The following is a 57671-nucleotide window of genomic DNA, read 5'->3' as shown; positions in this document are numbered from 1 at the left end:
GCGGCATGGATTACGCCACGCTCCTGCCCGAATACGAGCGGGAATACGGCGCGCGGCCGGGGCTCATGATGCGCGCGTACGCCGCCCATGCCGATCGCGCGCTGGTGGGTACCATGCCCGGCATGGTACCGCTCGTCGCGGAGCTCAGGGCACGCGGCATGCACACGTGGATGCTGACCAATTGGGGCAGGGACACGTGGCCCGCGGTCCGGAGCCGGTTCCCCGGGCTGCTCGGCATGATGGACGGCACGGTGGTATCCGGACTGGAGCCCGGTGGCATCGCAAAGCCGGATCGCGCCTTCTTCGATCTGGCGGTGGAACGGTTCGGCGCGGACCGCGAACGCACGCTGTTCGTGGACGACTCGCCGTTCAACGTGGCGGGAGCCCGGGACGCGGGGCTGCGGGCCGTTCGGTTCGAGTCCGCCCGCAGAACGCGCGAGCTGCTTGGGCTCTGACGCCAGCCCCATGATTTCATGAGCCGGACGCTTTCCGTCCCCGAGCCGGACATCGCTTGCCGGCCAAGCCACACCTGCCTACGATGTCGATTCGTCCACCGTTGTCCATATGGCGGACGTTTTTCATTCACATAGCAATCATGGGGCCGTCCGAAGGGGACGGTCCGCCGCAACGCATAACTGAGTGCCCGCGGCTTCACGAACATCAGGGTGGTGGAGGGTTATTATGGGCGCGTTCTCCTTGACGGCCAACAACAACATCGGTTCCCGGGCGGTATGGACGTCCGTCCCGCTGGGACAGCTGGAATTCCCGCAGGTCCCCGAACCGTACGACGGCGAGTTCGACGACGACTTCTGGCCCAGCCGGCACGAGGAATACAACCGGCTCGAATGGGAAGCCATGGATTGGCGGGCCGTCCGGGAGCAACTGACCAAGACGGCGCAGCGGCTGGAAAACCGCCCCGAGTCCAGCCCCGAACTGGAACTCGACGCGCCGTCGCTGCGCGAACGCACCTTCCTGGAAATGTGGTTCGGCTATGGCGACCCCAGCGTGGAGGCACAGGCGCAGGGAGACGGCCGCTATCTGGTCGGCTACGGGCAGCATCGTATCTGCGCCTATGCCGACTACCCCATGAACGAACGCGACCGCGATCTGATGCACGTCCCGGCCAGCGGCTTCATGCCCGCCGGTCCGCTGCCGGCCGCCACCTGCATTCCCGTGCTGGCCCACTGACCCGAAATCGGACACGCTGCCCCGCCGACGGTTCCGCACGGACGCATATACCATATTGTCCGCATGGGTTCCGCCGGTCATACGTTCCGGGGGAACGGAACATACGGGACGCAGGACAGGACGGGACAATCAGTTATGAAGGCGAACAGGGCATATGCGCGCGCGGTGATCACCGCCAAGGGCGAACGCATGCTGCAGGACGGGCACAGCTGGGTGTACGAGGGCGAGATCCGGCGGTTTGATCTGCCGGACGGCCGCTCGTGGAACAACAACGGCTCACTGAAGCCGGGCGCTTGGGGCGACGGGGAGTCCGACGCCAGCACGGGCGAAGCCGCGGCGTCGGCGCAGCCCGACGAAGGCGCGAGCGACGGCAACGGCACCGCCACCGAGCGTGCCGGTCGCGCCGACCACGCCGGCCGCGCGCGCAACGCCCGCACCGACCGACCGCGCGACTTCCGCGAACGCCGCCGGCGCAAGGAGCTGCTCAATGCGCCCGCCAGCGAGGAGGACATCATCCCGCTCGACGCGCTGCCGGACGGGTCGATCGTGGACGTGGTCAGCATGAAGGGCTCGTACGTGGGCACCGGCCTGCTCTCGCGCCACAGCCGCATCCGCGTGCGTCTGGTCACGCGCAATGCCAACGACGACTTCGGCCCCGCATTCTGGCGCCGCAAGGCACAGTGGGCATGGGACTACCGCAAGATCGTGATGGGTGCGGACGCAACCGCGTGCCGCGTGATCTTCGCCGAGGCGGACGAATTCCCGGGTCTCGTGGTGGACCGGTTCAACGACGTGCTCGTCACGCAGACACTGTCCGCCGGCATGGAACGGCTCAAGCCGGTCGTGTTCCCCGCACTGCTCGACGTGTTCGCGGGCGACGGCGTGACCATCCGCGGCATCTACGAGCGCAACGACGTGTCCACGCGCGCGTTGGAGGGGCTTGAGCAGACCACCGGCTGGTGGCAGCCCGACGGCGCGAACGGCACGGGCAGCATGGACGGCATGAACGGCACGGGAAGTGCGGCCGACCCCGGCCCGACCGTCACCGACATCACGGAGAACGGCGTACGGTACCACGTCGACTTCGCCAACGGGCAGAAGACCGGATTCTTCCTCGACCAGAAGTACAACCGTCTGGCCGTGGCGCGAATCGCCAAGGGCCATCGCGTGCTCGACTGCTGCACGCATACGGGATCGTTCGCGCTCAATGCGGCCCGGGCCGGCGCCGAGTTCGTGCGAGCTGTGGACGTCTCCGAGACGGCCATCGACATGGCGCGAGAGAACGCACGGCTCAACGGTCCAGACGTGGCCGAACGCATGGATTTCACGGTGGCCAACATCTTCGATCTGCTTCCCGAGCTGGAGCGCACCCGCAATCCCGAGCGCTTCGACTTCATCATCCTCGACCCGCCCGCGTTCACCAAGAGTCGCAGGACCGTCGGCTCGGCGGAACGCGGCTACCGGGAGATCAACTACCGGGCCATGCGCATCCTGCCGCGCGGAGGTTACCTCGCCACCTGCTCATGCTCGCACTTCATGGACCACGACCGGTTCAAGGCCATGCTGTTCGAGGCCGCGCAGGACGCGGGCGTGCGTCTGCGGCAGATCGAGGAACGCCAGCAGGCGCCGGATCACCCGATCGTCTGGGGCATTCCGGAAACCGATTACCTCAAGTGCCTGCTTTTCCAGGTGGTGTGAGCGTTCAGACGGTGTGATCGTTCAGGTGGCGTAGCGAGAGACCGTATCCGCAGCCACTCCGCGATACCCGGGCGATACCGGGCGGTACCGGGCGATACCGGTCAAACGGCATGCGCAACCCGCATGCCGGCAGGCAACGGGCCAGGCCGCCGTCGTGCGGTCAGCGCGGTACCAGATCGCGCCGGGCGAAGGCCATGTACGTTACCGCGAAACCAACCGCCACGACGGCAGCGGCCAGCACGGCGAACGAGACCGGCACCGTTCCGGCCGTCACCTCGTCCGGGGTGGCGTACCGGAACGGGCACAGCACGCGGGCGACGACCGCAACGCCATGGTCGGAGAACATGTCGTACGCCACACCCGCGCCGTACGCCACGACCACCGAGGCGTTGCCGACGGCCGCGCCGCGCTCGGGCAGCCGGCACACCGCGGCCGCACATGCGCCGATCGCGCCGAACACCAGCATCAGGGCCATCAGCCACACGCCGAACCGCCAGACCACCGCGGCGGCCGAACCGTCGTCGATCCCGGGCACGCGGCCATCGCCCAGCAACCCTAGGCACAGCAGCGAGGACACCACGTTGACCGCCACGAACGCCACGGCACAGACCAGCGCCGCCACGAGCTTCGCGGTCAGGATCCGCGTGCGCGTCACGGGCCGCACGAACAGGAACTCGTAGGTGCCGTCCGTCATCTCGCGCAGCACCGCATTGCGCGCCAACGCCACCGCATACACGGCCGCCATGATGCCCGCATAGAATTCGAGCACCGCGTAGTAGCCGGCGAACGTGGACATGTCCAGTCCGGAAATGCCCATGACGGCGAGCGCCACCTTCGGAAAGACGTCGGTCAGGCGGCGCACGGCCTCGGCATCCCCCGCCGCGATGCCCTCGAACTTCATCATGCCGGCCACGTTGAACAGGGCGATCACCACGCTCCACACGGCGAACACCTTGGCGTTGGCCTTCAGTTCGCGCACGATCATGGCGGTCATCACACGAGCGCTCATCGCAACCCCCTCACGTCGCCACGCGCATACGCCACGGTCCCGGCCGCAAGGCACGTCACGGCGACCGCGGCCGCGAGCGCCAGATAGCCGGGTTCGAACCGGCCGTGGTCCAGCGCCTCGGACACGTTGAACCACGTGAACGGCGAGACGATGCGGTACTTGTCCTCGCCGGTCATTTCCGGCAGGGACACAAGCATGAATCCGAGCACGCCGAACGCGGTGGCGATGCCGGACACACTGCGGATCCGGCGCAGCAGCACGGCCGTGAGCGCGCCGAACAGCAGGAACAGCACGCCGACGCCCGCCAGCGCGGACGCGGCGAGCAGCAGGCGACCCAGCGGAATGGCCGTTGCGGTGGGGTCGTCCCGGAACCGAGCGTACAGCAGCCCTACCGTGCCCAGAAACAGCAGGGAGGATGCGGCCACCAGCGTCAGACCCGCCGCAAGCTTGGCCGCATACAGCCTCAGGCGCGGCACGGGCATGGCGAACAGGAAGTCGACCGCGCCCGCGCGCTTCTCCCTCCCGAAGATCGCCAGCCCCCACGCGCAGCACATGATCGCCACGATCAGCGCGAAGTACAGGAAACTGAACCGGTAGAACCCGCCGAAGGAGAAGATGCCCGCGTTCACGCCGAACAGCGCGGCGAACTGCGGGGGAAAGCCGGCGATCATGCGTTCCACGTCGGCCGCGGAATCGCGGTAGATCGGGTATGCGCCGGCGAGAAACAGCACGGCGACGCCGATCAGCGTGGCCGTGCCGATCAGGAAGCTGCGCAGCTGGGACTTGAGCTCGAAGAAGTACACGTTCATCGAGTCGACTCCCCCGCGTCCGATTCCCCCTGCGGCCGGTAGTAGTGCATGAACACTTCCTCCAGCGACGGTTCGGAGATCTCCACGTCCCTCAGATCCAGTCCGGCGAGCGCGGCAATGAGCGCGTTACAGTCGCCCTCGTACAGGAAGGTCACGGCGTCGTCCATGTTCAGCGACCGCACGCCCGGCATGGCCTCGAGCGTGCGACGGGCGGATTCCGCGGCCGTGCCCGCGCCCGCAGCGCCCGCCTTTGCATCCGGCTCGGCATGCGCAAGGCCCAGCGTCACGCGCTTGACCGCGGAACGGCGCATTTCCGCCACGCTGCGCACGGCGATCAGGCGCCCCTCGCGAATGATCGCCACCCGCTCGCAGATGCGCTGCACCTCCGAGAGAATGTGCGAGGAGAACAGCACCGTGGCCCCGCGCCGGTTCTCCTCGCGGATGAGGTCGAAGAACGTGCGCTGGGCCAGCGGGTCGAGTCCGCTGGTCGGCTCGTCGAGGATGACGAGTCGCGGCGAATGCATGAGCCCCTGCACGATGCCGACCTTCTTGCGGTTGCCGAGCGACATGTCCTCGATCTTCTTGTCCAGATCAAGGTCGAGCCGGTCCGCGAGCTCGTTCATGCGCGCCGAGCAGTCCGTGCGGTAGAAACTCGCCGCGTAGGCAAGCAGGTCGCGGGCGCGCATGCCATCGTAGTAGAACACCTCGCTGGGCAGATAGCCCACCTGCTCCAGGATGCGCGTGCGGTCCCGCTCGCAGTCGAGCCCGAAGATGGAGGCCTCGCCGCTCGTCTTGCGCACGAGCCCCAGCAGCGTGCGGATGGTAGTGGACTTGCCCGCGCCGTTCGGTCCGATGAACCCGAAGATCTCCCCCTGCCGCACGTTGAGGTTCACATCCTCGATGCCCCTCGCTTTGCCGTAGCGCTTGGTCAGGTGCCTCGTGGCAATCGCGGAGACCGCGCCCGGCGATCCGGTGCCTGTCTCCTCCCCTGACATTCCAGCCGTTGCGGTGCCATTCATGCCGACCATGCAGTCCCCTTCTCGCATTATGACTCTGCCCCCATGGTAGGTTCCGCACGTCCGCCTGTCACGCCGCCCTTACGGTTTTCAAACGCGATGCCCGAACGTCTCCCGTACGGCCGGCCATACCATCCCCATATTTTCGATTCGTGTGGTGGTTTCCACCGGGCAGACCGAGTACACCGCCCGCCATTCCGGCATCATTCCGGCAGCGTTACCCGCGGCAGCACGGAAAACCACCACACGAATCAAAAATACCCGCCGACGCAACCCCAAACGACCTCCGGAAGGGCCCCTTCGACCGCCCGAACCACGCCACAGGGGCCACGTAGTTTCACATTTCCGAATTGTGCGGTCGATTTTCCCCGTTGCCTCGGGTAACGCCCTTGGAACAACGCCAGAATGACGGGCGGTCTACCTGGCCTGTCCGGTGGAACTGACCGCACAACTCGGAAAATGAAACCGCCCCGGCCGCATACTTCGCCGCCCAACCAGCAATCCCGCATTGCTGCACATAAAAATACGTAGTTTCATGCCGGTGTCCATGCCCACACTCTCGTTCGCGTCCATATTCGCGCCCACATCCATGCCCGCGCTCTCAGCCGCATTCCCGTCCGAACCGCACCCGCGCATTCACCCGACGATAGCCGTCCCGGAGCAACCCGGCGAAACCCAACGGGGCATCCGGGCCGCGAAACGCCCACGCACACCGACAGAGCCGGTCCCGCAAACCTGGATATGCCAGGATTCCTTTCCCGTTCACGCACCGCAACCGCAAGGCGGAAAAGAACGCGGCAAGCCCGCGCATTCACCCGTCACCCGTCCCGCCACGCCGAGTGTCATGCCCCGCCACCCACCCGCCATGCCGAGCATCACGTCATGCCAAGTGCCCCGCCACGCCGAGCATCTCGCGACACGCCGCGGTTGTCATTCTCCATCCCGGCGTTATTATCTAAATGTCGAAACACTTAAACATTTACTCATATAAACAGTCGAGGCGGCGAAACGACCGACGCCCGCAACGACTCGAAAACGGCAGCCGCACAGCCATAGGCACCGAGCAGCCAAAAGCCAAAGGAAAGGAACACCCATGCCCACCACCGGAAACACCCTGAAGGTCGCCGCACCGATGGTGCTGCCCTGCGGCGCGACGGTGAAGAACCGCTTCTACAAGTCGGCCATGAACGAAGCCCTCGCCGGCCGCGACTGCGCCCCCACCGAAGCGCACGTGCGTCTCTACCGCGCATGGGCGGACGGCGGGGCCGGCGTGCTGGTCACCGGCAACGTGATGGTCGATCGCACGCAGCTCGGAGAACCGGGCAACGTAGCCGTGGAGGACGAACGCGACCTCAACATGCTGCGCCGCTGGGCCAAGGCCGGAACGCGAAACGGCACCCAGTGCTGGATGCAGATCAACCATCCCGGCCGCCAGTCGCCGGTCACCATCAATCCGCATCCCTATGCGCCCAGCGCCGGCCGTCTGGACGGCGAATACGGGCGGTTCTTCGGCGAGGCGCGCGAGCTGACCGCGGACCAGATCCACGGCATCGTCCGTCGCTTCGCCGAAACGGCTCGCATCGCACGGAAGGCCGGATTCACCGGCGTGGAGATCCACGCAGCCCACGGCTACCTCATCAACCAGTTCCTCTCCCCGGCAGACAACCGCCGCACCGACGAATACGGAGGCAGCCTCGAAAACCGCGCGCGCTTCCTGTTCGAGGTGGTCGACGCGGTGCGGCAGGCGGTCGGACCGCGGTTCCCCGTAGCGGTGAAGATCAACTCCAGCGACGTGCCCATCGCGGTGAAGGTCAACGCATCGGACGGCGTTCCCGGCGGGTTCGACGAAGAGGAGTCCATCTGGGTGATCAAGCGCCTGGCCGAGATGGGCGTAGACCTGATCGACGTGTCCGGCGGCACCCTGGAGAAGCCGGTGATTCAGACCACCACCGGCGCCCGGGAGGACGAGGCGCGCGGCGTGTACTTCACGCAATTCGCCAAGCGGCTCAAGGGCATGGTCTCCACGCCGATCGTCCTGACCGGCGGATTCCGCGGCACCGCGGACATGGAGGCCGCACTGGAAAGCGGGATCACCCAGATGATCGGTATCGCCCGCCCGCTGGCGCTGATGCCCAACCTGCCGAATCTCATCATGTTCGACGGATGGCAGGGCCCGATGCATCTGCCGTGGGTGAGCACCGGCTTCAAGGCGCTCGACAGGGCATTCGGCGGCATGCTCGTCATCAGCTGGTTCGAGGTGCAGATGGACCGCATCGGGCATGGCAAGGAGCCGAATCCCCGCATCGGCGGCATGCATGCGCTGGCGTTCACCTTGCGGCAGCACGGGCTCAAGGCCCTCGCACCGCGCCGTCGCAAGGGGCATCAGTGACGGGAGGGAACGTGAGGGAGCGAATCGTCGCCGGGCATGGCGATACTGTAGGAATCGCGTCGGATACGAGCAGCTGGATGCGAACGGGAGGGAGGCGACGCCATGGCCGCTGACGGCATGAGCACTGACGGCATGACCGCCATGGGTCAGGATCACCGTTGCGACGAGCCGATCCGTAGCCTGGAGATCCTCAACCAGTGCATTCCCCTGTTCGAGACGCTCAAGGACCCGAACCGCCAGCACCTGCTGGTGCAGCTCGTCGCCGAGGGGCCGCAGACCGTGGGCGAACTGGCCGATTCGTCGACCCTGTCGCGCACGGCGGTCTCCCATCACATCAAGCTGTTGGAGCAGGCGGGGCTCATCACGATCAGCAAGGACGCCACGCGCCGCATCTGTTCGGTTCAGGCCGACAAGTGGCTGCCCCTGCTCGACGAGCTTTCGGCCGCACTGAAGACCGACCTCGCCGAAGCCGAACGGTACCGCGCCGGCAAGTAGCGCACGCCGCCCCGTCCGTCCTCCGATGTTCCGTTTCGCGCCTCTCGTGAGGCCGGAATCGCCGCTCCCGGCCGAAGTCCCCCATCAGGCCGGAGCATCCCGATAGGGCGGAGTCTCGGATCCGGCCGGATCCCGGCGGCACCGACCGCCTTGTCTGGCATTTCGCCTTATCCGCCGGATCGGACGGAACCGAGCGCTTTCTCCCCGGCCATGCCGAACGGATTCCGCCGAACCGTCAGACCCCGCCACACCGTCGGAATTCCGACCTACCGCCACGCCCTGCCCCGCCGACGCGCCCTGCCCTCCCGCTGGCGCATTCATCCACCGGCATGAATTCCCCGCGCCCTACCGGCACGACCGTCACGGTAGCTCGGACCGTATCGCGCACCTCCTGCTTTCCCGCATGCGCATGCGGGAAACGCACGCATACGCCCGGAGCCCGGCACCCCGCACTTTCCCTCAATGTCCTTCGCAAGGAAACCACCATGTCCTCCCTTCTGTACCGGCTCGGCCGCCTCATGGCCCGCAAGCGCAGGCCCGTGCTCGTCACGTGGCTACTCATCCTCGCCCTGTCCGTCACCTCGATGGCATCGATGTCCCACGGCACCAACGACGAATTCGCCATCCCCGGCTCCGAATCGCAGAACGCGCTCGATCATCTCAAGCACGTGTTCCCGGAGGTTTCCGGCACGTCGGCGCAGATCGTGGTGGTCACGCCGGAGGGCGTCTCCGTCGACGCTCCGCAGACCCGCGAGGCCGTGGGGGACATGGCCAGGCGGATCAGCGGCTACGATCAGGTCGCGCTGGCCGCCGACCCGTTTTCCGAGACGGTACAGGACGCCGTGTCCGAAGACGGCCGCGCCGCGATCGTCGCCATCCAGTTCGACGTCCCCTTCAACGAGCTCGACCCCGCCGTCAAGGAGAGAATCGCGCAGGACGGCAGCCGTCTGCAGGACGCACTCCGGGCACGGCTCGCGGACGGCGTCCGGGTCCACGTGGGCGGCAGCGCGTTCAGCAACGCCATTCCCTCGCTCTCACCCACGGAGGGCGTGGGCCTGCTCATCGCGCTCGTGGTGCTGCTGCTCACGTTCGGTTCGGCGGTCGCGGCGATCATGCCCCTGTTCACCGCGATCGTCGGCGTGGGCGTGGCGGTGTCATCCATCTACGCCGCCACCGCTTGGGCAGCCGTCTCCTCCACCGCGCCCATGCTGGCGGTGATGCTCGGTCTGGCCGTGGGCATCGACTATGCGCTGTTCCTCATTTCGCGCCACCGCGATCAGCTGGCCCAGGGGCTCGACGTGGAGGAGTCGATCGCGCGCTCGGTCGCCACGGCCGGCTCGGCGGTGATCTTCGCCGGTCTGACGGTGGTGATCGCCCTGCTGGGGCTGGCGGTCGCGGACATCCCGTTCCTGACGACGATGGGCCTTGCCGCATCTCTCGGCGTGACGGTGGCCGTGGCCGTGGCGGAAACGCTTGTGCCGGCGCTGCTCGCGTTCGCCGGGGAACGGCTGCGCCCGAAGGATCGCAAGCGCAATAGAGGCCGCAAGCGCGCGGATCGCACCGCCCAAGCCGATGCGGACGGCGGCGAAGGCAACCGGATCGCCCGCCTGTGGGTGCGCACGGTCACCGCCAAGCCGCTGGTCACCGTCGCGGCGATCGTCGTCGCCCTGGCCGTGATGGCGGTTCCCGCCGCGCAGCTGCGTCTGGCGCTGCCGGACAACGGCGTGGAGGAATCCGGCACGCCGGCCCGCAGCGCCTACGATGCGATCGCGGACCATTTCGGCCCGGGTTTCAACGGTCCGCTCATCCTCACGGCGGACATCATCGAAAGCACCGATCCGATCGGCCTCGTCAACGATCTGGCCGACGAGATCCGCGACATCCCCGGCGTGGAATCGGTGCCGCTCGCCACGCCCAACCCGAAGGGCGACACGGGCATCATCCAGATCGTGCCGCAGACCAGCCCGACCGATCCGAGCACCGAGGAACTCGTGCACACCCTGCGCGAGCGGGAGGCGTACTTCAACGCCAAGTACCACACGACCACGGCCGTCACCGGCATCACCGCGGTGGCCATCGACGTGTCCGCCAAGCTCGGCGCCGCGCTGATGCCGTTCGGCGTGCTCGTCGCCGGCCTGTCGCTGGTACTGCTCGCCATGGTGTTCCGCTCAATCTGGGTGCCGGTCAAGGCGACCGTCGGCTACCTCCTGTCGGTGCTGGCCGCGTTCGGCGCCACCTCGTGGGTGTTCCAGCTCGGCCACGGCGCGGATCTGATCGGTGTGCAGCGCGTGGGCGCGGTCATCAGCTTCCTGCCGATCATCCTCATGGGCGTGCTGTTCGGCCTGGCCATGGACTACGAGGTGTTCCTGGTGTCGCGCATCCGCGAGCACTATGCGCATCACGGCGACGCCCGGGCCGCAATCACGGAGGGATTCGCCGCCGCCAGCAAGGTGGTGGTCGCCGCCGCAACGATCATGTTCGCCGTGTTCGCGGCGTTCATTCCCGAGGGATCGGCCACCATCAAGCCGATCGCGTTCGCGCTCGCCGTGGGCGTGTTCATCGACGCATTCGTGATCCGCCTCACGTTCGTGCCGGCCGTGCTCGCCCTGCTCGGCAAACGCGCGTGGCATCTGCCGGCCGCAGTCGACCGCCGTCTGCCGGTGTTCGACGCGGAGGGCGACGGCCTGGCGCAGGAGCTGCGGCTCAGGGACTGGCCGTCGCCGGACTCGCATGAGGCGATCAGCGCAGCCGATCTCACCGTGGACGACGACCGCGGCACGCCCCGGTTCGAGAACCTCGAGCTGCACGTTCCCGAAGGCGGCGTGCTGGTGGTGGAGGGAGCGGGCGTGCATGGCAAGTCGGCGCTGCTGTACACCCTTTCCGGCCGAGTCACCACGTTCCGCGGCGATCTCAAGGTGCTGGGGCAGGTGTTGCCGCAGCACGTGCGCACCATCCGTTCGGCCGTCTGTCTGGTCGGATGCGCGAACGAACCCGGTCCGCTCGACGCCGTCGACCGCGCCCTGGCCGACCATGCCCGCATCGTGTTCCTTGACGACGCGGACGCCATCCTCTACCCCGCGGCACGCAGCCGCCTGCGCGACCTCATGGCGAACCGCGCGTCCGGCCGATCGCCCGTCACCTACGTACTGACCTGCCAGAACGCCGGCCGTCTGTCCGACATCCTGCCCGCCGACGGCGTTCGCATCCTGTCTCTGAACGCACCCGAACCCCGTAGCTGACCGCATCGCCGTTGCGATGCACCGTCTCGAACCGTTGAAGGAGCCACCATGTCCGCGATCACCGAATCCATGAAGGCGTCGATCACGCCCGTCTCCGTCTCGAAGGACGGCAGGCGACTCACCCTGCGCACCTGGCTGGCCATCGTGCTCATCCCCGTGATCATGATGGCCCTGTGCACGGCCGCGTTCCTGCAGCCCGGCACGGTCCGCGGCACGGCCAGGGCAGCCGTCGTCAACAACGACGAACCGGTCACCGTGGACGGCCAGACCCTTCCGCTGGGCCGCCAGCTGGCCGCCGAACTCACCCACGCCGACGACTCCGCCTACACGTGGGTGCTCACGGACGCGCAGGACGCCCGAAACGGCCTGTCCAACGGCACCTATGCGGCGGCGGTGACCATTCCGAAGGACTTCTCCGCAAAAGTCTCCGCCTCCGCCGAAGCCACCTCCACGGGCGACGTCGGCAAGGTGGCGCAGGGGCTGGTCGACCTGCGCACCTCCTCCGCGGCCGGCGTGCTCGACCCCTCCTCCAGCGTGCAGTCCGCGAACCGCGTCCGCGCCGAACTCGACGACCTGATCCTCACCACCTACCTCGAAAACGTGTATTCGAGCTTCAACACCTTGCACGACGGCATCGGCACCGCCGCGGACGGCGCTTCCGACCTGCACGACGGCACTACGCAGCTGCTCGGCGGCATCGGCCGGCTGGCGGACGGCTCCGGCAAACTCGTCACCGGCTCCGACCGGCTCGCCGACGGCCTCGAGGACGCGGCACGGCAGACCGCCGCGCTGCCCGAATCCACGAAGCGACTTGCCGACGGCGCCGGTCAGGTGGCCGACGGCAACCGGCAGATCGCGGACACCGCAACGCCTGCGGCCGATCAGGCGATCGCCGCCATCGACGCCACGCCATCCGCGGCGAACCTCGTCGGGCAGCTGCAGCCGCTGGCGAAGCAATGCCGTGACAGCGGAGCCCCGTCCGACCTGTGCCGGGGCATCGACGATGCGCTGTCCCGTGCGAACGAGACCGCCACGGCCATCGACGGCGCAAAATCCGGCGCACGGGCGGCGATCGTCTCCGCGAAGGACGCCGTGAACCGACTTGCCGATGGCTCCCGGCAGGTGGCTGACGGCGCCAGACAGCTGGCGGATGCCGCGCCGGCGCTGCAGACCGGCATCGCCTCTGCGGCGACGGGCGCACGGCAGCTCGCGGACGGAGCCTCCGCGCTCGACACCGGCATCACGCAGCTGTCCGACGGCGCGGGCAAGCTCGACGACGGTGCCAGACAGCTGAGCGACGGGCTCGGCGATGCCCTCGGCCGGATCCCGACCTTCAGCCAATATGCGCGCACCAAGCTTGCGGACACCGTGGCCCAGCCCAGCCGCATCGAAGCCTCGGCGCCTTCCGTGGGCGTCATGTCGGTCACGTTCCTGACCTCTCTGGCGCTGTGGGGTCTGGCTTTGGCCACCTATGTCTTCACACGTGCGCTGCCGCGGGACATCCTCACCTCACGCGAACCGACGTGGCGCCTGATGCTGAAGGCCATTGTCCCCGGTACGCTCATGGCGATCACGGGGGCCGCCGCCATCGGCATCATCGCATGGGCGGCGCTGGGCATCGACGCCGGCAGGGGCATCGCACTGCTGGCCACGGCATTGGCCGCGGCCTTCACGTTCGGCGCGATCAATCAGGCGCTGGTCGGCAGCTTCGCCCGGGGCGGGCACGTCGCATCCATGATGGTCATGGCGCTGACCGTGGCGACCGGCGTGGTCTCCACGATTCCCGGCTGGCTGTCCGGCATCGCACCGATGCTGCCCACCCATGCCGCCACCATGATCATGCGGGCCGTCGTCACCGGTTCCGCAGTCACGGCGGCACCGTTCGTCACGCTGTTCGTGTGGTGGCTGGCCGGCACCGCGGTCTGCATGCTGGTGACCACGCGCCGGCGCATGCTGGATCCGCGTCAGCTGCGTCCCGCGCTCGCGGCGACTTTCCGGTGAGGGCATTCCCAGCCATTCCGTCGCCTCAACGACCGCGAAAGGCCACCGGACAGGCCCCGCAGCCACCCGGACCGCGCCAGCGCAGGCCATGCCGTTCCATATTTTCGATTCGTGTGGTGGTTTTCACCGGGCGGGCCGAGTACACCGCCCGCCATTCCGGCATCATTCCGGCAGCGTTATCCGCGGCAGAGCGGAGCAACCACCACACGAATCGAAAATATCCGCCGTTCCAACCCCAAAAGGCCGCCGGACGGGCCGCCGCGGCCGCCCGGACCGCCCCACGGACGGCCATGTAGTTTCCTATTCCCGAGTTGTGCAGTCGATTTCGCAGGGCAGCCCTTGTAGATCGCCTGTCATTCCGGCATTATTCCAAGGGCGCTATCCGGGGCAACAGGGAGAGCCGACCGCACAACTCGGAAAATGCGGACCGCCACGGCAGCGCACTACGCCATCCAACCGGCAACGCCGCATTGCCGCACACAAAGCTACGTAGAAACCTTGTGCCAACGACGCCAGCACAGGCCGCTCCGCCGCTCGGCGCAGACAGATCCGCCGTCGACGCTCTCGACAGAACGGTGCCGCGCGGCACCGCGATGAGCAACACGATACGGCGGCCCGGCCCGTCCAGCGAGCATAGCCGCAACCGAAGTGCAGTCCGTCACAGCCGCCCGGCGATGAGCGCGCAGTGTTCGCGTACCACGGCGGCAGAAGCATGGAATCTCGCCAGTTCCTCGCCGCTCAGATGCAGGTCGACGAAATCGCCCACGCCGTTGCCGTCGAGCGCGACCGGCAGGGACAGGAACACGTCGTGCTCGCCGTATTCGTACTCGCCGTCGATCAGCGTGGACACGGACACGACGCCGCGCTCGTTCCATAGGATCATGCGCACCAGACCGGCCACCGTGGCAGCGATGCCGTAGCTGGTGCCGCCGCGCAGCCCCTTGATGTCGAGGCCCCGGCGTCGGGTCTCCTCCTCGATGCCGGCGAGCGTGACGCCCGGGTAGCGCGAGCGGTTGTCTTCCAGATACTGCGCAAACGACTTGCCGATGAACGAGACGGTGGACCACGGCACGAACTGCGTGTCCCCGTGCTCGCCGATCACGTAGCCGGAGACCAGACGCGGATCGAGGCGCGTCGTCTCGCCGATGATCGTCTTCATGCGCGACGTGTCCAGCGCGGCGCCCGAACCCAGCACCTGCGCGCGGGGCAGCCCGGTGCGCCGCCATGCGAACCAGCTGAGCACGTCGACCGGGTTCGAGACCATGATGAGAATCCCGTCGAACCCCGAGGCCGTGATGTTGCGCAGAATCGGGTCGACGATGTCGATGGCTGCGCCCAGCTCCTGCATGCGCGTCTCGCCTGGCTTGGGCTTCGGGCCGGCGGCGATGATCGCCACGTCCGCGTTGCGGCAGTCCTGCCAGCCGCCGGCCCGGATCGTGACGAACCGGTTCAGGAATTCGGAGCCGTCGGCCAGATCCATGGCGAGTCCCTTGGCCTTGGCGGGATTGTGGTTGATGAGCACCAGCTCGTTGCACAGCCCCTGCTGCACGATGGCGCTCGACACCGCCGCCCCGACGCTGCCCGTTCCCACGACGACGACGCGACTCCTGTTCGCAGTGACCATGTTCCTCGCTCCTTTGTCCAGACAGACGACATGTCGGTCACATCCCTCTGCCGTTTCCTCCGTCATGACTCACCCCATCGTGGATGCCCATCGCCTTCCGGCACGGCAACGGTCCGCATTCCGAGATCGACGGATGCGCATGTCCCACCGGCCATGTACGTTCTGGACTCGCTAATTGAACAAGCATCTTCAGGGCAGGGTGAAATTCCCGATCGGCGGTACAGTCCGCGAGCCCCGCGAGCGATCGAGGGGCCGAACCGGTGCGATTCCGGTACCGACAGTCATAGTCTGGATGGAAGAAGTTGCGGCGGCGCGAGCGTGCGCATGCATCGGCATGCCCTTGCGCGGCCCCTTTGACGACGCCCTGGCATTCTCTTCCGGAATCCAGGGCTTTCGCGTTTCCGGGGCCGCACGATGGCGGTGCGTTGCTTGGCATGCCCTTGCGCCAGCCTTCCCATGAACCCCTGGACATGCCCTATCGCACGGAAAGGAGACTCATGGACGATAGGGACTTCATGTCCGTGGCGCTGCGCCACGCACGGCTCGGAGCGGGCAAGGTCAACCCGAATCCGATGGTGGGCGCGGTCATCGTGCGCAATGGCACGATCGTCGCCACAGGCCATCACGATCATTTCGGCGGCTGGCACGCCGAGCGCGCCGCACTCGAGGCCGCGAAACGGGCGGGCGTCGACGTTCGGGGCGCCACCGCCTACGTCACGCTGGAGCCCTGCTGCCACACCGGCAAGCAGCCGCCGTGTTCGCAGGCGCTCATCGATGCGGGACTCGCCCGCGTGGTGGTCGGCTCGCCCGATCCGAATCCTCTGGTCGCAGGCAAGGGCGTGCGTCAGCTGCGCGCCGCGGGCATCGAGGTCGCCGAGGGCGTGCTCAGAGCCGAATGCGACCGGCTCAACGAGATCTTCTTGCATGCCATCACCGCGCGCACGCCGTTCGTCATGCTGAAATATGCGATGACGCTGGACGGCCGCATCGCCACCTCCGTCGGTCTCTCCCGTTGGATCACCGGCGAGGGGGCGCGCCGCCGCGTGCATGAGGATCGCGGCAGATTCGCCTCGATCATGGTTGGCGTGGGTACCGTGCTGGCCGACGATCCGCAGCTCACCTGCCGCATTCCGGGCGGGCACAATCCGGTCCGCGTGGTGTGCGACACCCGCCTGCGCACGCCGATCGGCGCGGCGCTCGTCGCCACCGCGCACGAGACGCCGACGATCATCGCCACGGCGGTCGACGACGAGAGCCGCACGCGCCCCTACCGCGATGCCGGATGCGAAATCCTGCACACGGACACCGGCGGCGACGGCCATGTGAGCGTCGCCGGGATCGTGAAGGCGCTCGGCGATCGCGGTCTGGACAGCGTGATGATCGAGGGCGGCGGCGCACTGGCGTGGTCGGCGCTGCGCGACCGCGTGGTGTCCAAGGTGAGCGCCTACGTCGCGCCGAAGCTGTTCGGCGGGCGGAACGCCCCCGGTCCGGTGGGCGGCGAGGGCGTCATGGCTCCCGGCGACGCATTCCGCATCATCGGCCGCACCGCCGCCATGGTGGGCGACGACATCGTCATCGAGGGAGGCGTCGAATATGTTCACGGGAATCGTTGAGGATCTGGGCACGGTCGTCCGGCTGGATCGCGGCGCCGATTCCGCGCGCCTGACCGTGGATTCCCCGGTGGCGGTGACCGACCGTACGGTCATCGGCGAAAGCATCGCCGTCAACGGCATGTGCCTGACCGTGACGGCCGTGCGCGGAACGGCGTTCACCGCCGACGTGATGCACGAGACGCTGCGTCGTTCCTCCCTGGGCATGCTCGCGCGAGGCGACCGTGTGAACGTGGAACGCGCGATGCCCGCCGACGGCCGGTTCTCCGGGCACATCGTCTCCGGACACATCGACGGCACCGGTGCGATCGAGTCGATCACGCCCGACGGCATCGCGAAGGTCCTTGCGATCCGCGCGCCGTACGAACTCATGCGGTTCATTGCGCCGAAGGGGTCGATCGCCGTCGAGGGCGTCAGTCTGACGGTGACGTCCGTGGCGGAAGGCGCATTCGCCGTGTCCCTCATTCCGCACACCGTCTCGCATACGGCGTTTGCCGAACGCGGGGTCGGGAGCATCGTCAACCTCGAAACCGATCCGATCGCGAAATACGTGGACCGGCTGCTCGCAATGCCGCCGTCGCGCGGCGGAGACCGCTGCGGGGACGGTCCCGGCGGTTCCCGGGCGATCACCGCTGATTTTCTCGTCAGGCACGGATTCTGACAGGCAAACTTCCTCCGCTCAAAACCTAAGGACAACACATGACCTCACCGAACACCGACCAAGCAGTGGCACGCGCGATCCGCGACATCCGGGCGGGCCGCATCGTCGTCGTGGCGGACGACGAGGGACGCGAGAACGAGGGCGACCTCATCTGCGCCGCACGCCATGCCACGCCGAGCAACATCGCCTTCATGGCCTCACACGGCAAAGGCCTCATCTGCACGCCGATGAGCACCGAGCTGGCGTCGCAGCTCGACCTGACGCCGATGGTCTCCGCGAACACGGACAACCACCGCACGGCGTTCACCGTGTCCATCGACCACGCGGACACGTCCACCGGCATCAGCGCGCGCGATCGTTCCCTGACCGCGATGGCCTGCGTCGACCCGGACGCGCGGCCGGAGGATTTCCGCCGCCCCGGCCACATGTTCCCGCTGGTGGCGCGGCCGGGCGGCGTGCTGGAACGCAACGGGCACACCGAGGCGACCGTCGATCTGGCGAGGCTGGCCGGGCTGGAGCCGTGCGGCCTGTGCTGCGAGATGATGAAGGATGACGGCACGATGATGCGACGCGCCGATCTCGAACGGTTCGCCGCCGAGCACGGCCTTGCGTACATCACCGTCGCGCAGCTGCAGGAGTACCGTCGTACGCACTCATTCCCGCGCACGGTGCGGCGCGTGGCGAAGGTGGACCTGCCCACCGACTGCGGCCGGTTCACGATGGTCGGCTACGAATCCGACGGCGGCGAACATGTTGCACTGGTGATGGGGCATGACATCCTCGCCGCGATGGCCGGCGCACGGACCGAGGAAACCGCGGAAGCCGCGGGAGCCACGCTGCCGCCCGTGCTGTGCCGCATCCACTCGCAGTGCATGACCGGCGACGTGTTCGGCTCCCGGCGCTGCGACTGCGGCCCCCAGCTGCGCAAGGCGATGCGTCACGTGGCCGACGCCGGCCGAGGCGTGATCCTCTACCTCGGTCAGGAGGGTCGCGGCATAGGGTTGCTCAACAAGCTGCGCACCTACGAGCTGCAGGAGCAGGGTCTCGACACGCTCGACGCGAACCTGAAGCTCGGCTTCCCCGCCGACGCGCGCGAGTACGGCACGGCGGCGGCCATGCTGCGCGATCTCGGCATCGCGTCCGTCGACCTGATGACGAACAACCCGGACAAGATCGGCCAGCTGGAGCGCGCCGGCATCACCGTCGCCTCCCGCGTGCCGATCGTCATCCCGCCGAACGCGTTCGACGCAGGCTATCTGTCCACCAAACAGCACCGCATGGGGCACCTGCTGGGCGTCCCGGCAACCGAAACCGCACAGATCAAGGAGAACTGACATGACCGTATTCGAAGGCCAACTGGTTGCGAACGCCGCCACCCGTACCGGAAACGAGGCGGCCGCACCGATCCGCATCGGCATCGTCGCGGCACGTTTCAACGAGTTCATCACCTCGAAGCTGCTGTCCGGCGCGCAGGACGGCCTGCGCCGTCACGGCGTGGCCGACGGAAACGTCGACGTGGCGTGGGTGCCCGGCTCGTTCGAGATCCCGATCGCGGCCAAGCGCATGGCGGCGACCGGCCGCTACGACGCGGTGATCTGCCTCGGCGCAATCATCCGCGGATCCACCTCCCACTACGACCTCGTGTGCAACGAGACCGCGAAGGGCATCGCACAGGTGTCGCTGAACGCCGACATCCCGGTGCTCTTCGGGGTGATCACCACCGAGAACATCGAGCAGGCCATCGAACGCGCAGGCACCAAGGCCGGCAACAAGGGCTTCGACTGTGCGCTCGGCGCCATCGAGATGGTCAACGTGCTGCGCGCCATCGGCGCCGGGGAATGACCGACGCACCCGTGCCGCTCGTCGCCACGACCACCCGCAGACCCGCCCATTCCAGCCCTTCCGTTACCATGGTGGGCGGTGGTTTGGCACAAAACCGATCGCTATGCGGACAGGTACCGCACGGAACGGTCGGCACGAACAAACTAAAGAAACGGCGGAATTGCAATCTTTGTTAAGGAGTAACTGCAAGTGGCAGAGTTCATCTTCCAAATGATCAAGGCCCGAAAGGCCTACGGCGATCGCGTGATCCTCGACGACGTGACGCTCAGCTTCCTGCCCGGCGCGAAGATCGGCGTGGTGGGCCCCAACGGCATGGGCAAGTCCACGCTGCTCAAGATCATGGCCGGCATCGAGACCGTGTCCAACGGCGAGGCGACCCTGACGCCGGGCTTCACGGTCGGCATCCTGCAGCAGGAGCCGCCGCTGGACGACACCAAGACCGTGGGCGAGAACATCAAGATGGCGTTCGGGCCCATCGCGGACAAGGTGGCCCGCTACAACCAGATCGGCGAGGAGATGGCGAACCCGGACGCCGACTTCGACGCGCTGATGGACGAGATGGGCAAGCTGCAGACGGAGATCGACGCGGCCAACGGCTGGGACCTCGACTCGCAGCTCGAGCAGGCCATGGACGCGCTGCAGTGCCCCGACCCGGACACGCCGGTCAACGTGTGCTCCGGTGGCGAGCGCCGCCGCGTGGCCCTGTGCAAGCTGCTGCTCGAGGCCCCGGACCTGCTGCTGCTCGACGAGCCCACCAACCATCTGGACGCCGAGTCGATCCTGTGGCTGGAGCAGTTCCTGCACCAGTACAAGGGCGCCGTGATCGCCGTCACCCACGACCGCTACTTCATGGACAACGTGGCCGAGTGGATCTGCGAGGTGGACCGCGGCCACCTGTACCCGTACAAGGGCAACTACTCCACGTATCTGGAGACCAAGGCGAAGCGTCTGGAGATCCAGGGCGCCAAGGACGCCAAGCTCGCCAAGCGCCTCAAGAACGAGCTCGACTGGGTGCGTTCCTCGCCCAAGGCCCGTCAGGCCAAGAACAAGGCCCGTCTGGAGCGCTACGACCAGATGGAGAACGAGGCGCGCAACAACAAGAAGCTCGACTTCTCCGAGATCCAGATCCCGGCCGGTCCGCGTCTGGGCTCGCTGGTGCTGGAGGCCGAGCACATCCACAAGGCGTTCGGCGACCGCGTACTCATCGACGACCTGTCCTTCACGCTGCCGCGCAACGGCATCGTGGGCGTGATCGGCCCGAACGGCGTGGGCAAGTCCACCCTGTTCAAGACGATCGTGGGCCTCGAGCCGCTCACCAGCGGCGAGCTGAAGGTCGGCGACACGGTGAAGATCAGCTACGTGGACCAGAACCGCGCAGGCCTCGATCCGAACAAGAACCTGTGGGAGGCGGTCTCCGGCGGCCTCGACTTCATCGAGGTGGCTGGCGTGGAGGTGCCGACCCGCGCCTACGTGGCCAGCTTCGGCTTCAAGGGCTCCGACCAGCAGAAGCTCACCAGCATGCTCTCCGGCGGCGAGCGCAACCGCCTCAACCTGGCTCTGACCCTCAAGCAGGGCGGCAACCTGCTGCTGCTCGACGAGCCCACCAACGACCTTGACGTGGAGACCCTGGAATCGCTGGAGAACGCGCTACTCGAGTTCCCGGGCTGCGCGGTGGTGATCTCCCACGACCGTTGGTTCCTGGACCGCGTCGCCACGCACATCCTCGCGTGGGAGGGCGATGACGAGAACCCGGCCAAGTGGTACTGGTTCGAGGGCAACTTCCAGGCGTATCAGGAGAACAAGGTCGCGCGCCTCGGCGAGGATGCGGCCCGCCCGCACCGCCTGCACCGCAAGCTCACCCGCGTCTGAGCCGCTGTGCGCACCTGCGCACACCTGCGCACAACCACAGATTTGCGATAATGCGCATCCTGCAAGGCCTCTGGCGGCCGCAGGATGCGCATTATCGCAAATTTGCTTTCCGGGCTCTTGCCTAATGCCGCAGCCACACGCTCATTTCGCCTTCGCCGCGGTTGGCCCACGTGAAGTAGGGAATCAGTGTGAGTGTGACGGGCGTCTCCGTTTCCGGCGCCCAGTCGGCGTACAAGCGCTCGCCCGAGGCAAGGCCGTCGTCCGTCAGGCGCAGGGCGGGCACGGCGAGCTCCACGATCGGGAAGCCCGGGAAGCCGGACGCCTCGCCCGTATGCCGCACCTCCACGCCGTGCAGGTCGTAGCCGGCGCGGGCGAAGTCCACGCGGTCGAGCTGCAGGTTCGCCCCGTTGTCCGCCTGTTCGGCGCAGAACGTGATCGGTCCGCGCACGAACGCCACCTTGCCCATGTCCTCGCGCACCTGCGGGTTGGCCCGCTTGGCGCGCACCGGCATCGGGAAGTCGAAGGAGACCGTCTCGCCGTCGGACCAGTCGCCGGTCAGGTACAGGTAGCCGTCGCGCACCTCGGCGCTCTTGCTGGTCGCGCCTGCCGCGCCGAACGCGCCGGGCAGCACTGCCGCCGTCACGCCGGTCGCCGTCACGCCGTCCACGCTCACCGCAACGCCGCTCGGCACGGTCCACCCGGGGATGCGGAAGGCGATCGTGGCGTGGACCGGGTCGCCGGCCGCGTGCACGGTGTAGGAAACCTTGCCGCCCCACGGGACCTCGCTCGTGCCTTCGAGCGTGAGCCGGCCGCGATCGCCGCCCTCACCGAACGCCGCAGTCACGCGCCCTCCCGCATACAGGTGCACGAAAAGCGTGTCGTTGTTCGCGGTGAACGCGTACTCCCCTATCGAGCTGACGATGCGCGCGATGTTCGGCGGGCAGCAGGCGCAACCGAACCACTTCTGGCGCACGGGCTTCACATGCCCGAGCCGCTTGTCCTTCGCGCAGGCCGTAGGGTTCACCTCAAGCGGGTTGACGTAGAAGAAGCTTTTGCCATCCAGCGCCATGCCGGCGAGCACGGTATTGTACAGGGCCTGCTCCATCACGTCGCCGTATTCGGACTTGGCTTCGATCTGCAGCATGCGGCGGGCGAAGAACGCGAGCGCAATGGCCGCGCAGGTCTCCGAGTAGGCGGTGTCGTTGGGAAGATCGTAGTCGTAGGAGAACGCCTCGCCCTCGTGCGTGCCGCCGATGCCGCCGGTGACGTACAGCTTCCTGTCCACGATGTTGCGCCACAGGGTGCGGCAGGCGTCGTACAGCGTGCCGTCCTCGGTTTCGCGGGCCACGTCCGCCATGCCGGAGTAGAGGTAGCCGGCGCGCACGGCATGCCCCACGGCCTCGCGCTGCTCGCGCACGGGCTTGTGGGCCTGGGCGTAGGACTTCTCGAACGTCCAGTTCGTGTCGTTGTAATGGTCGCGGCGGTCGCGCTCACCTTCGTAGTCGAAGTAGTTGGGTTCGGTGCCGCGCTCGTCAACGAAGAACTTGGCGAGCTTCAGGTATTTCCCGTTGCCGGTAGCCTCGTAGAGCCGCACAAGCGCCATCTCCGCGATCTCGTGGCCAGGGTATCCCTTGCATTGGCCCTCGTCCGGGCCGAAGTAGTCGGCTACGTAGTCGGCGAAGCGCTCGGCGGCCCTGAGCAGCTTGTCCTTGCCGGTGCCCTGCCAGTAGGCGATCGCGCCTTCGATGAGGTGGCCCAGACAGTACAGCTCGTGGTGCCAGCGCAGGCAGTGGAACGCGCGGTCCATGCCATTGAAGATGTAGTAGGTGTCCAGATAGCCGTTGTCCAGCTGGGCCGCGCACACGATGTCGATGGCCCCGTCCGCGATCTTTTCGAGTTCCGGGTCCGGGTGGTTGACCAGCGAGTAGCCGACCGCCTCGATCCACTTGGAGAAGTCGGTGTCCTGGAACACGAAGCCGTAGAACGCATCCGGGTCCGGGTGGGCCGGGTCCTCGGGCAGCGCGTTGAACCCGCGATAGGAGTAGGCGGGCGCCTCGAACGACTTGCCCTGCTCGCCCTCGCGCTCCTTCAGGCGTGCGGCGGCCCGGAAATTGTGCATGCAGAAACTCGGATCGGCGCCGGGCACGCGGTCGTTGAGCGCCTCCCACTGGTAGGGGATGACCTCGGTGCGCACGAGCTCCTGCTCGCGGTGCCAGAATGCGTCGGTTACGGTCACGCTGTGCAGGTCGACCGGCCTGCTGAACCTCGCCTTGTCCATTGTTACACATCCTTGTATATGAGAGCAGTTAACGATATCCATACTGTACGCCCGCAAGTGCGCGGCATGCGATGGACGAAGTCCTGTTTGGGTGCCAAAAGGTCAGGTCTTTGCAAGTTCAGCGATGGAATAGCATCCGCTTGGCGTAGGCGTTGCGGTACTGGGTGGGCGTCATGCCGGTGGCGGCCTTGTACGTACGCATGAAGTGGTGGGCGTCGCGGTAACCGAGCATGGCCGCCACCTCACCCACGGTGTCGTTGGAGTCGGTGAGTAGATAGTTGGCCCTGTCGATGCGCCGGGAGACGATGAACGCCCGCAGCGTCACGCCGGCGAGTGCGCGGAACAGCTGCGAGAGGTATTTGGGGTTGTACCCGAAATGCCGCGCCACGTCCTGCGCCTTGAGGTTGCGCGCAAGGTTGAGGTTCACGTAATCCACGATGTCGTAATAGAGCTGCCGTCTGGACCGGTCGAGGATGTCCGGGTCGGGCGATGCCGCGCCCTGAAGGGTCTGATGGTACAGCTCGCACAGTACGCCGGTGGCCAGATAGTCGAGCATGAAGCGCTCGTAGCCCGACCGGACGGCGTCCTGAAGCTGACGCATGAGCACGAGAAGCCGCTCCGCATCCGGAAGAACGCCCGACCGTGGCAGTCGCAGCGCATGCCGATCGCCCGACCCGCCGCCCGCCGTGAGGTCGACTTCGCGCACCGTCCGGTCGTCCGTGCGGAAATGCATCCAGTAGAAACTGCACCGCGACGGGCGGAACCCCACGCGTCGGCCGTTCTCGCTGGGCGGCAGCAGCAGGTAACCGCCCGGCCCTACCGTATGCTCCGACCCCAGATAGCTCAGGTACAGGGTCCCCTCGGTCATCACGATGAGCTCCCAGTCGGAAAGCCCCATATCCTCATGGCTCCACCGCGGCGAAGGCGCCTCGAACTTGCCGGTGTAGTCGTAACGCACCGGCCCGTCCGCCCCAATGATGTAACCAAGCATGGCTTTACCTTATCCATCCCGTCCGCAAAGCGAAACAACGGCTAATTGACCGGTAAATTCGTCCTGCGCGGGATCCGTGCCTCTATATTTTCGATTTGTGTGGTGGTTTTTCGCACACCGTCCGGATAACCGTATTGCACTGACGCCGGAACGACGCCATTGCTACCTGCGGCATCGGCGGAAAACCACCACACAAATCGAAAGTACGCACAGGCAGCCGACTATGTAGCCCACCGAAGGTCAACCTTTCCGCCGATTTTGCGCCGCTTCGCCGCCGCGCGAATCCTTCTCGACCGGTTCGAGCACGTGCACGTCCATGCCGGGAAGCCGTCCCCACGAATAGACGGCCATCATGGTGGCGAACGACGGCACTGCCACGCCCAGCGCCACGAACAGGCCGGGCCACTGGACGTACGCCCACACGGTGATGACGAACAGGCACAGCACCATGAAGCTGCACAGCGGACGGGCGATCACCATGGTCAGCGACGTGCGCAACACCCATACGGGCCCTTCCGCGAAGTTCACGTGCACCGCCCAGCTGACAAACACGAACAGTCCGTAGATGACGTTGATCACCAGCAGCGCCCCGGAGACGCCGTACCCCACGGGACCGAGGTCGTTGTGCTGCACGAACCAGTATTCCCACACCAGCAGCGCCCACACCAAGAATTGCGGCCAGCCGAACAGGTTGGCTGGCCCGAGCTCCTCGCGCCACGCACGGTGGAAGGTGAGCCATGTGCGCTTGACGCTCCACGAGCGGTCCTCGACGTCGATGAGCCAGGACCGGTAGGTGGCGTAGCTGGCGGCGACGGACGGGAACAGCCCGCCGAGCACCAGACCGAGCAGCGTGTGCACGGCGAACGCCACGTTGACCACCAGCATCATGAGGATGATGCGGCAGATGTATTCGTATCCGACGGCGAAACGCTTCACTGCGATCCTCCTTCCGCCCGGAACGCCGGTTTGCGCCCATGGTACATCGTCAGCGCACCTCCAGCACGGTGAACGACCATGCGGGCGCCGCATACACGCCATCCGTCAGATCAACCGTGATGCGTCGCGGTTCGGTGGGAGCGGCCTCGCCCTTGGCACCGGCATGGGGCTCACCGGTCAGGAAGGTCGCCGCAACGGCGGCCAGCGCAGGTTTGCCGCCGGACGCACCGAGCTCGTCCAGTACGGCCGTGAGGTCCACGTTCACGGCACTGTCCATGGCGTTGACCACGCGGATGTAGGTCACATGATCGCGCTCGCTGCGCGCCACGGTGACCGCGCGACGGATTTCCCCCGCGCCGTCTTCGCGGGCATCGGCCACGATGCAGCCGTTCACGCGCACGGTGACGTGGCGGCTTTCCCGTTCCACGGCGATCTCCACGTGCAGCGTATCGCCCGGCTTGAGCGGCGCACCGGACGGATAGGGCGTCGGGTCGGCGTATCCGGAGGTGAACCCGTCGTTGACGACCACCAGATTCGTGTTGCGCTGACCGAGACGGAACTCGTAGTGGTCGGGGCCGGTCACATCGCCGAATCTCACGGACAGGTTGTCCCAGTAGCCCTTGCTGCCACGGTAGTCGACGGTGAACCGCAACGCATACCCGGCGGCATCCACGTGCACGCCGCAGTCCTCGTAGGCTGCCGCGCCGGAAACCCCGGAGCCGGTCTCCACGTCGCCGATCGCATGTTCCGCGCCACTCGCGTCGGTGAGCACGATGTCGTGCACGCGCGCGGCCGACGCTCCGCCGAACGCCACGCCGGCGAGCGGCGCCTCCGGACGCGCATAGACCGTGTCCCCGTCCACGTCCACCGGCAGCGCACGGTCCGCCGGCGTGGCGCCGAACATGCGCTGCACCCAGTAGCTGTACGTGCGGTACACATGCCCGTTGTCGAAGTAGATGAGGTTCGGATCCCACCCGTTGTGCCCGTTCTTGCACAGCAGCGGCGCGTAGGAGGCCATGCGCACCACATCGCCGTTGCGTTCCATGCGCCCCATGATCGCCGCTTCGGACAGTGCGTTGAGCAACGTAGTTCCCCACGAGCCGTATTCGCCCAGATACACCTTGGGGCCGAGCCGGTTCGCATGGTCGTAGTGGTCGAGATGCTTGAACCACCATGAGGGAGCCTGATAGGAATGCTCGTCCACGATCGGCACGCCGAGCTCGGTGGCGTAGCGCCAGCCTTCGTCGTAGTCGGCGCCGAAGGGGGCGGGGCCGACCGTGCCGACGACGGTGATCTCCGGATGCTCGCGGCGCACGGCCTCGAAGATGCGCCCGAAGCGGCTTTCGAACACGGCGTCGATCCTGTCCTCGTTGCCGATGCCGAGATACCGGAGCCCGAACGGTTCGGGGTGCCCCCATGCGATGCGCTTGGCTCCCCACTCAGTGGTGGCGTCGCCGTTGCAGAAATCGATGAGGTCGAGCACGTCGCGGATGTAGTCGTCCATCTCACTTGCGGCGATGGGGATGGGCCCGCCGTCCGCGTTCTGACAGCACACGCCGGCGGCGAGCACCGGCAGCGGTTCCATGCCGAGCGCCTCGCACAGTTCGAGGTATTCCATGTAGCCGAGGCGCTTGGACTGGTGGTACCCCCACAGGTTGTAGTCCTGCCGGCGGTGTTCGACCGGGCCGACCGAGTCCTTCCATCGGTACATATTGTCCGGTATGCCGCCGTGGGCCACGCAGCCGCCGGGGAAGCGCATGAATCGGGGGTGCAGATCCGCGAGCGCATCCACCAGATCGGCGCGCATGTGCTTGAGTCCGTGGCTGGTGCGGACGAGTTCGAGGGAGACGAAGTCGAGCGCCACCACGCCGGGCCGGCGGAAGGCGAGACGGATGCGGCCGGATTGCGCATCGGCCGTGGCGGTGAGTTCGGCGGTCAGCCGCCGCCAGCCGGGGTTGTCGGCAACCCCGTCCGTCACGCCGTCGGCATCCGAATCGCCGGGAGCGACGGGATCGACGGTGATGCGCGCCGAACCCGCATCGCGTCCGGAGTCGTCGAGCAGCACGATCTCGATGGGCATGGGCCGCGGCGCCTCGCCGTCGAGCCCCGGTTCCGCCTTGGCCCACACGGAGAATGCGTAGCGCTCCCCCGCGGTGAATGTCACGCCGTCGTAGCCGGAGTTGTCCAGATAGGCCGGTGCGGCGGCGATCTCCGCAACCACGTGGTGCGGGTTCTCCCGGGCGACCGGGTTGCGCGTGCTGATGGCGAAGGCGGCGGCGGACCCGTCCGGCACGACCTTGGTCCAGCCGGTGAACGGTCCCCAGGAGTCGCCATCGCGTCGGGAGAATTCGAACGAACCGTTGCGCACGAGTTCGCTGGCGAGGCCGCCGTCCGCCGAGGAGCTGATGTCCTCGAAGAAGATGCCCCACAGGTCGGTGCTGATGGGGTGCGGGCCGTCCGGGCGCAGGGTGACGCGTACCGAGGCGGTTGCGGCGGCGGTTTGGGGGCCGGCGCCGGCGAATGCTGACGCATCGAGGGGGTTGAGTGACGTCGCAGTCATGATCGTTTCCTTCGGAGTTTCTTACGGGCGTCCGCACGGAGCCCGGCATTGCGCATCCGCAACTGTCTGGGCAGAGCCTGTTCCGGCGTGGCAGGCAATTGCAACGTGTACAATACAACCTTGTACTTAACGTTAACTCTATCAGAGTTGATCAATCCATGCAACCGCACATCACGCCACCATTGACCCAAAGGAGTTTCCCATGACCGACGCATCCGCACCAGCCACTGCAGCGCAGGCCCCCACCGAGGCCTATCTGTTCGCCTACTTCACCGGCCGGGAACAGCGGCATTCCGACGAACAGATCTATTTCTCCGTCAGCCGCGACGGCGCCCACTGGCACGATCTGCGCGCCGACGGAGACCCCGTGCTCGCCTCCCCCATCGGCGAGAAGGGCGTGCGCGATCCGTACCTGCTGCGCAAGCACGACAACTCCGGCTTCGTGCTCATCGCCACGGACCTCAGCATCCACGGGCGCGGCGGCTGGGGCCATTCCTACTCCACCGTCAACGGCAGCACCGGGCTGATCATCTGGGAATCCCCTGATCTGGTCCACTGGTCCAACGCACGTCTGGTGGACGTGGCCTCGCAGATTCCCGGCGCCGGCATGGCATGGGCGCCGGAGGCCGTATGGGACGACGAGCGGAGCCAGTACATCGTGTTCTGGTCCACCGCGGCCAACGGGGAGTTCGGCAGCCCGCTGAGCAACGCGAAGGGCAACGTTACCAACCTGTACTACGCCACCACCACGGATTTCTCGGTGTTCTCCGACCCTGTGCGCTGGATTGACGTGGAGCACAGCATCATCGACACCACCATGCTCAAGGCCGACGACGGCTGGTGGTACCGCGTTTCCAAGGACGATCGGATCGTAATCGAGCGCACGAAGAACCCTTACGCGCTCACCGAATCCATCGAGGTGCGCAGCGATCCCGAGCAGTGGAGCCTCGTCGGCTCGCTGCAGTCCATCTTCGGCAACGAGCGCTATTCCGCCCGCTATCTGGAAGGCCCGGAGCTCTTCCGTTACAACGACCGGGACGTGCGCACCGTGAACGGCCGGCGCATGGCCTACGGGCTCATGGCAGACCAGTACCACGAGTCGAAGGGCTACCTGCCGTTCCGCTGCGCCGATCTCGCCAGCGCGGACCCGGCGGACTGGCAGAGCGCAGACGACGTGGACTTCGGCCCGCTCAAGAAGCGCCACGGCACCATCCTGCCCATCACCGACACCGAGTACCGGGCCGTCGTGGCCGCCTTCGAGCGCTAAAGACGACACGCTAGGGAACGCTGATCGACATGGCGTACGAAGCATACCTGTGGGCCTATTTCACCGGCGAGGGCGAGGGCGGCGAACGCGTGAGCCTCGCCGTCTCCCGCGGCGACACCGCGCTGGACTGGATCACGCTCAACCACGGCCGCCCGATCTTCGAGTCGCACTGCGGCACGCGCGGACTCAGGGACCCGTTCATCCTGCGTTCGCATCCCGGCGACCCCAACGTGCCGGCCGGCGAGACGCGGTTCTGGCTGATCGCCACCGACCTCAACGTGGCGGCGTTGCACGGCGACTTCCACGAGGCGCAGATCCGCGGTTCGCGGTACGTGGAGATCTGGGAGTCGCCCGATCTGGTGCACTGGTCCGACCAGCGGCACGTGAAGGTTAGCACCGATCTGGCGGGCAACACCTGGGCACCCGAGGCGCATTGGATAGACGAACTCGGCGCGTACGCGCTCTACTGGTCGTCCAACCTGTACGGTTCCCCGGACGACTCCCCCGCCGCCCGTCCGGACGCCACGTACAACCGCCTCATGGTGGCCGTCACCAAGGATTTCGTCACGTTCGGCGAACCGTATCCGTGGGTGGACGTGCAGCGCGGTCCGGACGGATCGGGCTTCGGCACGATCGACGCGACCGTGGCCGTGGAGAACGGCGTCTACTACCGGTTCGTCAAGGACGAAGCCACCATGACCGTCCGGGAGGAACGCTCCACGCGCTTCGAGGCCACGGTGAAGGACTCCTACCCGGGCCCCTACGCGCCCGACGGCCCGCAGGACGAGTGGACGCTGGTGGCCGATCGCATCGGCGTCGGCTCGCCCAATGGGTACGGCGGCACGTTCGACGGCGGCGAGGGCCCGTCGATCTTCCCCGCGAATCCGGGCGACGGGAGCGGGTTCGACTGGTACCTGTTCATCGACCAGCCGCGCTACCACCACGGCCCGAACCATTACGTGCCGTTCGCCACGCGCAACATCGCGGATCCGAACGGCTGGACGTGCGTGGGCGATCTCATGCCCGAGTCCCATATGCCCGTCAACGCGGACGGCGGTCGGCCCCGCCACGGCACGGTCATTCCCGTCACCGCTGAGGAGCGTGACCGCCTGATCGCCGCATTCGGCTGAACATGCGGATCGGCCCGTTTTTACGCACCAGACATCAAGTGCGTAAAAACGGGCCGATCCGTTGGAACCGCCGGAACCGCAACATCTACCGCTCGGCGTAGAAGCCTTCGGCGTCGGCCGCAACGATGCGCTCGTATTCCGCGCGCGAAAGGCTCAGCACGCCGCCGTGCTTGGTGTGCGGCGCCATGAAGAAGCGATCGTCCCTCAGGTAGTCGAACCCGCGGTCCGGGTCGTCCGTCGCCATCGGCCGGTAGCCGATCGAGGGGATCACGTCCACGAACATGAATGCGCGTCCGTCCTCGCCGTGCGAGGCGAACAGGGCGGGACCCTCAAGCCCGCCGGCGCGGCCGTCCGGAGCCCATTCGGCGCCCACGCCCTCCTGGATCACGGTCCATTCGGCATCCGGCTGCCACCAGCGCGGCGAATCCGTGGCATCGAGCCAGATGCCCTGCGTCTCCTCCGGCCCGTTGTCCTTGGTGGCGCGGTAGGTGCGGATGTGTCCGTCGGCAGCGCGGCGCTGGAGCATGGTGGTGTCGATGGTGGAGTGCCCGCGGTCGATGAACGTACCGCCGAACTCGAAGGTTTCGTCGGTGAAGTCGCGGGTCGCGCCCCACAGCACGCGGTCGTAGGATTCGGCGGTATGGTCAGGGTCGTCCGCCGCGAATACCTTGCTGGACCAGTACAGCACGAACGCGCCGCGGCCGCCGGGCGTGCCTTCCGGGTAGTAGTCGGCCACCCACAGTGCCTCGGGCGCCCACGCCATGCCGAGCGGCGCATGGCCACCGCCGGGCAGCGCGGAAACGTCCAGCGTGCGGGGGCCTCGGAAGTGCACCAGATCATCGGTTTCCCAGATGATGAGGTTCGTGCTGCCGTGGTGGGAGAATCCCCACCAGTCGGAGTTGCCGTCGGATCCGTGACCGCCGGCGAACACCTGCAGGTCGGTGGCGATCACGTACACGCGCCCGGTTTCCGGATTGCGCGTCAGGTACGGGTCGCGCACGCCCTTGGTGCCGAGGTTCGAAGTGAGGACGGGCTTGCCGCCGTTGAGCGGAATCCAGCGTTCGGGGTCGTCGCCGTCGGAGCGGTCGAGGTAGATGCGCTCGGTGTAATGCTCCGGGTCCTCGATGAAGTGGACAAGCAGGTAGCCGTACGGGTCGGCCGGGGCCTGCGGCTGCGGGACGCCCGTCCGGCCGGCGTGGACCGGCTGGGACACGGCTGACTGGGATTTGACTGACTGGGACATGGGAACCGGGCTCCTTGGGTGGTGGAGGGAATCAGACATACAACGCTGTTTCGATGGTAATGGCGCATCGATACAACGCACGCGCCCCGATCGAGACGACCGGTGGCGCAGGAAGAGGAAAGGGGAAGCCGCCCGCGTCGCAGGAAGAAAGGAAAACGACGCGGACGGCGATCAGGAAGGAGTTCAGGGGTAAGTATGTAAGGGCATGGCGGCGTCGCAACAGGCGTTCGCTGCGCGTGCGGAGCATGGCGCCGCACGGAATGCACGCCGGAAAACGGATAATCCGCGTGCCGGAACGTCTCGGGAAAGGGACGTTCGGACGGGGCGAAAAGGGTGAGAAATCGCTCCGCCCGAACGTCACGCATTGCATTCGCGGTACCCCGCGTTTTGTGGTCAATCTTTCCAATCCGCGACGCCTTCCGCACAGATTGGAAAGTTTGACCACAAAACGCGGGCGAAACGGGCCGTCCGAGCGGTCATTCTTTCCAGTTTGCGACGGGCAGACGGGCCGTCAGCCCTTCACGGCACCGATCATGACGCCCTTGTTGAAGTACTTCTGCAGGAAGGGGTAGAGGATCAGCAGGGGCAGGGTGGAGACGAGGATGATGCCGTACTTGATCTGGTCGGCGAACAGCTGCTGCTGGGCGGCGTTCATCATGGCACTTCCGGTCTGGGACGTGTTGGCGAGCAGGATGTCGCGCAACACGTTCTGCAGCGGCTGCCTCTCGGACTTGTTCACATAGATAAGACCGGTGGCGAAGTCGTTCCAGTGCTGCACGAAGTAGTACAGCATGATCACGGCCATGATGGCGGCGGACAGCGGAATCACGATCTTGAAGAAGAAGCCGTAGTACGATTCGCCGTCCAGCTGCGCAGCCTCGAACAGTTCCTCGGGGATGGAGGATTCGAAGAACGAGCGGGCCACGATGAGGTTGAACACGTTCACGGCCACCGGCAGGATGAACACCCACATGGAGTTGAGCAGGCCGAGCTGCTTGTACAGCAGGTAGTTCGGGATCATGCCGCCGGCGAAGAACATGGTGAACGTGAACAGGAACATGATGATGCGGCGCGGCTTGAACTCGCGGCGGGACAGGGCGAACGCGGCCGGGATGGTGACCGCGATGTTGAGCGCGGTGCCCACCACCGAGTACACGATCGTGTTCCAGTAGCCCTGCCAGATGCGTCCGTCCGCAAACACCATCTCGTAGCCCTTGAGGTTGAATCCCTTGGGCCACACGAGCACCTGCCCCTGAGCCACGTAGGTCTGGTCGGAGAACGAGGCGATGACGATGAACCACAGCGGATAGAGCACCACGAAGACCACGAGGGCAAGGATCACCCAGATCGTCACGTCCACGATCCAGTCCGAAACGGTGCGGCGCTGGTGCACCTTGGGGTTCCAGGGGATATCGTCCGCGGATGCGCGGGGTGCGAGGGAGGCCGAAGCGCCGGGAGTCTGGGACATTGCTGACATTGCGATTCACCCGTCCTTAGAAGATGCTGGTGTCGGAGACCTTCTTCGAGATGAAGTTGGCCGTCACCAGGAAGAAGAAGTTGATGAGGGTGTTGAACAGGCCGACCGCCGTGGACAGCGAGATCTGGCCATTGAGAATACCCATCTTGTACACGTAGGTGGAGATGACCTCGGAGCCGGGCTGGTTGAGCGCGTTCTGCAGCAGGTAGGTCTTGTCGAAGCCGACGTTGAGGATGCCGCCGAGGTTGAGGATCAGCATGATCACGCAGGTGGGCATGATGGTCGGCAGGTCCACGGACCAGATGAGGCGCAGGCGGCCGGCGCCGTCGATCTTGGCGGCCTCGTAGAGGGACACGTCAACGGAGCTCAGCGCCGCGAGGTAGATGATGCAGTTCCACCCGCAGTGCTGCCAGACTTCGCTGATCCAGTAGATCGGCGCGAACCAGCTCGGGTAGGCCAGCAGGCTCTGCTCGCCGAAGAATCGGCCGAGGATGCCGGAGTCCGGGGTGAGGAAGATGTTGATCATGGAGACCATGACCACCACGGAGATGAAATGCGGCATGTAGGTGATGGTCTGCACGAAGCTCTTCACCTTCATGGAGTGGATCTGGTTGATGAGCAGCGCGAGGATGATGGGGAAAATGAACCCGAAGGCCACAGTCTGCACGGCGATGTTGATCGTGTTGCGCATGATGGGCCAGAACTGCGGGTTCTGGAAGAACTGGTTGAAGAACTTGAGCCCCACGAACTTGCCGCCGGTGAGGCCCTTGCGCGGATCGTAGTTCCTGAACGCCAGGCTCAGGCCGTACATCGGCACGTAGGCGAAGATGATCACGAAGACCATCGCGGGCAGCACGAAGGTCCACAGCTGCCAGTACTTCCTGAAATGTCGCGCCAGTTTGACCGGCAGCGGGGCGTGTTTGCGGGCTTCGACGTTGTCCACCACCACGGCCACGGCGGTGTCGTCTGCCGCAACGGGAACGCCCGTCCCCTTCTCCTTGACGGATTCCATGCTTGCTTCCTTCACGATCGTGAGTGTGTGTTTCGGGGGCTCCCCTGCCCATTTGACAGGGGAGCCCGGAGCGGTTCATGCGGGTCGGATCAGGCCTTCTTCTTGGCCTCGTCCAGCCACTTCTGCCAGATCTGGTTGTTCTCCTCGATGCCCATGGGCGTGACGCCGTCCACGTAGGCCTTCCAGGAGGCGTCGTCCAGACCGCCGTTCTGCATCCACGCGGCGGCCTTGGGCAGCGCGGTGGACAGGTAGGTGGCGGAGTTGTTGGACAGGGTGGTGGAGTCCTCGTCGTTCGGGACGAGGGAGATCGGGAAGTAGTCGTCGCCCACGGCCTTGATCTGATCGGCGTAGATAGCGTCGGTCTTCTTCAGATCCTCGTTGGAGGTGTCGCCCTTGATGGTCCATTCGTCGGAGATCCAACCGGCGAAGCGATCAAGGAACGCCGGAGCCTTCTCGTTGGCGGTCAGCTTGAATAGCTTCTCATTCACGGTGTAGGTGTGGTCGCCGGACTTGGTCACCCATTCGCCGAAGGTGCCGTAGCGCTGCTGGACGGACAGGTCCTCGCCGTACATGGCGTTGATGAGCTTCAGGATGGTATCCATGTTCGGGGCACCCGCGCGCACGGCCACGGCATAGTCCTCGAACGCACCCTCATCCTGGGAGTGGTCGGCCACGGCGGTCACGCCGGCCTTGGAGGCGGGCCACGGGATGGCCTCGTACTGATCCTGCAGACCGGTGCCGAAGGCGCTGGGAATGTTGGTGATGGCCAGACCCACGGTGGCGGTCTTGTTGTCGTCCGCACCCTGCAGGGAGGCGTAGTACTTGGAGGATTCCTGAGTCAGGGAGTCCTTGGGGCTGTAGCCCTTCTCGATCATGGTGTGAAGGAACTCCACCACCTCGCGGAACTCGTCGGACACCAGATAGTTCTGGACCTTGCCGTCCTTGACGTAGCCGCCGAAGCGGGACGGGCTGTTGTTGAACTGGGTGGAGATGCCGGTGGAGTTGAGGAACAGGAACGGGCTCCACCAACCGACGTCGGTGGTGCTGATGTTACGCATGGCGTAGGGGATCTCGTCCGCCTTGCCGTTGCCGTTCGGATCCTTGGTCTTGAAGGCCTCCATCACGTTGAACAGCTCGTCCCAGGTCTGCGGAACCTGCAGACCCAGCTTGTCCAGCCAGGTCTTGTTGATGAACAGATGCTGGCCGGAAGCGCGCTGCAGCTCGCCGTTGTAACGCGGCAGCGTGTACATCTTGCCGTCCGGGGTGGTGACCATGCCCTTGGCGATCGGCTGCTCCTTGAAGAACGCCTGCACGTTGGGCATCTGGTCGAGGTGCTGGGAGAGATCCTCGAAGAACGGGTACTTCTGGGTGTCAGACGGGTGGTAGGCGCGGATGGACACGTCGGCCGGGTTGCCGCCGGTCAGCGTGGCGGCCTTCTGCTGGGCCCACTGGGAGTCCTGCACCTCGGACCACTCGATCGTGCAGCCGCAGGCTTCCTGCAGGCCGTTGATCCAGGTGCCCATGTCGGCGATCGTCTGGTTGGACGCGCTCTGGAACATCACCTTCACCAGCGGCTTGCCATCCTTGTCGAGCTGCTGCGCGGACTGGTCGCCGCTGCCTCCGCAGGCGGACAGCGCCATCGTCAGGGCACCCATCGCGGCGACTGCGACGGTGGCCTTCCTCTTCATGCCATTGACGGTCATCGTTCGTTCCTTTCTCGCATGTTCCTTCATGCCTTCCGATGCCTCGACCGACGTCGACGTCATGTCCGTTTCGGCATCCGTTCCACGGTCCGGAAACCGTGGCGTTTACCTCAAGTTCAAGGTTAACGCTAACCATGATAAGGGCGGCAATGCAGGCCAACACCGGCATTTCGCATCCAATCCGCAACAAAACATATCCAAACGTAGACTCGCTGAAGAAACCGGTTTCAGTATCATAAAACGTTGAAATTCCAGCATTTTTACCATCCACAATGAGCACCAGCCCCGGTCAGGACCTGCAACACTCCGCCGTTTGTGCCAAACGTAGAGTTAACGATAAGCTCTAGGGCGAGGGTTAAGACCGCGGTTACACATAACCCTGCGGACCGCCCGGACACACGCAAAGGACCATCAATGAAACGCAATTCGGTAACGCTCAGGGACGTCGCCGCCGAAGCCGGCGTCTCCATGATGACCGTCTCCAAGGCGCTGCGCGGCAAGCCCGGCGTCAGCGACGTCACCCGGGGAGCCATCCTCGAGGCGGCCGACCGACTCGGGTACGAAGGCAACACCTCCGCATCCATCCTGAAGTCCGGCCGCAGCGGCATCGTGCAGGTGATCGTCAACGAGTACGACATCCCCTTCTATGCCAAGCTCATCCAGACGCTCTCCCGTGCCATCACCGAGCAGGGCATGGTTCCCTTCCTCCAGCAGACCGGCTATTCCCCCGCCGAGGCCGAGTCGGCCCTGACCAACACCCGCATCGCCGGCACGCTGTCCGACGGCGTGATCATCCACGCCTCCAGCCTCAACGGCGAGCTCGTCAACGCCATCCGCAAGGGTAAGCCGGCCGTGCTCATCGACTCCTGCGACGAGAGGCCGCTGGTCTCCTCCATCACCTTTCCCAATGAGGAGGGCGCCCGCGCGGCCATCCGTCTGCTCGCCGAACGCGGCTGCCGGCGCATCGGCATCGTGGGACCGCCCTTCATGGACAAGATGGAGTTTCTGAGCGACCCCACGCCCCGCAAGCTCAGGCTGCGCGGCGCCAAGTCCGCCCTGCAGGAGCTCGGCCTGCCGTACGACGAATCGACCGTGATTCCCCTCGCCGGCCTCAACGAGGAATACGGCCTCGAGGCGGGGCACCGGCTTGCGAGCGACGGCTTCGACTTCGACGGCCTGTTCTGCCTCAACGATTCCTCGGCCATCGGCGTGATCCGCGGGCTCAAGGACCGCGGGGTGAACGTGCCGGACGACGTGCTCGTGATCGGCTTCGACGGCGTGCGCGAGGGCGCCTTCACCGTGCCGTCCCTCTCCACCGTCACCGTGGACATGGACCAGCTCGCCCGGCTGGCGGTCATGACGCTCATGCGGCAGATCGACCACACCGGGGACCCCCTGCCGCCCACGCGCACGATCGTGGGGTTCACGCTCACGGAACGCGAGTCCACGCAGCCGGCTGGCGAGTAGAAATCGGTATCATGTCTGCATCGCCCGACCTTGCCCCCGAGCACGTTCCGACGCCGACGACGATCACCGTCATCCACGAGGTCAAGCCGCCGCGCATCCGCTTCCTGTCCGCCGCACACGAACGGAACAACACGCGCTCCTCCTGGGGCCCGAACATCCACCTCAAGGAGACCACGGTGATCGTGGTACTGGGCGGACAAGGCGAGATCATGCTCTCCGGTGTCAACCATCCCGCCCACGCCGGGCAGGCCTTCGCCGTTCCCCGTGGCGTGGTTGCGTTTCACCACACCGACTTCCAGGCGCCCGAGGCATGGGAGCCGTGCTGGGTCTGCTTCGACGGCGAGGACGCGAACGACGTGCTGCAACGCATCGGTTTCACCGTGGACAGGCCTGTGCTCAACGTGGGGGACACGGCTCCCCTCAAGGACATCGTGACCCGCATGCTCGTCTACTCGAACCGTTCCTACCGTGACGGCATGATGTTGCAGGGGCTCATGTACACCTTCCTGTCCACGCTCATGGACTCGGTCACGTCCGTGGCGCAGGAGCTGGAACCAAAGGGCAACCGGTATCTGGACGCGGCGGTCAACTACATCCACGCGCACCTCAACGAGCCGCTGCAGGTGAGCGACGTGGCCGACGCGCTCTACATCAGCCGCTCCTACCTGTGCATGGTGTTCCAGGAACACCTCAAGATCTCACCCAAGATCTTCATCATGAAGGCGAAGATGTTTCAGGCGGCGGAGGACCTGCGGCACAGCGAGACGCCCATCGGTCAGCTCGCCGAACGCTACGGATACGCCACCCCGTTCGCGTTCTCCAAGGCGTTCAGGCGCATCATAGGCGTCGGTCCGCGCGAATTCCGCGAGCGGCTCAGCGCCCCGGACGAGCTCATCGTGGAACGTTACCCTTCGCCGTCCGCTCGGCACTCCCCCGCGGCTCGATCGTAAAGCCGACATGCCGGCTGCGCGGCGGCAGGGATGCGGCGGCCCGCCCGGCACCCGGACCGTGCGGCCGGCTGCGCGGCGCGCGTGCGTGCGGCATGGCCTCGATGCGTTCGACGAGCAGGTCGAGGCATACCTGCGCCACCTCGTGCGGATCGATGCGCACGCTGGTCAGGCCGGGGGTCGTGTATCGGCCGTCGCGTACGCCGTCGAAGCCGATCACCGCCACGTCCCAGGGAACGCTCACGCCATGGTCGGAAAGCGCCTTGAGCGCGCCGATCGCGATCGGATCGTTGAGACAGCACAGGCCGTCCACGCCGGCAAGCGCACCGGAGCCACCCCCGCGTCCCAATCCTGCATCGCACAGCCGCGAGACCAGTTCGTAGGCGGCTTCGCGGTGCCAGGCACACGGCAGTACGACGGATTGCCCGTACGGCAGGCCCAGATCGGCCAGCGCACGGGCCGCGCCGAGCAGACGGAGATCCGCCGAGTCGTTCGCCTCCCCTCCAAACGGCCCAACGGCCGCCACGAGGCACCGAGCACGAGGATCCTTCTGGCTCCGGCCGCGGCGAGATGCCGTACCGCCGCCTCGCCGCCGGCCGCGCAGGGGGTGAAGACCGTGTCGATGCGCCCTTCCATGCCGAAGCCGTCGAAGGCCACCACCGGGCGGGTCCGGGCGAACGCATCCATCTCCTCCGGGCCGATGCGCGGCCAGCAGACGATCATGCCGTCGCACACCTGCGCGCTGGCGCTGGCCAGCATCGTGCGCTCGTGGCCGGCGGAATAGCGGGTCTGCTGCACCAGCGTCTGGTAGCCGCGCGCAACTGGCCGGGGAACAGGGCGTCGCAACGGCCGACCTTCCGATCCGCGAGGGCGGAACGCCCTACAGACGGGTGACCAGATACAGCCGTGAGGCGAAATCGCGGGAGGCAAGGTCCGTGTCGTCGATGCCGATATGCATGAGTTCGGCGCCGGACCGCACGAACGTCCCCTCCACGGGGTCGGAATCGGGCTCGGCTCCCGCGTCCGGGCCCGCCTGCGGACCCGGATCGGCACCGGGCCAATCCCACGTCCCAGCGTTCACCGTGCGCACCGCATACAGCGCATCCGGCTCCAGTCCGCGCAACGTCAGCCGGGTCGCGGGCCGGTTCGGCTGGCACAGGATCGCATAATCGGCAGCCAGCGCCTCGCTGCCGTCCGGCGCGACCGCCATCCATGCGGCATGCCGGCGGTCGGGCGCGAACGGCGAGCGCAGACGGTAGAAATCCCCCCGGTGGATCAGTGGGCCGAACCGTTTGAAGAACGCCACCTGCGAGCGGACGGCCTCCAGCTCCTCCGGCGTGCAGCGGGTGAGGTCCATCTCGTAGCCGAACGTGCCGAACATGGCCACGTTCGCCCGGGTGTCCAGCGGCTCGGTACGCCCGGTCTGGTGGTTCGGCGTGATCGACACGTGCGCCCCCATGGCCTCCACGGGATAGACGCAGCTCGTTCCCCACTGGATGCCCAGCCGTTCCGTCGCGTCGGTGTCGTCGCTGGTCCAGATCTGCGGCGAGTACGCTAGAATGCCCAGGTCGAACCGGGCCCCGCCCGACGAGCAGCCCTCGATGAGGAGCTCCGGGAACGCGGCGAGCAGACGCTCGTACAGTTCGTACACGCCCAGAATGTAGCGGTGCATCACCTCGCCCTGCCGTTCGGCGCCGCGCGTGGCGTCGAACGCCTCGGTGATGAAGCGGTTCATGTCCCACTTGATGTACGCCACGTTCGCACCGGCCAGCAGTGCATGCATCTGACCGTAGACGTGGTCCGCCACGGCCGGATTGGCGAAGTTGAGCACGTACTGGTGGCGGTAGACGGACCGCCCGCGCCCCGGCGTGGCCAGCACCCAGTCGGGGTGGGCTTCGTACAGGTCGGATGCGGCGTTGACCATCTCCGGCTCGAACCACAGGCCGAATTTCATGCCCAGGTCGTTGACCTTCCGGGAAAGCCCTGCGATTCCGTCCGGCAGACGCTCCGGATTGGGCGTCCAGTCGCCGAGGCCCGCCCGATCGGACGTACGAGCATGATCGCCGCGGCCGAACCAGCCGTCGTCGAGCACGAACAGTTCGATGCCGGCGTCCCGGGCCTTGCGGGCCAGCGCAAGCAGCCTGTCCTCGGTGAAGTCGAAGTACGTGGCCTCCCAGTTGTTGATGAGCACCGGGCGTTCCCGGTGCCGCCACGGCTTGCGGATCAGACGGTCGCGCACGGTGTTGTGGAAGGCGTGGCTCAGGGCGTTCAATCCGTTGCCGCTGTAGGCCAGCAGGGCTTCCGGGGACTGGAACGATTCGCCGGGTTCCAGATGCCAGCGAAAGCCGAAGTCGTTGATGCCCAGCTGGATGCGCGTGGCGTCGAACGTGTCCACTTCGGCGTGCAGGTCGAAGTTGCCGGAGTACACCAGCGCCACGCCGAACGCCTCGCCCCGGTCCTCGTCCGCGTTCGGGCGGGCGAAGATCGCTGCGGGGTTGGCGAACGGACCGCTGGCCCCTCGCAACGATCCCACGCCCTGCACGCCGGGATGCAGCGGCTGGGTGAACGGCCGGCGTTCGCGCGCCCATGCGCCCATGAACTCGGTCATGGTCCAGTCACGGTCCGGCAGATCGAGGCTCAGGCTCATGATCCGCTCCAGCTCCAGCGGGCCGTCGCCGCCGTTGCGCACCACGGCGCTGCGGGCGATCACCGGTTCGTCGCGGAAGACGGTATAGGCGAGCGTGACCATGAGTCCGGTCGGCCCGTCCCGAAGGTCCACGAGCAGCGTACGTGCGGCGTCCGGATCGTCGTCGTCCACCCATGTGGAGGGCAGACCCGCAAGCCGTGGCTTGCCGGTGACGATCCGATGCCCGGCGTACGCGAGGTCGGTGATGCGCGACCCGTTGGGCTGTCCGACCGCGATGGCGGGCAGACGGAAGTCGCCGCGGCCGTATTCGGGGAATTCCTGACGCAGGAATTCCACGTAGCGCGAATCGTCCTCCTCGCGCACGGTGGCGAGCACGCGGAACCGGTCCTCCAGCAGGTAGCCGAAATCGCCGCGGTCCGGCACGGGCGCGCCGGTGTGCAGGTTGACGAGCTTGCCGGCGGCCACGCCGAGGATCATGCTCACCCGTCCGTTGGTCAGATGGAACTGCGGGCTGGCCGGCGACTCCGGCTCATGCACCGCGATGCGGCAACCGCCCATAAACGACTCCTCACTCTTCTCTTCCCCGCTCTCCGCCCCGCAGATTGGAAGGATTGACCGCAAATCGGCCGCAAAACAGGCCGTTCTGGCGGTCAATCCTTCCAATCTGCGGAAAACGGACTGCAGACTGGAACGTTTGGACTCAGCGCCGGTCGAGGGCGAACCAGACCGTGCCGTGCGCCGGAACGGTGGCCTTGACCACGCGGTCGGAGCCTTCGCCCTCGATGCGCAGGTTGGACTCGCCCGCGTCACCGCCGGACTCGCCGCCCCACAGGTCCGTGATCGTCCACGGCTCGTTGCGCGCCTCGATCCCGACCACGCTCTGCAGGGCCAGCTCGCAGTCGCGCGGCTCGTCGCCCGTCCAGAACAGGGCCGCGTAATGCCCACCGGCGTGCGCGGAAGGCGTGCCGTCCGCCCAATCGGCGGCGTCGGCCTTCCACACGATGTAATCGCCCATGTAGCTGGCATCGTCCGACCAGTGGCGGTTGACCGGCTCGCGGACGATCTCCCCGTTGCCCGCGCTGCCGGCGGTCACCTCGCGCAGGGCAGGGTTGGCGAGCAGCCGCATGGTTTCGGCGTCGCTGGTGGGCAGATCGCCGCCCACCATGAGCGGGGAGCGGCCCATGGCCCACAGCGTGAGGATGGTGCGCTGCTCGTCGTAGGTGAGCTTGCTCTGCCGATCGTCGCCGCGCTCGGCCCTGAGGCCTATGTGCCCGAGCGGCAGCATGTCGGCGTCGGCCCAGTGCCCGTTGGTCTGCAGCGGCGCCCAGCGGGCCAGACGCGCGAACTGGGCCTTCACGTCGTTCCACTTGTCCCACAGATCGTCGGAAATGCGCCACAGTTCGGCGTTGACGCGCAGGAAGTCCACGTGCGTGGTGGCTACCCAGCCTCCGGGGGACAGCGAGAGAACCATGGGGCGCCCGTATTTGCGCTCGGCCTTTTCGATGGCCTTGTGGTAGGCGTGGATCTCCTCGGAGTAGAACGGGGTCTGCATGTCGTCCACCTTGAGGTAGTCGACGCCCCACTGCGCGAACTGGTCCAGCTGTGCGTCGTACCAGGCCTGCGCGCCCGGATGCGACTGGTTCAGGCCGTAGTTGTCCGGGTTCCAGCGGCACACGTGGTCGAGGTCAGCTACCTGCCGTGCGGTGTACCCGGTGCCGTACACGGGAAGGTCCTTCTCGACGGCGATGCGGGGAATGCCGCGCATGACGTGGATGCCGAACCTGAGGCCGAGTTCGTGCACCTTCTCGGCGAGCGGGCCGAAGCCCTTGCCGCCGGCCGCGGAGGGGAAGCGCACGGGGTCGGGCAGCTGGCGCCCGTAGGCGTCGAGCACGAGCGGCGCGTTCTCGTTGTAGCCGTGGGCGCGGGCGGTCGGATCGTACCAGGCGATGTCTACCACGAGCGTGTCCCAGCCGGCGGACTTGAGCTCCGCGGCCATGGTACGGGCATTGGCGAGCACTTCGTCCTCGGTGACGGTGGTGCCGTAGGAGTCCCAGCTGTTCCAGCCCATCGGCGGCCTGAACGCCTTGGACGGGACGGCGGTTCGAGGGGCTTCCTGCGCGGCCGGCGCATTGCAGGGACGGTTGACGGAATGACTGTCGGGAATGGTCATGGTGTTCCTCCTTGGAACAAGGTTTCATTGATTGCTATGACGCCGACAAGCGTTAGTTTAACGTTGTACTAGTGCGGACACGCCGCAACGGGCGCAACGGCGCTACTTGACCTTCCTGATGAGGAAGAACAGGCAGGCACCGGCGAGCGAGATGAGGAACGACGCCGGGAACACCGCACGGTAGGTGCCGAACAGCGTGATGATGCCACCGGCTATGGCCGTGCCGATGATCTGCGAGAGGGTGTTCGCGAAGTTGATGATGCCGAGGTCCTTGCCGGCCGTATCCTTGTTGGGCAGCACGGCGAGGTTGAGGGCGCCGTCGATCGAGTTGTACACGCCGTTGGCCACGCCGGAGATGACGCCGAATGCGTACATGGCCCATGCATACGGGAAGAAGTACGGGAACACCGCGGCGATGCCGATGAAGATCACGGAGATGGCGACCGGGGCCTTGAGACGGCCGAAGCGGTCCGCCAACGGACCGGCGATGACGCCGAAGATGATGCCGGTGATCAGGGAGATGGTGGTCATGGTGGTCATGGCCACCTTGGTGGACGGCATGTCGAGGTGGATGTAGTCGGTGAAGATGTACAGCTGGTACAGGCCCACGCAGGTGCCGCCGATCACCATGAGCAACTTGCCTCCGAGCGCCAGATAGTAGTCGCGGGCGCCGTGGATGGGCAGGAAGAAGTGGCTGAGCAGGGAACCGGCGTCGAAGTTCATGCGGGGTTCGTCGAGATTGGACTTTTCGTGCATCAGGAGCACATGGGCGAGTCCGAGCACCAGCGAGATGCCGGTCAGCACGTACATGCCGAGCTGCGGACGATCGAGGAACTGGGAGGCGATGATGGTGATGACCTGGCAGCAGGTCCAGCCGACGCCCCAGCACATGGAGGCGGTGCCGCGCCAACGCGGCGCTATGCGGTCGGACTGCTGGGCCACCATGGACGCCGCCACGGCGTTCTCCGCGATGGCCACGAGCACCCAGCAGCCGATGATTACGGAGATGCTGGTCACATTGGCGATGACGAGGAACAGCACGGCCTGAATGAGCAGTCCGCCCACGATGTACGGTTTGCGCTTGCCCCAACGGGTGCGCGTCACGTCGGAGAGCGCACCGAACACGAAATTGGCAATGAGGCCGGCGAGCGACACGAACGACGACAGCAGAGCGACCGCGGCCACCTTGCCGGCCGGATCGATGTTGCTGAAGATCTGCGGCGTCAGGACGTTGCGGCCGGCGCCGACGGGCCCCATCCAGGTGAGGGGCCCCAGAAACAGGCCAACGCACAGAATGTAGGGCAGCTTGGGCTGCTGGGCGTTGGAAACGCTGGACTTGGATTCCGCACCGATCACCTCGTCGGCCTCCAACTCATCCGCCTCGACGGACGCGTTCTGTTCGGTCATGCTCTTCCTCCTTGGGAACGATATGGTTAACGTTAACCCAACGAGAAAAGATAGCACAGAAAAATACACAAAAGCCGACATAATCGATAAAACCCGCAAATATGAGCCAGATCACGTCTTTCCGTAGCAAATCAAGGCAACGCGGACGCGAGGCGGACAAGCCGCGGGGAACTCGTCGGGAAGCATTCCGCCCGCATCGCTCACGAACTCGTTACACGGCGCTTACCGTTCTTTACGCACGCTCGCTAGACTGCAATGCAGGGCATAACAGCAAGACAACGACAACCGAACACACAATCCAAGAATCGAGGCTTGCACCATGGCGCAGACGACGACCGTCACTCCGCTGGAACATCTGGTGGGCGTGCTGGAGCTCGGAGAACCTTCCCAGTACCGCAATCACACCTACATCAACGGGGAGAGCCTGTATTTTCCCACCGGTCGCGTGTACGGCGGTCAGGTGATCGCCCAGAGCGTCATCGCCGCAGCGAAGACCGTGCCGTCCGGTCGTCTGCCCCATTCCATCCACGGCTACTTCATCGCCGCCGGGGACATCCATCAGGACGTGCTCTTCGACGTGGAGAACCTGCGCGACGGCCGGTCCTTCTCCGCCCGCCGCGTGAACGCCACGCAGTCGGAGGGCCCCATCCTCACGGCCATCGCCAGCTTCCAGACCAGGGGACAGACCGGCGTGGAGTTCGCCGACCCCATGCCCGAGGACGTGCCGGCTCCGGAGACGCTGACCAGCGCGAAGGAACTCATGACCCCGTTCGCGGACAAGTCGCCGTTCGCCAAGTACTACGCCAAGCAGTCGCCGTTCGACATCCGCCACGTCACGTCCACGGTGATGCTGGGTTCCGACAAGACGTCCTCCGCCGATCCGCAGCACCGTTCCGGCAGGCAGATGGTGTGGATGCGCACGGACGGCACGGTGGACGTTTCGCAGACCATGAACCGCGCGATCCTGGCACTGGGCTGCGACCAGATCATGATGGAGCCGATCGTGCGCCGCTCGGGCCTGAGCTTCATGACGCCCGGCATCTCCTACGCCACCATCGACCACTCCATGTGGTGGTACCGGGATATTGACGTGAGCGAATGGCATCTCTACGTGCAGGACACGCCCACCGCCGCGCACGGGCGCGGACTGGCCACCGCGAAGGTCTACTCGCGCGACGGACAGCTGGTTGCCGCCATGGCCCAGGAGGCCATGATCCGCGTACCCAACCCGCCGAAGGAGTAAGCAAAGGAGTCTCGCCAGTTTGCGCGGTGAGGGCGCAAGAGGCAATCCCCCAGACCGAGGTCCCAATTGGACATGAAGGAGGCGTTCGCCCGCCAACGTTCCTTCCGCCAAGACGCAACCGGAAGAATGTTCCATCCCGTGCCCAGCGCAACGCCGGCAGTCTTCGGCGGGAATGGAACGTGGGGATGTCGGAAGGATTCCGCTCCATCGGCGCGGACGAGCCATTCCCCGTCCGCAGCCTTCGACTAGGCGACCGCTTTCTCCGTCTTCCCGCCAATGGTGAGGCCATTATTGACCACGTTGACGCATAAAGCCGCGTCCGCCCTTTCCTGTATGCTATAACCAGAAAATCTGGTTATAGCATACAGGAAAGGGCGGGAATGTCGTGCATCTGCTGAAGTTCGCGATCGATGGGCTCGACTTATATCGCAACCAGTCCGTCATCATGGACCTGTATGCCGCCGACCGCGTCGCCGCGCAGGCCGTCACCGTTCATCGGTTCGGCAGCATGGGCGCCGGCATCTGTTCCCAAACCGTTCTGGGCATTGCCGGCCTTAACGCATCCGGCAAGACCACCACCTTGCGCGCACTGAACTTCGCACTGGACATTGTGCGCGGAAATCCTCTGGATGCGGACCATCTCGTATACGGTCCGCTTGTCGCCCTGATGCGCGGACCAGTGACCATACGAGTCATTTTCTCCCATGAAGACGACTGGTATCTTCTGGAATCCACTCTCCGCACAACACGTGCCAAAACCGGACAAGGGGACGGCGATCCGTATGAATCCGGCATTGCACTGCATTTCACCGAGGAGCAACTCTGGCGACATGCCAACAAACCGGTCCAGAAAAAGGAACTGACGAGCTTCCAAGCATTCAAGGCGCAATGCACGGAAATCCTGACCCGCGGCATCGGAGGCGACCATGAACTCGCGCCGGAGGCCAAACGCTACATCCCCGCCGCCACTTCCATTACCTCCGGCCTCTATACCGATCAGGAAAATGCAACGCCGGTGATGAACTACATCGATTCTTTCCGCTTGCCCGTTACCGCGCCCTCCGTCGCTCCGGACATTGTGCACACTTTCGACAGCAGCGTAGAGAAGCTGATCGTAGACGGTGACGGCAAAGTGCACCTCAAATTCGTCGACGACGACTGCGAACGCATCCTAGGCCAGTTCGAAGCCGTACAGATGCTGTCCGCAGGTACTATACGCGGCAGCCGTATCGTCAACGCTACCGTTGGAGTGCTTCGCGAGGGCGGATACTTCCTCGTCGATGAGATCGAAAACAGCCTGAACAAGAAGCTCGTGGAGACCATCATGGACCTTTTCGCTTCCCCGGTGACCAATCCTAAAGGCGCGACACTGGTGTTCACTACGCATTATCCGGAACTACTTGATCATCTCGAGCGCAAGGACTGCATCTACTTCACCGTCCGGGATGAAAACCGACGCATACGGCTCATAAAGTATTCCGACGGGCTTGCACAGGCGGCTCCCAAGAAGGCGCGCGTGGAATCCAAGAAGAGCGAGATCTTCTTCTCCAACCTCGTCAAAGGCACCGCGCCAAAGGCCAAGGACGTGACGGCCATGCGCCAATACATCAAGTCCATAGCGGGAGATTCCGATGCTCGATGACGCTTCCCAAGCGACATTGCAAAACGCTCGCGTGCTCTTCGTCTGCGAAGGGTCATGCGAGCGCGTCATCATCGAAACGCTGCTGGCCGCCGACAAACTGATCATTGACGAATCAGCCGCGATCCGGGACACCATCACCGACAGGCCGACGACGAACTGTCGGACGGCCAAAACCATCCAAAACGTATTCCTCGGCCTCGATTACGAGCAACCCGTGGCCATCGTCCGTATTCTCGATTCACGCAAGGAACGTTTTCGTCTCTCGTACCCTTATAGCGAGAGCGTTCCCGTATTCAGCTGCTATACGACACCCGAAATCGAAATGCTGGCCATCATCAAGGAAGGTCAGCTCGACCGTTATGGCAAACACGCAAAGAACACCGTCAAACCCAGCGACTTCTGCAAGAAGGAGCTTGGCCTGTCACGCATCAAGAACGAGGCCTTTCTGCAACGCTATTGGGCGGACGCCGACGAATTGTGCGGATGCCTGATCGAATACCGGCGCGTACACAGGACTGAGAAGAAAGACGAACTCGTCATTGCCGACCTGCTGAAGTAGTGCGATCTGCCCGACATCAACGAAACAGGCTCCCCGTCCGGGGAGCCTGATGCTTATTTGCGCACGGGCCGGGAGGCGGAAGCGACCGACTCGGCGGACGCGGAAGCCGGCGACGCGGCGGCCAGCTTCCTCTGCCGCTCGGCCGCCTTGGCCTTGGGGTGTTCCGGCCCCTCGTTCGGTGGCAGCTGGCAGAACCACTCCCCCACGATGCCCACCGCCAGATCGGCGAGGCACACCACGGCGCTCACGCCGCATTCCACCATCGCGTTGGCGTAGAACGGCGCATCGGCGTGGCCCAGACTCACCAGAATCTGCCCCACATACCAGCCGAGTAGGGCGGCCGCGGCGAGTCCCAGCGCCTTAGAGAGCACCAGCGCGTACACGGAGACGGCCGGATTGAGGTACTTGCGCTTGCCCTTGACGTACTGGCGCACCTGCCAGGCCATGGCGAACACCGTCACGCCCAGAATGCCCAGCACGATCGGCACGATCCACGGGGCGCCGATCACCGCCACGTCACTGGCCGCGCCGACGAGTGCCACTGCGCCACCGCAGACGAGGCCCAACACGATGCCGACGGCGTAATGCCACCACGGCGTGCGGCGGGCGCTCATACGCCTCCCCCGAGGATCCACTTGTCGGTCAGGGCGCCCACGCGCGGCGCATCATTGGCCATGGCGAGCAGGAAGGAGACCGGCTCCTTGCCGATGTGCGCATCCTCGTCGAGGTCGAGCAGCGGGGCAAGCACGGCGGCACGCTGCATGGCGGACGGCCATGGGATGGTAAGTGACGGGTCGTCGCTGGTGACGCCCTCGTAGTCCACGATGTCCAGATCGAGCCGGCCGTCATGTGCGCTTTCGATCGTCTCGAGCGTGCTGAGCAGCGCCTTGGCGCCGATTCTGGAGCTGACGGTCACCACGGCGGTGAACGCATCCGGACCGTCGAAGTTGGTGACGCTGTACAGCGGCGAAATGCCGGTGATCTCCAGGCCGGGCACCCCGTCGAGCGTCACCACGGTCTCGCGGAACATGGATTCGGCGTCCTGCTCGGTGCTTTCCATCGAAATGATGGCCTTGCGCGGCGCGGCCGAAGCCTGCGCGGCGTCGGCCGAGGCGTCCGCAGACTGTGCTCCGGACGCCGCCCGATCCGCCGCCGCGCCGCCGTCCGTCACGAGTTCCACGTCCGCGTTCGCCACGAGCACGGCGTACCCGTCGCTCCCGTGCACGATCACGTCCACGTGCGTGCCTGAGGCCAGTCTTGCGGCAAGGGCCGCGGGCACGGTCAGCGTGACCCGTGCGCGCAGCCCTTCGTTGGTTTCCCCCGCCATCGGCGCACTCACCGGTTGGAGGCCGGAGCGTTGCCGGCGGCCGGCGTGCCGGTGCCGATGCCGGCGGAGCGCTTGAGATCGTCCGGAATCGGCACGGGCGGCTGATCGGAGTCGGGACGGCGATCGTTGGACAGCCAGGTCTCGCGCACCGGAGCCTTCTTGAGGTTCGCGAAGATGGCTTCGAGCTCCTTCTCGTTGAGGGTCTCCTTGACGAGCAGCTGGCGGACCAGCTCGTCGAGCACGTCGCGGTTCTCGTTGATGATGTTCCATGCCTCGGTGTGCGCGGTCTCCACGAGCTTCAACACTTCCTCGTCGATGATCTCGGCGGTGCGGTCGGAGTACTTGCGCGGGGCGAGGCCGTCCATCACCGTGGTCTGGTCATCGTCGTCGGCCCACTTGATGGCGCCGAGCTTGTTGGAGAAGCCGTACTCCACGACCATCGTGCGGGCGATCTTGGTGGCCTTCTCGATGTCGTTGGAGGCACCGGTGGTCGGGTCGTGGAACACGATCTCCTCGGCGGTACGCCCGCCCATGGCGTAGGCCATCTGGTCGAGAAGTTCGTTGCGCGACTGCGAGTAGCGGTCGGACGTGGGCATAACGGCCGTGTAGCCGAGCGCACGTCCGCGCGGCAGGATGGTGACCTTGGTTACCGGGTCGGTGTTGTGCAGCGCGGCGGCGACGAGCGCGTGGCCGCCCTCGTGGTACGCGGTGTTGCGCAGCTCCTCCAGGGCCATGCCCTTGGACTTGCGGCGCGGACCGGCCTGCACGCGGTCGATGGCCTCGTCGATGGCGCGGTTGTCGATGAGCTGCGCACCGGCGCGGGCGCACAGCAGCGCAGCCTCGTTGAGCACGTTGGCCAGGTCGGCGCCGGTGAAGCCCGGCGTGCGGACGGCCACGGTGTGCAGGTCCACGTCCGGCACGAACGGCTTGCCCTTGGCGTGCACCTTGAGAATTGCCTCGCGGCCCTCGAGGTCCGGAGCGGCCACGCCCACCTGACGGTCGAAACGTCCCGGTCGCAGCAGGGCCGGATCGAGCACGTCGGGGCGGTTGGTGGCGGCGATGATGATGAGGTTGGTGTCGTTGTCGAAGCCATCCATCTCCACGAGCAGCTGGTTGAGGGTCTGCTCGCGCTCGTCGTGGCCACCGCCCATGCCGGAACCGCGTTTGCGGCCGACGGCATCGATCTCGTCGATGAAGATGATGGCCGGGGCGTTCTTCTTCGCCTCGTCGAACAGGTCACGCACGCGGGAGGCGCCCAGACCCACGAACATCTCCACGAAGTCGGAGCCGGCCATGGCGTAGAACGGCACGCCCGCCTCGCCGGCGATGGCTCGCGCGAGGAGCGTCTTGCCGGTTCCGGGAGGACCGTACAGCAGCACGCCGCGCGGGATGCGCGCGCCGAGAGCCTTGTACTTGGCCGGATCCTTGAGGAAGTCCTTGATCTCCTCGACCTCCTGCAGCGCCTCGTCCTCGCCGGCCACGTCCGCGAACTTGGTCTTGGGCGTCTGGCCTTCGAGCAGCTTGCCGTTGTTCTTCTTGCCGCCGATGCCGAACATGCCGGACGCGCCCTGCATGCGGCTCATGAGGAACCAGAACAGGCCGAAGAAGATGATGAACGGCAGGATGGAGGTCACCAGATAGCTCAGCATGCTGGTCTGCTGCATGTTGGACGTCCAGCCCTTGGTGAGGTTGGCGTCCTGAATGACCTGCGAGATCTGCTGCCCCTGCGCGAACGTGTAGTAGAACTGCACGTCCTTTCCGTAGTTCTTCACGCGCTTGGTGTCCGGATCCGTCTTGGTGAAGTCGCTCTTGAGCTCGAGCCGCACCTTCTGCGTGTTGTCGGTGATCTGCGCGTAGGTGGCCTGCCCGTTCTGGATGAGCGCCAGACCGTCCTTGGTGTCGATGGTCTGGGTGCCGCTCATCTGGAACATGGAGAATGCGCTCATGGCGAGCAGCACCACCACCACGACCCACAGCCACGGCGACTGCCAGAACGGCTTCTTGCCCTGCGCGTTGTTGTCCCCGTTGCCCCCACGGTTCGGATTGGCGAACGGATTGCCATTGTTCGGGCCGTTGTTGCCCGGCCCCTGCGGGAAGCTCATGCCTCATCTCCTTGGTATACGCTCGGCTTCAACACGGCGATGGAATCGAGGTTGCGATACCGCTCGTCGTAGTCCAGTCCGAATCCGACGACGAACTCGTCGGGGATCTCGAATCCCTTGTACTTCACATCCACGTCCACTTCGCGCCTCGCCGGCTTCTCCAGCAGGGCGAAGATCTCCACGGAGGCGGCTCCGCGGCGCTTGAGCTCGTCGACCAGCCAGGCCAGCGTGCGCCCGGAGTCGATGATGTCCTCCGCAATGAGGACGTGCCGCCCGGCCACGTCCGTCGACAGGTCCTGACGCACGGTGACGACCCCGCTCGACGTGGTGCCGGAACCGTAGCTCGACAGGCTCATGAAATCCATCTGCACGGGAATGCTCAGCGCCTGCGTGAACGCCACCACCGTGTTCACGGCACCCTTGAGCACGGCGACGACCAGCGGGTTCTTGTCCCGGTAGTCCTCGCTCACCCGCGCGGCGACCTCGCGGATCTTGGCTTCGATCCTCTCGCGCGAGACCAGTTCGTGGTCAATGTCCTCTTGTATGTCAGCGATTCGCATGCCGTCTATCTTTGCACACTTCAATGACGTGACCCTTGCGAATTGCTGTGCATTGGCTGGGAAGCGCGAGCGGACGCTGCCCGTGCCAATCGACGATCAGGCGGTCGATCGCCTCGACGTGCACGGCCGCCACGGGCACGCCGGCCATCCTGAGCGCCCGCACGATCACGCGCCTGCGCAGGGCCGGATGCTCACCGGCGAGCAGATCGGCGTCGAGGCGCACCGAAGTGGGGTCACGGCCATCGTCCGCCGTCACCGCCCGTGCGGCAAGGCACTCGGCCGCCCGGTCCAGATAGTCGGCGTCGATCCGAGCACTTGCGGCACCGGCGGCAAGCGACGCGGCAGGGTTGCGTCCATAGCAGCGGGCCATGGCAGGCAGCAGATCGTGCCGGATCCGCGAGCGCAGCGGGTAGGAGCCGTCCAGCTCGACATCGGCGTCCGCGCCGTCGCCGTTGGTCGGGTCGTCCCACCATCGCAGGTTCAGCTCACGGCAGACAGCCGTGGTCTGCGCGCGCGTAACGTTCAGCCACGGGCGTACAAAACGCAGTCCCGTCGTCTGCGAACCCGCCGCATGCCGCACGGTGACGGCCGGCATGCCCGTGATAGCATCCAGTCCCCCGCTGCGGGCGAGCCCGATGAGCACGGTTTCCGCCTGATCGTCCAGCGTATGGGCCAGCAGCACCGCGCATGCACCGCAGTCGGCCGCGATGCCGACCAGCGCGTCATACCGGGCGTCGCGCGCCGCGGCCTCCAGACCCTCCCGGCACGTGCCGTCCACGTTCACGCGCCGCACAGTCACAGGATCCAGCCCGAGCGCGCGGCAACGCTCAGCCGCGGCACGGGCCACGTCGGCGGACCCGTCCTGCAGCCCGTGGTCCACGATCGCCGCCCCGCAGCGCAGTCCCAGCATGCCGCACACGGTGTGCGCCACCGCCGCCAGCGCCATGGAATCGCGGCCTCCCGAGCATGCCACGAGCACGAGAGGGGCGTCCGGGGCGGGCTCGTGGATGCCATGCTCGGCAAAGCGTGCCGACTGCCGGCGCAGCCCGTTGGACTCGAGCGCGGCCCGCACGGCCCCGATCGCCGTGCGCAGTGACGCCGAATACGGCATTGCAGTCCCTTCCCCCTACAGCTTCACGAGCCCGGAGACCAGCGTGTCGATCGCCGCGTTGGCCGCGTACGTGTCCGGCGAATTGTTCACGATCACCGCAAAGTACAGCATGCCGCCGCCCACGCGTGACAGGTTGCCGACCATGGAACGCACGCCCGTCAGGCTGCCGGTCTTGAGGCGTACCAGTCCCTTGGCGTCCGCGGTGAACGAACGGGTGCGTGCCGTGCCGGTCAGGCCGCTTACGGGCAGGCCCTCGTTCGCGGCTGCGGACGTGCCGGACGCCATGATCGCCTCCTGCACGTGGATCAGCGTGTCCGCGGCGAGCCTCGAGCCGGGAGCGAGGCCCGAGCAGTCCGCCATGACGAGTCCCTCGAGCGGGATGCCGGCCTGTTCGAGCACGCCGCGCACCGCCGCGGTGGCACCCGTCGGCGCATTGTCCGCCCCGGTCTTGAGGGCCACGAGCCGACCGAAGAGTTCGGCCTCGGTGTTGTCCGAATTGCGCAGCATGTACGCCATCACCTCGCTCAGCGTGGCGGAATGCACGGTGGCGATCGGCGACACGTTCGCCGGCGCGGCCGCAGCGGTCGGCTCCCCGTCCACGGCGATGCCGTGTTCCTTCAGGCGCTGTGCAAACACAGCGGCGGCATCATGCGCGGTGGATGTGGACAGCGGCGGGTAGACGTGCTCCTCGTCCGGGTTGGACGGCTTGGCGTATCCGGCCCAGTTGCGGCCGCCGTCCACGGCCATGGACGACACGTCCGTGGCATAGCGGTGTTCGCCGTTGTTCTCACCGATGCCCGCAGGCGTGCGGTTCGTACCGAACAGCGTATCGTCGTAGTTGAGGCTCACGCGCGTGATGCCCCGCGATTGCAGGGCGTCGGCGGTCTGCGCGGCGAGCGTACCGAGCCCGGCCCGTCCGTTGACGTGGTCCGGATCGGATTCGCCCGAGCCGAGCAGCATGTTGCCTTCGCCGGTGAGCGTGAGCGTGGCCTGCTTCGTACCGGCGTCGTAGACGAGCACGGTGGAGGTGTCGAGCGTGGAGTCCATGTCCAGTACGCGAGTGGCGGCGAAGGCGGTCAGCGTCTTCATGGTGGAGGCGGGTTCGCGGGCCACGGAGGCGTTGCGGTCCACGATCACGTTACCGGACCGGTCAGCCACGACGAGCGAGTAATCGACGCCCACACCCTGGGCCGCAGCGAACGCGTCGGCGAGCGCATTGGCCGCGCCCGAATCCACGGGGGTGCCGTCCTCCAGGGCCGCCACGAATCCTCCGGAGGCATATGAACCACGCGGATCGGCAAACGTGCGGACCGTCACGGGATGGACGGTGAGCGGCCCCGGAATCACGTCCAGCAGGTCGCCCGCGATGGCTCCCGCACACAGGGCGACCGTCACGCCCACGCTCACGCCGACCGCAATCGGCCGGCTGCGATTGATCCGCCGTGCGCTCACCGGCTATCATCTCCCCGTCAACTGTCCTGGGCGGCCATCCTTCGGGACGCCCCGTGCGGGCGGTCCGTGATCCGGCCCGGCTACTGCTGCAGGCTGGCGAACTCGTCCAACGTGTGGAGCACGCTCAGCGAGCGCACCTCCAACAGCTTACCGCCCAGCCATGTCCCGAGCGCCAGCATGCCGATACCGTTGGCCAGCGCCACGATCCAGATCAGCCCGTACAGGTTCGTCTCGAACCCGCCTGCCAAGGCGATGACCAGCGCCGCAACGCCCGTGGGCAGCATGAGCAGCGGCGTGACGAGCATCTGCACGAACGGGAAGAATCCCTGCGCCACAGCACGCCCCGGAGGCGAGGAGAACGGCTTGTCCACCGGCGGCACCGGGTACATGAGCAGCACGGACAGCACCTCGGCGGCCCCCAGACCGCAGAACGCCAGCCCCCACGCGAGTCCGATGAACACGCGCCCCATGCGGAAGGCCTCCGCATCCCGCCAGTCGCCGGTGAACGCGAAAATGCCCACGGCCAGCACCGCGATGTACACCGCGGCGATCGTGGCCAGTAGACGCACGCGGCCCAGACGGTCGTCCACGCCCCTCACGCCGCAGATCACCTCCATGGCGTAGCCCCGGCCGTCATAGGCGAGACCGTTGCCTTCCGCGATGAACATGAACCAGCCGCCCATCACCAGTCCGCCCCAGATGGTCACCGTGTCCCCACGCGACTGCACGGCCATGAGCGCCACGAGAATGACCGGCATGGCGAACAGCAGGGACTGGCGGGGATCGCGCTTGAGGTATGTGAACAGGCGGGCGGCGATGGCGCCGGAGACCGAGTCTGCGGTATGGCCGAACGCGCCGAGTCCCTTGACGGTGACGGCGGCCGAGGATGCGCCCGTGGTCAGGCGGTCGTGGCGCAGGCAGGCGGTGGTGCCCATGAAGCACAGCACGACGGTTGCGGCGATGACCGCCAGACGGCCCGCGAACGCACCCCACGCGCCGAGCAGGGCATCGAACGGCAGTTGGAAGGCAGCGCCGAAGGGCGTCCATGCGAAGATGCGCGCGGCCGGGAGAAACACGGACAGGTCGAAGGATGCGGTGGCATGCATGCCGAACGCCGCCTCATGGGCAGCGGCATCCCCGGAGGTGCCGGCCATCAGACCCGGCACCTGACAGATGAGCACGAATCCGAGGACGACGATGACGTAGAACGCGTTCCTGCCGCGCGTGGAACGCACGAGCGACGTGGCTGCGGCGATCACCAGCTTGGACAGGCTCATCATCACGAGCACGGCGAGGGGCGCGGCCACGATCTGCGCCGCCACGGCCGCCGCACCGAACGGACGGTAGGCGAGCGCCCACAGCAGCAGCGACAGGAAGCCGCAGATCGCCGGCGTGCCGGTCAGGCCCGCCACGAGCAGTCCCAGACTCAGCGCGCGGTCGGGCACGCCGTACAGCGCGAACCGGCCCGGACTCAGCGTGGACCCCTGACCCAGGTACAGCACCTGCACCATGATCACCGCGACCGTCAGGAAGCTGCCGGCCAGAACCATCACCGCACCGAACTCGGCCGCATGGGCCGCGCTGTCCGGCTTCGGCGCGGAGCCGATCATCCAGCCCGTCACGCCCGCCCACGCAACCACGGCCAACGCCATGACGCCGCCGACCACGTAGCCCACGGTCTGCCCGGCGGACCTGCGCATCGCGGCGAAGGTGAGCGCCCAGCGCAGGCGGACGATGACGGCGACGGAGCGGAGCGTCTCGCCCTTCGCCCCCGCATCCGTTGCGGCGCTCATCGGGCCGGCTCCGCGTCCGGGCCGGGCTGCGCCGACGCATCCGGCTGCGTTGCCCCGCCGTTGAGCCAGGCGATGTGGGCCGCCTCATGCCGGCCGCCCACCAGTTCGAGGAACCGGTCCTCCAGCTCCTCGCCGGCCGCCACCTGCTCGACCGTGCCGGCCGCGCGCACCTGGCCGCCGTTGACGATCGCCACGTGCGTGCACATCTTCTCCACCAGCGCCATGACGTGCGAGGAGATGATCACCGTGCCGCCGGTGGCGACGTACTCGACCAGAATGTCCCTGAGGTTCGCACTGGAGACCGGATCCACGGCCTCGAACGGCTCGTCGAGCACCAGGATGCGCGGGCTGTGGATCATGGCGGAGGCCAGGCAGATCTTCTTGGTCATGCCGGCCGAATAGTCGGAGACCATCGTGCCGGCGGCGCCCGAAAGATCGAACGCGGCGAGCAGGTCGTTCGCGCGGCGGACCGTCTCGTCGCGCCTCATGCCACGCAGCATGCCGGCGTACACGAGCAGCTGCAGGCCGGTGAGGCGGTCGAAGATCTGATCGCCCTGCGGCATCACGCCGATCGCGCGCTTGGCACGGTTCACGTCGCTCCACACGTCATGGCCGAGGATCATCGCAGTGCCGGCGTCGGGGCGCAGCAGACCGGTCACCATGTTGAGCGTGGTGGTCTTGCCCGCGCCGTTGGGCCCCACGATCCCATAGAAGGAGCCGACCGGAATGTCCAGCGCGAGGCCGTCGACCGCCACCTTGCGGCCGAACGTCTTGACGAGTCCGCGGATGGACACCGCCGCGGCCGGATCGGGAGGGACGGCCGGGACGGATGGCACCGGCTGCGCGCCGAATGCCGGGGGCATGCCAGATTGATCGACAGATGGCGCCGAAGTGTTGTATGTCATGGTCCTAGCCTAGCGCAGGGGAACGGGTTGCACGAACGTTCCGGGCGCGCCCTGCCGCACCGGCCGCACCGAACCTGCCAATCCGAAACGGATGCGATTCGAGACACAAACCACCCCGTCCGTGTCTCACATCGCCACCAATTCCGGCAACCGGCGGTGTCTCGCCCATTACCATGTTTGGTAGGCCCTGATGGTCGGGGCCGGGTCGCCGGTTCCGGTATGACTCTCTCGCCCTGTCGTTGATGATCCGGGGGGTGTTGTCGCCGGGAACGGGGACGTTCGCAGACCGCTG

Annotated in this window: 44 protein-coding genes and 1 riboswitch (1 of these 45 running past the window's edge); of the genes, 20 read left to right on the top strand and 24 right to left on the bottom strand. The window is 66.2% G+C overall.

From position 1 onward, the window contains the following. The 3 genes from AC1AZA_RS02675 to AC1AZA_RS02665 all read left to right on the top strand — a co-directional run. Positions 1 to 455, top strand: partial view of an HAD family hydrolase gene (locus AC1AZA_RS02675; RefSeq protein ID WP_476513210.1) — the 3' portion only. 160 nt of this gene lie to the left of the window's left edge; only the last 455 of its 615 coding nucleotides appear in the window; the start codon falls outside the window, past its left edge; its stop codon occupies positions 453 to 455. Positions 456 to 681: 226 nt separating this feature from the next. Next, positions 682 to 1188: a hypothetical protein gene (locus tag AC1AZA_RS02670; protein WP_476513209.1), complete on the top strand. Its 507-nt coding sequence runs from the start codon at positions 682 to 684 to the stop codon at positions 1186 to 1188. Between the two features lie 135 nt (positions 1189 to 1323). After that, positions 1324 to 2886 carry a class I SAM-dependent rRNA methyltransferase gene (locus AC1AZA_RS02665; RefSeq protein ID WP_476513208.1) on the top strand — a complete coding sequence of 521 codons (1563 nt, stop codon included), beginning with the start codon at positions 1324 to 1326 and terminating at the stop codon, positions 2884 to 2886. Between the two features lie 160 nt (positions 2887 to 3046). On the opposite strand, the gene AC1AZA_RS02660 is transcribed toward AC1AZA_RS02665, so the two are convergent. From AC1AZA_RS02660 to AC1AZA_RS02650, 3 genes are read right to left on the bottom strand one after another with little or no spacing between them, the layout of a single operon-like run. Continuing rightward, a complete protein-coding gene (locus AC1AZA_RS02660; RefSeq protein ID WP_476513207.1) occupies positions 3047 to 3895 on the bottom strand; it encodes an ABC transporter permease subunit in 849 nt (282 codons plus the stop codon). Then, positions 3892 to 4704 carry an ABC transporter permease gene (locus tag AC1AZA_RS02655; protein WP_476513206.1) on the bottom strand — a complete coding sequence of 271 codons (813 nt, stop codon included), beginning with the start codon at positions 4702 to 4704 and terminating at the stop codon, positions 3892 to 3894. Before AC1AZA_RS02655 ends, AC1AZA_RS02660 begins: the two co-directional genes overlap by 4 nt. Then, complete coding sequence (locus AC1AZA_RS02650; protein ID WP_476513205.1) at positions 4701 to 5732, bottom strand: ABC transporter ATP-binding protein; 1032 nt, start codon at positions 5730 to 5732, stop codon at positions 4701 to 4703. The genes AC1AZA_RS02655 and AC1AZA_RS02650 overlap by 4 nt, the downstream gene beginning before the upstream one ends. Positions 5733 to 6813: 1081 nt before the next feature. Here AC1AZA_RS02650 and AC1AZA_RS02645 point away from each other — a divergent pair. The 4 genes from AC1AZA_RS02645 to AC1AZA_RS02630 all read left to right on the top strand — a co-directional run bounded on the left by AC1AZA_RS02645 (position 6814) and on the right by AC1AZA_RS02630 (position 13844). Next, positions 6814 to 8109 carry an NADH:flavin oxidoreductase/NADH oxidase family protein gene (locus AC1AZA_RS02645; RefSeq protein WP_476513204.1) on the top strand — a complete coding sequence of 432 codons (1296 nt, stop codon included), beginning with the start codon at positions 6814 to 6816 and terminating at the stop codon, positions 8107 to 8109. Between the two features lie 102 nt (positions 8110 to 8211). Next, positions 8212 to 8604: an ArsR/SmtB family transcription factor gene (locus AC1AZA_RS02640; protein ID WP_476513203.1), complete on the top strand. Its 393-nt coding sequence runs from the start codon at positions 8212 to 8214 to the stop codon at positions 8602 to 8604. A gap of 485 nt (positions 8605 to 9089) precedes the next feature. After that, positions 9090 to 11843, top strand: coding sequence for an MMPL family transporter (locus AC1AZA_RS02635; protein ID WP_476513202.1), 2754 nt, complete (start codon positions 9090 to 9092; stop codon positions 11841 to 11843). 48 nt (positions 11844 to 11891) lie between these two features. Next, positions 11892 to 13844, top strand: coding sequence for an ABC transporter permease (locus AC1AZA_RS02630; protein ID WP_476513201.1), 1953 nt, complete (start codon positions 11892 to 11894; stop codon positions 13842 to 13844). A 658-nt stretch (positions 13845 to 14502) separates the two neighbouring features. Here AC1AZA_RS02630 and AC1AZA_RS02625 read toward each other — a convergent pair. Next, positions 14503 to 15468, bottom strand: a complete 966-nt coding sequence (locus AC1AZA_RS02625) for an L-lactate dehydrogenase (protein WP_476513200.1) — start codon at positions 15466 to 15468, stop codon at positions 14503 to 14505. A 181-nt stretch (positions 15469 to 15649) separates the two neighbouring features. Beyond that, positions 15650 to 15776, top strand: a riboswitch (FMN riboswitch). A gap of 189 nt (positions 15777 to 15965) precedes the next feature. Between AC1AZA_RS02625 and ribD the strand changes: the two genes are divergently transcribed. The 5 genes from ribD to ettA all read left to right on the top strand — a co-directional run bounded on the left by ribD (position 15966) and on the right by ettA (position 21450). After that, positions 15966 to 17081, top strand: coding sequence for a bifunctional diaminohydroxyphosphoribosylaminopyrimidine deaminase/5-amino-6-(5-phosphoribosylamino)uracil reductase RibD (ribD, locus tag AC1AZA_RS02620; RefSeq protein ID WP_476513199.1), 1116 nt, complete (start codon positions 15966 to 15968; stop codon positions 17079 to 17081). Continuing rightward, positions 17062 to 17739: a riboflavin synthase gene (locus AC1AZA_RS02615; RefSeq protein ID WP_476513198.1), complete on the top strand. Its 678-nt coding sequence runs from the start codon at positions 17062 to 17064 to the stop codon at positions 17737 to 17739. Before ribD ends, AC1AZA_RS02615 begins: the two co-directional genes overlap by 20 nt. 38 nt (positions 17740 to 17777) lie before the next feature. After that, positions 17778 to 19073: a 3,4-dihydroxy-2-butanone-4-phosphate synthase gene (ribB, locus tag AC1AZA_RS02610; RefSeq protein WP_476513197.1), complete on the top strand. Its 1296-nt coding sequence runs from the start codon at positions 17778 to 17780 to the stop codon at positions 19071 to 19073. A gap of 1 nt (position 19074) precedes the next feature. Continuing rightward, positions 19075 to 19581 (top strand): 6,7-dimethyl-8-ribityllumazine synthase, encoded by a 507-nt coding sequence (gene ribH, locus AC1AZA_RS02605; RefSeq protein WP_476513196.1) that lies wholly within the window; start codon positions 19075 to 19077, stop codon positions 19579 to 19581. Positions 19582 to 19770: 189 nt separating this feature from the next. Continuing rightward, a complete protein-coding gene (ettA, locus tag AC1AZA_RS02600) occupies positions 19771 to 21450 on the top strand; it encodes an energy-dependent translational throttle protein EttA (RefSeq protein ID WP_476513195.1) in 1680 nt (559 codons plus the stop codon). 121 nt (positions 21451 to 21571) lie between these two features. On the opposite strand, the gene AC1AZA_RS02595 is transcribed toward ettA, so the two are convergent. From AC1AZA_RS02595 to AC1AZA_RS02580, 4 genes are all read right to left on the bottom strand, one after another. Continuing rightward, positions 21572 to 23728, bottom strand: coding sequence for a glycoside hydrolase family 127 protein (locus AC1AZA_RS02595; protein ID WP_476513194.1), 2157 nt, complete (start codon positions 23726 to 23728; stop codon positions 21572 to 21574). A gap of 118 nt (positions 23729 to 23846) precedes the next feature. Beyond that, entirely contained in the window at positions 23847 to 24719 is an 873-nt protein-coding gene (locus AC1AZA_RS02590; RefSeq protein ID WP_476513193.1) for a helix-turn-helix domain-containing protein, read from the bottom strand. 240 nt (positions 24720 to 24959) lie between these two features. Next, on the bottom strand, positions 24960 to 25655 hold the full coding sequence (locus tag AC1AZA_RS02585; RefSeq protein WP_476513192.1) for a YesL family protein: 696 nt from the start codon (positions 25653 to 25655) through the stop codon (positions 24960 to 24962). 49 nt (positions 25656 to 25704) lie between these two features. Then, the gene (locus AC1AZA_RS02580) at positions 25705 to 28215 is read right to left on the bottom strand and encodes an alpha-L-arabinofuranosidase C-terminal domain-containing protein (RefSeq protein WP_476513191.1); all 2511 of its coding nucleotides are present in this window, start codon (positions 28213 to 28215) and stop codon (positions 25705 to 25707) included. 202 nt (positions 28216 to 28417) lie between these two features. Here AC1AZA_RS02580 and AC1AZA_RS02575 point away from each other — a divergent pair, with 202 nt between their 5' ends. Beyond that, positions 28418 to 29482 (top strand): alpha-arabinofuranosidase, encoded by a 1065-nt coding sequence (locus AC1AZA_RS02575; protein WP_476513190.1) that lies wholly within the window; start codon positions 28418 to 28420, stop codon positions 29480 to 29482. A gap of 29 nt (positions 29483 to 29511) precedes the next feature. Continuing rightward, positions 29512 to 30612, top strand: a complete 1101-nt coding sequence (locus AC1AZA_RS02570) for a glycoside hydrolase family 43 protein (protein ID WP_476513189.1) — start codon at positions 29512 to 29514, stop codon at positions 30610 to 30612. Positions 30613 to 30697: 85 nt separating this feature from the next. On the opposite strand, the gene AC1AZA_RS02565 is transcribed toward AC1AZA_RS02570, so the two are convergent. From AC1AZA_RS02565 to AC1AZA_RS02550, 4 genes are all read right to left on the bottom strand, one after another. Next, positions 30698 to 31855, bottom strand: a complete 1158-nt coding sequence (locus AC1AZA_RS02565) for a glycoside hydrolase family 43 protein (RefSeq protein ID WP_476513188.1) — start codon at positions 31853 to 31855, stop codon at positions 30698 to 30700. Between the two features lie 511 nt (positions 31856 to 32366). Beyond that, on the bottom strand, positions 32367 to 33332 hold the full coding sequence (locus tag AC1AZA_RS02560) for a carbohydrate ABC transporter permease (protein ID WP_476513187.1): 966 nt from the start codon (positions 33330 to 33332) through the stop codon (positions 32367 to 32369). 16 nt (positions 33333 to 33348) lie between these two features. Continuing rightward, positions 33349 to 34344, bottom strand: a complete 996-nt coding sequence (locus AC1AZA_RS02555; protein WP_476513479.1) for an ABC transporter permease — start codon at positions 34342 to 34344, stop codon at positions 33349 to 33351. A gap of 89 nt (positions 34345 to 34433) precedes the next feature. Continuing rightward, positions 34434 to 36047 carry a type 2 periplasmic-binding domain-containing protein gene (locus AC1AZA_RS02550; RefSeq protein ID WP_476513186.1) on the bottom strand — a complete coding sequence of 538 codons (1614 nt, stop codon included), beginning with the start codon at positions 36045 to 36047 and terminating at the stop codon, positions 34434 to 34436. Positions 36048 to 36461: 414 nt separating this feature from the next. Between AC1AZA_RS02550 and AC1AZA_RS02545 the strand changes: the two genes are divergently transcribed. Together AC1AZA_RS02545 and AC1AZA_RS02540 are read left to right on the top strand one after the other, a co-directional pair. After that, positions 36462 to 37514 carry a LacI family DNA-binding transcriptional regulator gene (locus AC1AZA_RS02545; protein ID WP_476513185.1) on the top strand — a complete coding sequence of 351 codons (1053 nt, stop codon included), beginning with the start codon at positions 36462 to 36464 and terminating at the stop codon, positions 37512 to 37514. 11 nt (positions 37515 to 37525) lie between these two features. Further along, positions 37526 to 38464 (top strand): AraC family transcriptional regulator, encoded by a 939-nt coding sequence (locus AC1AZA_RS02540; RefSeq protein WP_476513184.1) that lies wholly within the window; start codon positions 37526 to 37528, stop codon positions 38462 to 38464. Here AC1AZA_RS02540 and AC1AZA_RS02535 read toward each other — a convergent pair. Beyond that, the gene (locus tag AC1AZA_RS02535) at positions 38406 to 38987 is read right to left on the bottom strand and encodes a substrate-binding domain-containing protein (RefSeq protein WP_476513183.1); all 582 of its coding nucleotides are present in this window, start codon (positions 38985 to 38987) and stop codon (positions 38406 to 38408) included. The two genes, AC1AZA_RS02540 and AC1AZA_RS02535, sit on opposite strands and share 59 nt — an antisense overlap. A 108-nt stretch (positions 38988 to 39095) precedes the next feature. On the opposite strand from AC1AZA_RS02535, the gene AC1AZA_RS02530 reads away from it, so the two are divergent. Continuing rightward, positions 39096 to 39245, top strand: a complete 150-nt coding sequence (locus tag AC1AZA_RS02530) for a hypothetical protein (RefSeq protein WP_476513182.1) — start codon at positions 39096 to 39098, stop codon at positions 39243 to 39245. A gap of 96 nt (positions 39246 to 39341) precedes the next feature. Here AC1AZA_RS02530 and AC1AZA_RS02525 read toward each other — a convergent pair whose 3' ends face one another. From AC1AZA_RS02525 to AC1AZA_RS02515, 3 genes are all read right to left on the bottom strand, one after another. After that, positions 39342 to 41666: an alpha-galactosidase gene (locus AC1AZA_RS02525; RefSeq protein WP_476513181.1), complete on the bottom strand. Its 2325-nt coding sequence runs from the start codon at positions 41664 to 41666 to the stop codon at positions 39342 to 39344. Positions 41667 to 41808: 142 nt separating this feature from the next. After that, on the bottom strand, positions 41809 to 43176 hold the full coding sequence (locus AC1AZA_RS02520; RefSeq protein ID WP_476513478.1) for a glycoside hydrolase family 27 protein: 1368 nt from the start codon (positions 43174 to 43176) through the stop codon (positions 41809 to 41811). A 204-nt stretch (positions 43177 to 43380) separates the two neighbouring features. Further along, positions 43381 to 44685: an MFS transporter gene (locus tag AC1AZA_RS02515; protein WP_476513180.1), complete on the bottom strand. Its 1305-nt coding sequence runs from the start codon at positions 44683 to 44685 to the stop codon at positions 43381 to 43383. A gap of 319 nt (positions 44686 to 45004) precedes the next feature. Between AC1AZA_RS02515 and AC1AZA_RS02510 the strand changes: the two genes are divergently transcribed. The 3 genes from AC1AZA_RS02510 to AC1AZA_RS02500 all read left to right on the top strand — a co-directional run bounded on the left by AC1AZA_RS02510 (position 45005) and on the right by AC1AZA_RS02500 (position 48129). Beyond that, positions 45005 to 45928, top strand: a complete 924-nt coding sequence (locus AC1AZA_RS02510; RefSeq protein WP_476513179.1) for an acyl-CoA thioesterase — start codon at positions 45005 to 45007, stop codon at positions 45926 to 45928. A 385-nt stretch (positions 45929 to 46313) separates the two neighbouring features. Then, on the top strand, positions 46314 to 47570 hold the full coding sequence (locus AC1AZA_RS02505; RefSeq protein WP_476513178.1) for an AAA family ATPase: 1257 nt from the start codon (positions 46314 to 46316) through the stop codon (positions 47568 to 47570). Continuing rightward, positions 47560 to 48129, top strand: coding sequence for a hypothetical protein (locus AC1AZA_RS02500; protein ID WP_476513177.1), 570 nt, complete (start codon positions 47560 to 47562; stop codon positions 48127 to 48129). The genes AC1AZA_RS02505 and AC1AZA_RS02500 overlap by 11 nt, the downstream gene beginning before the upstream one ends. Positions 48130 to 48182: 53 nt before the next feature. Here the strand turns inward: AC1AZA_RS02500 and AC1AZA_RS02495 are convergent, their stop codons facing one another. The 8 genes from AC1AZA_RS02495 to AC1AZA_RS02460 all read right to left on the bottom strand — a co-directional run bounded on the left by AC1AZA_RS02495 (position 48183) and on the right by AC1AZA_RS02460 (position 57337). After that, positions 48183 to 48743, bottom strand: a complete 561-nt coding sequence (locus AC1AZA_RS02495; RefSeq protein WP_476513176.1) for a DUF3180 domain-containing protein — start codon at positions 48741 to 48743, stop codon at positions 48183 to 48185. Next, entirely contained in the window at positions 48740 to 49468 is a 729-nt protein-coding gene (locus AC1AZA_RS02490) for a 2-amino-4-hydroxy-6-hydroxymethyldihydropteridine diphosphokinase (protein WP_476513175.1), read from the bottom strand. The genes AC1AZA_RS02495 and AC1AZA_RS02490 overlap by 4 nt, the downstream gene beginning before the upstream one ends. Beyond that, entirely contained in the window at positions 49465 to 51558 is a 2094-nt protein-coding gene (ftsH, locus tag AC1AZA_RS02485) for an ATP-dependent zinc metalloprotease FtsH (RefSeq protein WP_476513174.1), read from the bottom strand. Before ftsH ends, AC1AZA_RS02490 begins: the two co-directional genes overlap by 4 nt. Then, entirely contained in the window at positions 51555 to 52118 is a 564-nt protein-coding gene (hpt, locus tag AC1AZA_RS02480; RefSeq protein WP_476513173.1) for a hypoxanthine phosphoribosyltransferase, read from the bottom strand. Before hpt ends, ftsH begins: the two co-directional genes overlap by 4 nt. Beyond that, complete coding sequence (gene tilS / locus AC1AZA_RS02475) at positions 52105 to 53229, bottom strand: tRNA lysidine(34) synthetase TilS (RefSeq protein ID WP_476513172.1); 1125 nt, start codon at positions 53227 to 53229, stop codon at positions 52105 to 52107. Before tilS ends, hpt begins: the two co-directional genes overlap by 14 nt. A gap of 15 nt (positions 53230 to 53244) precedes the next feature. Continuing rightward, positions 53245 to 54681, bottom strand: coding sequence for a D-alanyl-D-alanine carboxypeptidase/D-alanyl-D-alanine endopeptidase (gene dacB / locus AC1AZA_RS02470; protein ID WP_476513171.1), 1437 nt, complete (start codon positions 54679 to 54681; stop codon positions 53245 to 53247). 80 nt (positions 54682 to 54761) lie between these two features. Further along, positions 54762 to 56474, bottom strand: a complete 1713-nt coding sequence (locus AC1AZA_RS02465) for an ABC transporter permease (RefSeq protein ID WP_476513170.1) — start codon at positions 56472 to 56474, stop codon at positions 54762 to 54764. Continuing rightward, on the bottom strand, positions 56471 to 57337 hold the full coding sequence (locus AC1AZA_RS02460; protein ID WP_476513169.1) for an ABC transporter ATP-binding protein: 867 nt from the start codon (positions 57335 to 57337) through the stop codon (positions 56471 to 56473). Before AC1AZA_RS02460 ends, AC1AZA_RS02465 begins: the two co-directional genes overlap by 4 nt. Positions 57338 to 57671: the final 334 nt, after the last annotated feature.

It is taken from the genome of Bifidobacterium sp. LH_389, assembly GCF_056357235.1.
Note: the sequence above shows the minus strand (reverse complement) of the source record. Positions and strands in the feature narration are given on the sequence as shown.

Bases quoted from the DNA above. Each gene is read 5' to 3' on its own strand.
- AC1AZA_RS02670 (WP_476513209.1), top strand. From the start codon at position 682: ATGGGCGCGTTCTCCTTGACGGCCAACAACAACATCGGTTCCCGGGCG.
- AC1AZA_RS02665 (WP_476513208.1), top strand. From the start codon at position 1,324: ATGAAGGCGAACAGGGCATATGCGCGCGCGGTGATCACCGCCAAGGGC.
- AC1AZA_RS02660 (WP_476513207.1), bottom strand. From the start codon at position 3,895: ATGAGCGCTCGTGTGATGACCGCCATGATCGTGCGCGAACTGAAGGCC.
- AC1AZA_RS02655 (WP_476513206.1), bottom strand. From the start codon at position 4,704: ATGAACGTGTACTTCTTCGAGCTCAAGTCCCAGCTGCGCAGCTTCCTG.
- AC1AZA_RS02650 (WP_476513205.1), bottom strand. From the start codon at position 5,732: ATGGTCGGCATGAATGGCACCGCAACGGCTGGAATGTCAGGGGAGGAG.
- AC1AZA_RS02645 (WP_476513204.1), top strand. From the start codon at position 6,814: ATGCCCACCACCGGAAACACCCTGAAGGTCGCCGCACCGATGGTGCTG.
- AC1AZA_RS02640 (WP_476513203.1), top strand. From the start codon at position 8,212: ATGGCCGCTGACGGCATGAGCACTGACGGCATGACCGCCATGGGTCAG.
- AC1AZA_RS02635 (WP_476513202.1), top strand. From the start codon at position 9,090: ATGTCCTCCCTTCTGTACCGGCTCGGCCGCCTCATGGCCCGCAAGCGC.
- AC1AZA_RS02630 (WP_476513201.1), top strand. From the start codon at position 11,892: ATGTCCGCGATCACCGAATCCATGAAGGCGTCGATCACGCCCGTCTCC.
- AC1AZA_RS02625 (WP_476513200.1), bottom strand. From the start codon at position 15,468: ATGGTCACTGCGAACAGGAGTCGCGTCGTCGTCGTGGGAACGGGCAGC.
- ribD (WP_476513199.1), top strand. From the start codon at position 15,966: ATGGACGATAGGGACTTCATGTCCGTGGCGCTGCGCCACGCACGGCTC.
- AC1AZA_RS02615 (WP_476513198.1), top strand. From the start codon at position 17,062: ATGTTCACGGGAATCGTTGAGGATCTGGGCACGGTCGTCCGGCTGGAT.
- ribB (WP_476513197.1), top strand. From the start codon at position 17,778: ATGACCTCACCGAACACCGACCAAGCAGTGGCACGCGCGATCCGCGAC.
- ribH (WP_476513196.1), top strand. From the start codon at position 19,075: ATGACCGTATTCGAAGGCCAACTGGTTGCGAACGCCGCCACCCGTACC.
- AC1AZA_RS02595 (WP_476513194.1), bottom strand. From the start codon at position 23,728: ATGGACAAGGCGAGGTTCAGCAGGCCGGTCGACCTGCACAGCGTGACC.
- AC1AZA_RS02590 (WP_476513193.1), bottom strand. From the start codon at position 24,719: ATGCTTGGTTACATCATTGGGGCGGACGGGCCGGTGCGTTACGACTAC.
- AC1AZA_RS02580 (WP_476513191.1), bottom strand. From the start codon at position 28,215: ATGACTGCGACGTCACTCAACCCCCTCGATGCGTCAGCATTCGCCGGC.
- AC1AZA_RS02575 (WP_476513190.1), top strand. From the start codon at position 28,418: ATGACCGACGCATCCGCACCAGCCACTGCAGCGCAGGCCCCCACCGAG.
- AC1AZA_RS02570 (WP_476513189.1), top strand. From the start codon at position 29,512: ATGGCGTACGAAGCATACCTGTGGGCCTATTTCACCGGCGAGGGCGAG.
- AC1AZA_RS02565 (WP_476513188.1), bottom strand. From the start codon at position 31,855: ATGTCCCAGTCAGTCAAATCCCAGTCAGCCGTGTCCCAGCCGGTCCAC.
- AC1AZA_RS02560 (WP_476513187.1), bottom strand. From the start codon at position 33,332: ATGTCAGCAATGTCCCAGACTCCCGGCGCTTCGGCCTCCCTCGCACCC.
- AC1AZA_RS02555 (WP_476513479.1), bottom strand. From the start codon at position 34,344: ATGGAATCCGTCAAGGAGAAGGGGACGGGCGTTCCCGTTGCGGCAGAC.
- AC1AZA_RS02550 (WP_476513186.1), bottom strand. From the start codon at position 36,047: ATGACCGTCAATGGCATGAAGAGGAAGGCCACCGTCGCAGTCGCCGCG.
- AC1AZA_RS02545 (WP_476513185.1), top strand. From the start codon at position 36,462: ATGAAACGCAATTCGGTAACGCTCAGGGACGTCGCCGCCGAAGCCGGC.
- AC1AZA_RS02540 (WP_476513184.1), top strand. From the start codon at position 37,526: ATGTCTGCATCGCCCGACCTTGCCCCCGAGCACGTTCCGACGCCGACG.
- AC1AZA_RS02530 (WP_476513182.1), top strand. From the start codon at position 39,096: ATGCCGAAGCCGTCGAAGGCCACCACCGGGCGGGTCCGGGCGAACGCA.
- AC1AZA_RS02525 (WP_476513181.1), bottom strand. From the start codon at position 41,666: ATGGGCGGTTGCCGCATCGCGGTGCATGAGCCGGAGTCGCCGGCCAGC.
- AC1AZA_RS02520 (WP_476513478.1), bottom strand. From the start codon at position 43,176: ATGGGCTGGAACAGCTGGGACTCCTACGGCACCACCGTCACCGAGGAC.
- AC1AZA_RS02515 (WP_476513180.1), bottom strand. From the start codon at position 44,685: ATGACCGAACAGAACGCGTCCGTCGAGGCGGATGAGTTGGAGGCCGAC.
- AC1AZA_RS02510 (WP_476513179.1), top strand. From the start codon at position 45,005: ATGGCGCAGACGACGACCGTCACTCCGCTGGAACATCTGGTGGGCGTG.
- AC1AZA_RS02500 (WP_476513177.1), top strand. From the start codon at position 47,560: ATGCTCGATGACGCTTCCCAAGCGACATTGCAAAACGCTCGCGTGCTC.
- AC1AZA_RS02495 (WP_476513176.1), bottom strand. From the start codon at position 48,743: ATGAGCGCCCGCCGCACGCCGTGGTGGCATTACGCCGTCGGCATCGTG.
- ftsH (WP_476513174.1), bottom strand. From the start codon at position 51,558: ATGAGCTTCCCGCAGGGGCCGGGCAACAACGGCCCGAACAATGGCAAT.
- hpt (WP_476513173.1), bottom strand. From the start codon at position 52,118: ATGCGAATCGCTGACATACAAGAGGACATTGACCACGAACTGGTCTCG.
- tilS (WP_476513172.1), bottom strand. From the start codon at position 53,229: ATGCCGTATTCGGCGTCACTGCGCACGGCGATCGGGGCCGTGCGGGCC.
- AC1AZA_RS02465 (WP_476513170.1), bottom strand. From the start codon at position 56,474: ATGAGCGCCGCAACGGATGCGGGGGCGAAGGGCGAGACGCTCCGCTCC.
- AC1AZA_RS02460 (WP_476513169.1), bottom strand. From the start codon at position 57,337: ATGCCCCCGGCATTCGGCGCGCAGCCGGTGCCATCCGTCCCGGCCGTC.